This window comes from Alteromonas lipotrueiana (genome assembly GCF_019249245.1).
Classification (GTDB): domain Bacteria; phylum Pseudomonadota; class Gammaproteobacteria; order Enterobacterales; family Alteromonadaceae; genus Alteromonas; species Alteromonas lipotrueiana.
Genome location: NZ_JAESDK010000026.1, coordinates 1 through 48,501, shown reverse-complemented (window position 1 = coordinate 48,501; position 48,501 = coordinate 1). Strand labels below are relative to the sequence as shown.

Annotated in this window: 42 protein-coding genes and 1 tRNA gene; 29 read left to right on the top strand and 14 right to left on the bottom strand. The window is 44.2% G+C overall.

What is annotated here, in order from left to right:
* Positions 1-204: 204 nt before the first annotated feature.
* The 3 genes from JK130_RS15270 to JK130_RS15260 form a co-directional block, all read right to left on the bottom strand.
* Positions 205-420 (bottom strand): hypothetical protein, encoded by a 216-nt coding sequence (locus JK130_RS15270; protein WP_218355198.1) that lies wholly within the window; start codon positions 418-420, stop codon positions 205-207.
* A gap of 125 nt (positions 421-545) precedes the next feature.
* Complete coding sequence (locus tag JK130_RS15265) at positions 546-1,301, bottom strand: alpha/beta hydrolase (protein ID WP_246587829.1); 756 nt, start codon at positions 1,299-1,301, stop codon at positions 546-548.
* 142 nt (positions 1,302-1,443) lie between these two features.
* Positions 1,444-1,782 carry a hypothetical protein gene (locus tag JK130_RS15260; protein ID WP_218355197.1) on the bottom strand — a complete coding sequence of 113 codons (339 nt, stop codon included), beginning with the start codon at positions 1,780-1,782 and terminating at the stop codon, positions 1,444-1,446.
* A 239-nt stretch (positions 1,783-2,021) separates the two neighbouring features.
* Between JK130_RS15260 and JK130_RS15255 the strand changes: the two genes are divergently transcribed.
* On the top strand, positions 2,022-2,993 hold the full coding sequence (locus JK130_RS15255) for an integron integrase (RefSeq protein ID WP_218355196.1): 972 nt from the start codon (positions 2,022-2,024) through the stop codon (positions 2,991-2,993).
* Positions 2,994-3,278: 285 nt separating this feature from the next.
* Here JK130_RS15255 and JK130_RS15250 read toward each other — a convergent pair whose 3' ends face one another.
* The 7 genes from JK130_RS15250 to JK130_RS15220 form a co-directional block, all read right to left on the bottom strand.
* Positions 3,279-3,536 (bottom strand): DUF6314 family protein, encoded by a 258-nt coding sequence (locus JK130_RS15250; protein ID WP_218355195.1) that lies wholly within the window; start codon positions 3,534-3,536, stop codon positions 3,279-3,281.
* Positions 3,537-3,705: 169 nt separating this feature from the next.
* The gene (locus tag JK130_RS15245; protein WP_218355194.1) at positions 3,706-3,903 is read right to left on the bottom strand and encodes a hypothetical protein; all 198 of its coding nucleotides are present in this window, start codon (positions 3,901-3,903) and stop codon (positions 3,706-3,708) included.
* Positions 3,904-3,955: 52 nt separating this feature from the next.
* The gene (locus JK130_RS15240; protein ID WP_218355193.1) at positions 3,956-4,120 is read right to left on the bottom strand and encodes a hypothetical protein; all 165 of its coding nucleotides are present in this window, start codon (positions 4,118-4,120) and stop codon (positions 3,956-3,958) included.
* A 535-nt stretch (positions 4,121-4,655) separates the two neighbouring features.
* Positions 4,656-4,730: transfer RNA gene (locus JK130_RS15235), tRNA-Arg, on the bottom strand.
* A 39-nt stretch (positions 4,731-4,769) separates the two neighbouring features.
* Positions 4,770-4,910 (bottom strand): hypothetical protein, encoded by a 141-nt coding sequence (locus tag JK130_RS15230; protein WP_218355192.1) that lies wholly within the window; start codon positions 4,908-4,910, stop codon positions 4,770-4,772.
* Positions 4,911-5,175: 265 nt separating this feature from the next.
* Positions 5,176-6,132, bottom strand: a complete 957-nt coding sequence (locus tag JK130_RS15225) for a mechanosensitive ion channel family protein (RefSeq protein ID WP_218355191.1) — start codon at positions 6,130-6,132, stop codon at positions 5,176-5,178.
* Between the two features lie 241 nt (positions 6,133-6,373).
* Positions 6,374-7,633: a flagellar assembly protein T N-terminal domain-containing protein gene (locus tag JK130_RS15220; RefSeq protein WP_218355190.1), complete on the bottom strand. Its 1,260-nt coding sequence runs from the start codon at positions 7,631-7,633 to the stop codon at positions 6,374-6,376.
* 152 nt (positions 7,634-7,785) lie between these two features.
* Between JK130_RS15220 and JK130_RS15215 the strand changes: the two genes are divergently transcribed.
* On the top strand, positions 7,786-8,256 hold the full coding sequence (locus JK130_RS15215; protein ID WP_218355189.1) for an LPP20 family lipoprotein: 471 nt from the start codon (positions 7,786-7,788) through the stop codon (positions 8,254-8,256).
* A gap of 57 nt (positions 8,257-8,313) precedes the next feature.
* Here JK130_RS15215 and flgN read toward each other — a convergent pair whose 3' ends face one another.
* From flgN to flgA, 3 genes are all read right to left on the bottom strand, one after another.
* The gene (gene flgN, locus JK130_RS15210; RefSeq protein WP_218355188.1) at positions 8,314-8,742 is read right to left on the bottom strand and encodes a flagellar export chaperone FlgN; all 429 of its coding nucleotides are present in this window, start codon (positions 8,740-8,742) and stop codon (positions 8,314-8,316) included.
* A 9-nt stretch (positions 8,743-8,751) separates the two neighbouring features.
* Positions 8,752-9,093: a flagellar biosynthesis anti-sigma factor FlgM gene (gene flgM, locus JK130_RS15205; protein ID WP_218355187.1), complete on the bottom strand. Its 342-nt coding sequence runs from the start codon at positions 9,091-9,093 to the stop codon at positions 8,752-8,754.
* Between the two features lie 98 nt (positions 9,094-9,191).
* Positions 9,192-9,968 carry a flagellar basal body P-ring formation chaperone FlgA gene (flgA, locus tag JK130_RS15200; protein ID WP_218355186.1) on the bottom strand — a complete coding sequence of 259 codons (777 nt, stop codon included), beginning with the start codon at positions 9,966-9,968 and terminating at the stop codon, positions 9,192-9,194.
* 152 nt (positions 9,969-10,120) lie between these two features.
* Here flgA and JK130_RS15195 point away from each other — a divergent pair, with 152 nt between their 5' ends.
* The 27 genes from JK130_RS15195 to JK130_RS15065 all read left to right on the top strand — a co-directional run bounded on the left by JK130_RS15195 (position 10,121) and on the right by JK130_RS15065 (position 47,760).
* On the top strand, positions 10,121-11,050 hold the full coding sequence (locus tag JK130_RS15195) for a chemotaxis protein CheV (RefSeq protein WP_218355185.1): 930 nt from the start codon (positions 10,121-10,123) through the stop codon (positions 11,048-11,050).
* 12 nt (positions 11,051-11,062) lie between these two features.
* The gene (locus tag JK130_RS15190) at positions 11,063-11,896 is read left to right on the top strand and encodes a CheR family methyltransferase (protein ID WP_218355184.1); all 834 of its coding nucleotides are present in this window, start codon (positions 11,063-11,065) and stop codon (positions 11,894-11,896) included.
* Positions 11,897-11,977: 81 nt separating this feature from the next.
* Positions 11,978-12,385 carry a flagellar basal body rod protein FlgB gene (gene flgB, locus JK130_RS15185; protein ID WP_218355183.1) on the top strand — a complete coding sequence of 136 codons (408 nt, stop codon included), beginning with the start codon at positions 11,978-11,980 and terminating at the stop codon, positions 12,383-12,385.
* Positions 12,385-12,807, top strand: a complete 423-nt coding sequence (flgC, locus tag JK130_RS15180; protein WP_218355182.1) for a flagellar basal body rod protein FlgC — start codon at positions 12,385-12,387, stop codon at positions 12,805-12,807. The genes flgB and flgC overlap by 1 nt, the downstream gene beginning before the upstream one ends.
* 22 nt (positions 12,808-12,829) lie before the next feature.
* On the top strand, positions 12,830-13,516 hold the full coding sequence (locus tag JK130_RS15175) for a flagellar hook assembly protein FlgD (RefSeq protein ID WP_218355181.1): 687 nt from the start codon (positions 12,830-12,832) through the stop codon (positions 13,514-13,516).
* Positions 13,517-13,530: 14 nt separating this feature from the next.
* Positions 13,531-14,916, top strand: coding sequence for a flagellar hook protein FlgE (gene flgE, locus JK130_RS15170; RefSeq protein ID WP_218355180.1), 1,386 nt, complete (start codon positions 13,531-13,533; stop codon positions 14,914-14,916).
* 137 nt (positions 14,917-15,053) lie between these two features.
* On the top strand, positions 15,054-15,797 hold the full coding sequence (locus tag JK130_RS15165) for a flagellar basal body rod protein FlgF (RefSeq protein ID WP_218355179.1): 744 nt from the start codon (positions 15,054-15,056) through the stop codon (positions 15,795-15,797).
* A 44-nt stretch (positions 15,798-15,841) separates the two neighbouring features.
* Positions 15,842-16,630 (top strand): flagellar basal-body rod protein FlgG, encoded by a 789-nt coding sequence (flgG, locus tag JK130_RS15160; protein ID WP_218355178.1) that lies wholly within the window; start codon positions 15,842-15,844, stop codon positions 16,628-16,630.
* 12 nt (positions 16,631-16,642) lie between these two features.
* The gene (gene flgH / locus JK130_RS15155) at positions 16,643-17,323 is read left to right on the top strand and encodes a flagellar basal body L-ring protein FlgH (RefSeq protein WP_218355177.1); all 681 of its coding nucleotides are present in this window, start codon (positions 16,643-16,645) and stop codon (positions 17,321-17,323) included.
* 9 nt (positions 17,324-17,332) lie between these two features.
* On the top strand, positions 17,333-18,445 hold the full coding sequence (locus JK130_RS15150) for a flagellar basal body P-ring protein FlgI (RefSeq protein ID WP_218355176.1): 1,113 nt from the start codon (positions 17,333-17,335) through the stop codon (positions 18,443-18,445).
* Positions 18,445-19,536 carry a flagellar assembly peptidoglycan hydrolase FlgJ gene (flgJ, locus tag JK130_RS15145; protein ID WP_218355175.1) on the top strand — a complete coding sequence of 364 codons (1,092 nt, stop codon included), beginning with the start codon at positions 18,445-18,447 and terminating at the stop codon, positions 19,534-19,536. Before JK130_RS15150 ends, flgJ begins: the two co-directional genes overlap by 1 nt.
* 22 nt (positions 19,537-19,558) lie before the next feature.
* Positions 19,559-21,625, top strand: a complete 2,067-nt coding sequence (gene flgK, locus JK130_RS15140; protein ID WP_218355174.1) for a flagellar hook-associated protein FlgK — start codon at positions 19,559-19,561, stop codon at positions 21,623-21,625.
* A gap of 6 nt (positions 21,626-21,631) precedes the next feature.
* On the top strand, positions 21,632-22,855 hold the full coding sequence (gene flgL / locus JK130_RS15135) for a flagellar hook-associated protein FlgL (protein ID WP_218355173.1): 1,224 nt from the start codon (positions 21,632-21,634) through the stop codon (positions 22,853-22,855).
* A gap of 586 nt (positions 22,856-23,441) precedes the next feature.
* Entirely contained in the window at positions 23,442-24,278 is an 837-nt protein-coding gene (locus JK130_RS15130; protein ID WP_218355172.1) for a flagellin N-terminal helical domain-containing protein, read from the top strand.
* An 834-nt stretch (positions 24,279-25,112) separates the two neighbouring features.
* Positions 25,113-25,946 carry a flagellin N-terminal helical domain-containing protein gene (locus tag JK130_RS15125; RefSeq protein ID WP_218355171.1) on the top strand — a complete coding sequence of 278 codons (834 nt, stop codon included), beginning with the start codon at positions 25,113-25,115 and terminating at the stop codon, positions 25,944-25,946.
* A gap of 977 nt (positions 25,947-26,923) precedes the next feature.
* Positions 26,924-27,748: a flagellin N-terminal helical domain-containing protein gene (locus JK130_RS15120; protein WP_218355170.1), complete on the top strand. Its 825-nt coding sequence runs from the start codon at positions 26,924-26,926 to the stop codon at positions 27,746-27,748.
* Positions 27,749-27,830: 82 nt separating this feature from the next.
* A complete protein-coding gene (locus tag JK130_RS15115) occupies positions 27,831-28,283 on the top strand; it encodes a flagellar protein FlaG (protein ID WP_218355169.1) in 453 nt (150 codons plus the stop codon).
* A gap of 11 nt (positions 28,284-28,294) precedes the next feature.
* Positions 28,295-29,746 carry a flagellar filament capping protein FliD gene (fliD, locus tag JK130_RS15110; protein ID WP_218355168.1) on the top strand — a complete coding sequence of 484 codons (1,452 nt, stop codon included), beginning with the start codon at positions 28,295-28,297 and terminating at the stop codon, positions 29,744-29,746.
* A 17-nt stretch (positions 29,747-29,763) separates the two neighbouring features.
* On the top strand, positions 29,764-30,192 hold the full coding sequence (fliS, locus tag JK130_RS15105; RefSeq protein ID WP_218355167.1) for a flagellar export chaperone FliS: 429 nt from the start codon (positions 29,764-29,766) through the stop codon (positions 30,190-30,192).
* A gap of 6 nt (positions 30,193-30,198) precedes the next feature.
* Positions 30,199-30,510, top strand: a complete 312-nt coding sequence (locus tag JK130_RS15100; protein ID WP_218355166.1) for a hypothetical protein — start codon at positions 30,199-30,201, stop codon at positions 30,508-30,510.
* Between the two features lies 1 nt (position 30,511).
* Positions 30,512-34,000: a 6-hydroxymethylpterin diphosphokinase MptE-like protein gene (locus JK130_RS15095; RefSeq protein ID WP_218355165.1), complete on the top strand. Its 3,489-nt coding sequence runs from the start codon at positions 30,512-30,514 to the stop codon at positions 33,998-34,000.
* 3 nt (positions 34,001-34,003) lie between these two features.
* The gene (gene pseB / locus JK130_RS15090; RefSeq protein ID WP_218355164.1) at positions 34,004-35,008 is read left to right on the top strand and encodes a UDP-N-acetylglucosamine 4,6-dehydratase (inverting); all 1,005 of its coding nucleotides are present in this window, start codon (positions 34,004-34,006) and stop codon (positions 35,006-35,008) included.
* A complete protein-coding gene (pseC, locus tag JK130_RS15085) occupies positions 35,005-36,147 on the top strand; it encodes a UDP-4-amino-4,6-dideoxy-N-acetyl-beta-L-altrosamine transaminase (RefSeq protein WP_218355163.1) in 1,143 nt (380 codons plus the stop codon). Before pseB ends, pseC begins: the two co-directional genes overlap by 4 nt.
* Positions 36,148-36,190: 43 nt before the next feature.
* Positions 36,191-37,213 (top strand): glycosyltransferase, encoded by a 1,023-nt coding sequence (locus JK130_RS15080; protein ID WP_281420765.1) that lies wholly within the window; start codon positions 36,191-36,193, stop codon positions 37,211-37,213.
* A complete protein-coding gene (locus tag JK130_RS15075; RefSeq protein ID WP_218355161.1) occupies positions 37,213-38,262 on the top strand; it encodes a glycosyltransferase family 2 protein in 1,050 nt (349 codons plus the stop codon). The genes JK130_RS15080 and JK130_RS15075 overlap by 1 nt, the downstream gene beginning before the upstream one ends.
* 219 nt (positions 38,263-38,481) lie before the next feature.
* Positions 38,482-47,238: an Ig-like domain-containing protein gene (locus tag JK130_RS15070; protein WP_218355160.1), complete on the top strand. Its 8,757-nt coding sequence runs from the start codon at positions 38,482-38,484 to the stop codon at positions 47,236-47,238.
* 6 nt (positions 47,239-47,244) lie between these two features.
* Positions 47,245-47,760 carry a hypothetical protein gene (locus JK130_RS15065; RefSeq protein ID WP_218355159.1) on the top strand — a complete coding sequence of 172 codons (516 nt, stop codon included), beginning with the start codon at positions 47,245-47,247 and terminating at the stop codon, positions 47,758-47,760.
* A 51-nt stretch (positions 47,761-47,811) separates the two neighbouring features.
* On the opposite strand, the gene JK130_RS15060 is transcribed toward JK130_RS15065, so the two are convergent.
* A complete protein-coding gene (locus JK130_RS15060) occupies positions 47,812-48,390 on the bottom strand; it encodes a hypothetical protein (RefSeq protein WP_218355158.1) in 579 nt (192 codons plus the stop codon).
* Positions 48,391-48,501 lie beyond the last annotated feature (111 nt).

The following is a 48,501-nucleotide window of genomic DNA, read 5'->3' as shown; positions in this document are numbered from 1 at the left end:
AGCTAATTATGGGCTGAAAGAGTGTCAGGGAAGCACTCGTTCAAGCTTGACAAAGGGAGTCATACCAACTTTTAAATAAGGGGCGATAACAGGTAGGGCATAATAACGAAGTGGCCCTGCGTGTTAGCGTCCCAACGAGCGATAGCGAGTGACTTTATTTTCTTGTTATGTGTCATTTATAAATAAAACCCTAGCCTTTTGAAATTAGGTATAAAGCCACTTAAACAAGCGCGATGTAAAGAAACGGAACGCTAAAAAAATAAAAGCGTAAAGTAGACCATAAAAAAGTAATGAACCTGTTTCATCTGGTGAGCCAGCTAAGTTCAAATACTTCGTTGTTATATACGCCAAGGCAGCAGCAGATGCTGAAGCCATATAACTAGCAAAAGTACTTCCCCTTTTAACATCTTCCTTGGTCATTCCTTTTCCTTTGACATATAACACCCAACTTTGGGGCACAAATACATGGGCTAAAATAACGAGCGAAGGGAGGCAGCCCATGTGTTTGTGTCCCAGCGAACGCAGTGAGTGCCAACAGTTGTTTGTTATATGTCCTTACTGCGCTGATATTGATGTAAACCTGATAAAGCGTTGTACAAGCCTGCTGCCATTGTGAAGTCGTGAGAAACATCTTTAAACTCGTTTAGCTTTAACTTTAAGTCTATAGAACGGTTTTTCAATATTGTTTTTGCGAATGAGTCATACACTCTTTTCATTTCACCGCTTTCACTCCCAATATTCATGTAAAGGTAATTTTCACTGCCTCCGTTAGAGAGTACGTAATTTTTAGCCGATTTAACCGTCTCTCTTGCCCCCCACCATACAGCCGGACTGAAAGCTAGATGAGACTGAAAAAGTTTTGGGCGAGAATGAAAGCTATGAATAACAAGTAGCCCAGCGACAGAGTGACCAGCTATGGTATTGAATTTACTAGCACGATATTTTTTGTTGATACTAGGCATGAGCTCTTGTTCTAAAAAATCTAGAAATTTGTCTCCTCCACCTCCTTTACCAACGGGACCTCTTGGGTCCATGTTTACAGTTGGCGCGAAATCATTCAGTCGATCCTCTACGTCGATACTTACGATAATATGCTCATAAGATCCTTTTGATAAATGAAGTCTTTGAAGCATGCCACTTAGCATATTCTTATTTGGGGTGCCGTCTAGTAAATAAATTACAGGGTATTTTTTTGATGTCTCTGTCTCGTATGACTGCGGGACAGTAACGCTCACATTATGAGCTTGTGCATTTACAGTAAAGCAAAAGAAAACTGAAAGTAACAAGTAATAGGTTTTCAAATTTTAAAATTCCTTTTTCGAAGAACTAAAGTAGATGAGCATATAACTTCCAAATATGGGGCGCAAATACGTGTGCAATAATGGCGAAGCCGCGCACGTGTTTGCGTCCCAGCGAGCGGCAGCGAGTGACATAATTTGTTTGTTATAAGCCACTGTTAAAACTGCCTTGTTTAGATTTTTTATAGTTTAACCACACTGTAACGGAAAGAGCAAAGCCACCGAGCAGTATGAGAAGAGCGCTATTTGTTTGTGTTGACTGTAGTACTGGCAAAAACGTGTTGAGCCATAATGGAAAAAAGAAAGCAAAAGGAATGACCACACAAATAAAAGCAGCAAAAAAGAAATAGCAGAGTGCATTGTTGACTAGCCCTGATGGGGTTGGCCAGCCGAAGCGAAGGTTTAACGACTTGTGGCCTTTAACCAACAAGCTTAATGCAGCCAAATATAGGGCCACGCCTATTATAAAAAAGAGTATTTCCATGGCCTTAATCTGGCTTATAACAATTTAATAAGGCGCAATTTGCGCGTTTTTCTACCGAGCTACTGCTCATTTTTATCCATATTGCCATGATTATCAAGTTGGCGAAAGCCTACGCAGGCAATGGCTGCAAGAAAATAAAGCTATTTGATTTTAGGACGTAAACGCGCGATTGGGTCGTTTGCTTGAATATAGGGGAAAGACTGCTATAACTGTATATTTATACAGTTAAATAGAAAGTCATGAAAACAAAGTCTCCGCTTTTAAATCACATAACAGAGTACATGTTGCTTAGACAGTATTCTCCAAGGACGGTCTCTACTTATTTGAAGTGGATTTCAGCATTTATTCACTTTCACGGGAAACGTCACCCTTCATCAATGGGTGACAACGAAGTTGAACAATACCTTGAACATTTGGCGCTAAATGCAAATGTGTCACCTCGCACGCAAGCTATTGCATTAAACTCGATATCGTTTCTTTATAAGCACATTATCAAGAGTGAGCTGTCTCTTAACTTGAATTTTGCCAGAAGTAAACGTCAACCCAAACTGCCCATTGTTATGACGCAGGATGAAGTGAAGCTGCTTATGTCAAGATTGAATAAACGTTACTATCTTATTGCTGGCTTGATGTATGGCAGTGGCCTAAGAAGCATGGAAGCTGTGCAACTTCGCGTGCAAGATATCGATTTCGATTATAAGTGTTTAAGGGTCTGGAATGGTAAAGGCAAAAAACACCGGGTCGTTACTTTGGCAACGGAGCTAATTCCATTACTTAGAAATCAAATAGCCCAGGTTGATGAATACCTGAGACTCGATATGCACAATGAGCAATACGCCGGAGTTTGGATGCCTCATGCGCTCGCTAAAAAATACCCTTCAGCGAATAAGTCGCTCGCCTGGCAGTTCTTGTTTCCCTCTCATAAACTTAGCGCAGATCCAGAAACTGGTGAGATAAGAAGGCATCATTTTCATCCTACTTGCGTTCGCAAAGCGTTTAAACAAGCTGTATCGGTGTCGGGATTGACGAAACCAATTACGCCTCATACATTAAGGCACTCATTTGCTACCCATTTACTACAGTCTGGCGCAGATATCCGAACGGTTCAGGCCCAACTGGGGCATTCTGATGTAAAAACAACTCAAATATATACTCATGTTCTTCAGCAAGGCGCAAATGGCGTAGTAAGTCCTTTGAGTCGTTTATCGTAATGATGCATTTAAAAAACTCGATGAGCCAAAGGTCCGCAACCCGAACGGAGCTGCCGTTGAGATCTTCGCGCTTAACTGTATAGTCGAATTTAGTATATAGCTTCATTCGCTAAACGGTCATTAAATCATCGGGTGTCGGATCCGAGTATGAAGCATTATTGTTTCGGGCTTTAATGTTAAGCTGTGAGCAGCTGCCCATGGTTCCGCGTAAGGCTCCAAAACTGAGAAGCTATGAAAATAGCGGTTATCGTTAAAGTAAATAGCAAATTGACGGTTCTCACCCACTTACCAAATGTAGGTGCGCTCAGCCTGCAACTCTATACCGTTAGGTACAGTCGCCACTCCGGTTTCCTGATCCATTAATCGATTTTCAAGCCATGTGAAATCAGCCACTCCCTTAAAGACAAACTCATCTTCATTAGGTTGCAGAATTGTTCGGTCAAGGTGCCATGTTCCAACAAAATTGTGCAGTCCTGTTATCGGGTCGCGTACCGGGTTGCAGGCGGTGTTAATTCTCGGGCTTTGGTTGCTGGTTTGGCTCAACAATAATCACTACTTTACACATCAGTTTCACCAGCCTATAAAAGTATGACTTATGTAAAGCAATACCGAATACAGCCCAAATATCTATCTGTAAGAAATTATCAGCTAAACCCTTTTGCAACTATCAGGCTTTAAGGAGCAAACCTACTTTTATACACCTTCAAAAACACTATTTTTTATGGTGTTTACTCGTCGCGGTATCACTCGCCAATTGATACGTTTTTGCCAGAATAAGAAATAACAACCCGGTTTGTAAACTGTCTAAGTGGCTGTCAGAACCCGTATCGGTGAGCCATATCCATCCAGAGTTCAATAAGTTTAATGCCGCAGCGATGGTAAGCCCTAAAGCAGGTGTAATGTTGATCATACGGTTACCTTAAAGGTGAAGCCAGTGCGCCTGGCTTCATTAGGGTTAGTTTTTACCAATGGTTTCTATTGGTGTTTCCATACGTTCGATATATAGCATCATGGGCATTTGCAACATCTGCAAAGAAAGCACCAAGCTCATAAAATAACCCAGCCCCATAAGTTTCATTTACTTCACTGTCACTGAGTGGCTGCATCAAGCTATTTTGTTGATTCATACTTTTATTTCCTATTGTCCGAGTAACCCTGATAGAATTCGTAAAGAGCTTCAGAAACCGCGACAGCGGTTGCTATATGCGCCCAAGTTGCGCCGCTTACAGAGCGGACCTCTTGTTCAGTTAGTGTCTTCAGCATAAAAATTCCTTTTTCGTTGATTAGTGAATCTGATTGATTCGTGTTACAGCTTAGTTCTTTTTCTAAACACTACAACTGACCAAGTAGCCAGATATCAGCCATTTACTTTCCAGAATAGCGGCTCTTTAATTCGAGAACGTTAAAGCGGGCACGCTTAACCTATTCGGATGTCATTTATAAAAAATTCGCGCTACACACGCCGTCATGGTTGCTGATGATGATTACAGAGAAGACCGCCACTATCATGTATAGTGCACTTATTATCTGAATTCGGGGCCCAATAGAATATACAAGGTTGGTGCAATTTGAGGTAAGTATGGCGTTACGTGAATTTGAAATTAAGAAAATTAAAAAAGCAGGGGTATTTCTCAGTGGTCTGAATTGACCTGATTACGCTATTGGCGTCCCCAGCTGGAATCGAACCAACATCTAAGCCTTAGGAGGGCCTTGTTTTATCCATTAAACTATGGGGACACACAGCTATTATAACGACTAAAGACAGAAGAAAAAGCGCTATTTTTTAACAACATAGTTATTTGGCTGAATATTTATCAATAAGTCATGATTCAGAAGTTTTAGCGGTGCAAAGCTGGCGCACGCCGCGGTGACATCAATCTGCTGATTCTTCGCATCGCGTGCTTCAAAGCGATTCATCTTTCCTGCACAAATCTTGTGTCGCTTTCTGCTTGCAGCGAATTAATCTCATACAACGCCCACCCGATTTTATTTGTTCCATGCCTATTGTAGCCAGTAAGCTTTGGATTGTGAGTAGTGTTCGCAACTTCGGCCAAAACCTTCCGCTGTACGCTATCGAAATGCTGCTGGCTTACTACTTTTTTAGGCGGCTCTTTTCATACTTTCTTATTTTTGCGTTTAGGCTTATGAAATTGTTAATGCGTCATAGATCCTGGAGGAAACCTCAGTCAGATTTGTCAGTGGATCGCACAGGTAACGGCTCGTTAAACGTAAGCGTGCGATAAGGAAATGGAATCTCAATATTCGCATCATCTAAAGCTTGCTTGATTGCGCCCACAACTTCACTGCGAGATTTACGCTCACCTAATGGGGTAGGGTCTGCCCACCAGGTGACCTCGATATCGATAGAACTGCTGCCAAAACCGTTTAGAAAGACGTCGACGCCCTGGTCTTTAGCAATGAGCTCACAACTTTCAACCGCCTCTTTAATAATAGGAAGGGCAGCTCGTGCATCTTCTGCGTAGGCTACACCGGTCATAATTTGAATGCGTCGGGTTTTCTCATGGGTGAGGACCAGTACCGGGTTTTTGAAAAGAAAGGAGTTAGGCACAATAACTAGCTCACCGTCGGGCTTACGAAGCTGGGTCATACGCACAGATATTTTTTCAACCCGCCCCATAATGCTTTCGCACTCAATAAAATCTCCTGTTTCGAAGGGGTACTTCCATAGCAACAAAATACCGGCGAAAAAGTTTTCGAAAATTTCTTTGAAAGCAAACCCTATAGCCACCGAAGCAAGACCAAGCCCGCCTAACGCTTTTGCCGGCGTCAGGCCTGGAAAAATAACCATGGCGGCGAGTAGAATTCCGAATAACCAGACAATAATACGTGCGATACGTTGCGACAGCTCCTTCAAAGATGCTCGCATTTTGCTGCGTTTAGCAATATTGCCAATAACTTTGCTTGTTATCAGCGAAACTATCCCCGTAAGCATAAGTACTACCATTGCCACGGCTATGTAAGGTATGTGCGCAACAAAGTCGTACCAGATATTTAACACGGTCTCCTGAAGGGTCTTGCTAGCAGCATCTACCGTAAATACAGGAGGTGTAGAGTCGGCTTCAGACTGGGCCAGAGCTGACGAAGAAAGTAAGAACAAATACGCAAATAAATATTTCATAACTGGCCTTGGCTACAAAGGGGTCGCTGGTAAGGTGCTACACCTTATGGTGGTTAAGTCGCTCCACCTGTTGACGTTAATGATGGAATTCACAGCAGGCTATTCCAATATAATTTAAAAGGAATTTTAAGAGCTATGTCAAGCGCTATGCTGCCAACCCTTCAATACATATTACATGATCAGTACTATTAAACTATGGGTAAACATCGTTATTTTTGACGTCTGAATACCAAAGTAAAGCCTATCTTTTAGCAACATAATCATTTGGTTGAATATTTATTAATAAGCCATTGTCTACGGGTTTTACTGTTGCAGAGTCGGCAAATGCTGCGGTTACTTCAACCTGCGTGGGGTACAAATTGTATTGGGTAAAGGTTTGGCCAAACGGGCCAGTAACACGCGCAGTTTGGTAAACAAACAAAATATCGCCCACCTTTAGTCCGTGAGTACGTCCGATAGAAACCTGCAAGCTATTACCCGCTACTTGAACAACCCGGCCAGTCGCAGGCTGACATGCCAGAATACTTTCGACATCAGTAACAAGTGTCGCCAGCTCTTTTTCAACAGCCTGGCCATACGCCGAACGCCAAAATGTTGCCGAGGCCACATCAACCTGGGCAGTACGCTCAAACTGCCATGGAGCACTTATTTGATAGGTTTTATGCATAAGCGAGCCGCCATGCATGCCATCCAGAACATTAACCGTCAACGTAAAATGACGCTGCGCGGTGGGGTCTTTCCAAAAGGCGTAAGATGAGTGAGCGGGGCGCTCTACGCTTACATCTGACACCGTGGCGCCCAGAATATATTGCGCCTGATGCTGACGTGCTAAGGTAGGCGCTTGTTCTATAATGTCCTGGCGATACCAATTTACACTGAAAGGGGCAATGGCCTGGACCGACACAGCGGGAGCCAGTCGCGAAAACTGCTGCTGTAATTCCCGGGGTAAAACTTGAGATAAACGGCTTATTTGTCCATCCAGTGCCTGCCGAGGGTATTGAATAGGGAAATGGGTTGTTACTAAGGTTTTTTGAAAACCGGCCGCAGCGCATTGCTCAGGTTTAGGAAAAATGTCAGCCCGAATACGTACACTGACATACTCCTTGTGCCAAACCTCATCGATAAGCTCAAGCTGGTTAACTTCGCCATTAGCTTGTACTTCGAAGGTTTCCTCTGTCAGCAGGCCATTTGCCAGCGTTTGTACGCTGTGCACCGAAGCGCCCGCAAACAGCATGGCCTGGCGTAGTGCTTCGGCAGTTGCTTGCTGGCGTGCTTCTTCTTTTGATTGTCCGGCAATTAACGCCTGACCCTGCGCTTCAAACCAGGCGGCATTTGCTTGCCCAACGTGTGAAATGATAAGCAATAGGGCGGCAACCCCTTTCCAGACATTTGCAAAAACACCGGGGAAAGTAAACGGCCTAAGCCTCTGTATACGGATAATCATATTCATCACACTGCCTGAATTTTGTCGCACGGGGTGCTGGTGAGCACGGTCTTGCACAATTCGTTCCCAAAAACAAAATGTCAAAGCTCTTTTTAGGGCAACATGAATTTTCAGGCACGTTCTTTGCCTTTGACTAAACAACCGACAATATTTTGTTGTTGTAGCAAAATTTTTCCGTCGGCATTTTATAACTTGCTGGCAGGTAGCCCATGAAAAAAATCGTTAAGCTTGTATGTGTCACTGTGGTGACGACGGCGCTGAGTAGTGGCTGTACTTCTGTATTTAACAAACACGTTGAATGGGAAACGATAGAGCCAGAGCAATATCCTGTATTAAAAGCTATTGGGTATGCACCGATTCATCCTCAACAAGGAGAGACCCCGTCACAGCGCGAAATAATGGCGTTAAAGGCATCAAAGTTAGATGCATACCGAGAATTGACAGAGCAGGTGTACGGACAACGTATTAACGGCGAGCAGACTGTGGCCAACATGGTTATGACCGATAGCCAGTTACAAAGTACCGTAGAAGGAGTTATTCGCGGTGCGCGGGTGGTTAAGGCGTATCCGGCAGGTGAAGACACCTATGTGACCGAACTAGAGTTAGATATGCAGCGGGTGTTTGATCTTTACTTGTCTACAGCAAAACCCAAGCGGGTGCGCAAAGTCACCTATTATTGATTTCGCCACTAACGGCTAGCCAATGAAAAGCGACTAGCTAGCCGCGTATTAAATAAACTAAGCCTGAATACCCGAGCCAGAGCGACCTGAGTTCGGTTTGCCGCTTTTATCGTAGGTTAACGACTCTTTCGCGCGTACTTCTAGCATTAAATTACGCAAGTGCGTCAAACGGAGCTGGCCTTGTTCAACCGCCCGTTGATTTATCTGGGTTTGATACTGGCACTGTTCTAGTGTTTTACGCACCTGGGTAGTTAACTTTTCTACCTCTTCAGGCGGCTGCGTATCGGCTAACTGAACCTGATAATGCTTATTGAGAAAGGCATCGGATTCCTGGATGGCGTCCAGGGTTTGTTCTTTTTTTTGCAACAGGTTCATTAAATCTTCAGCATTACGCGTGCTGATAAGGTGTAGCTCCTGGTCTAACAGAGCAGCCAACAATTCTAACTGAGAATTCTGTTGTTCAAGGGCTGACTGAAGAGACTGCATAAGTTATTCCTATGATTTTATGCCAAACACCTGTGATTCTAACTGCGCAATCTTGCGCGCCAGAGATTCAGGGTCTACGCGATACGAACCACTTTCGACAGCTTTTTTCAGCTTATCTACTTTTTCCTGGTCGACCGGCGCTTCAGCACTTTTCTTCTGTACCTGAGAAAGTTGCTGGGCTGACTGTGTCAATGAAACCGAGTCCTGGCGCGGTGCCGCAACCGTTTGCGATTTATTTGTCGCTTGCTGCTGCACGGCAGCCTGGTTTTGGTTTTGCTGAGACCCGACTTTGTTATTGTCTAACGGCGTTTTATTAACCCCGTTATTATTCACATTATTATTAATTGCCATAATTTGATTCCACTACCTTTGTTTCACCTCAATAGAGTTATCGGCAGTGTATAAATGTTCTTTAGTGCTAATTTACGTATAAACAGAAGTATAACCTATTAAAGTCTAACTACCACCACATCTGTACTGGCAACCTCGGCAACCACCATTTTTTTGGAGCTGGCGTTGATTACTTTGATGTTCTCACCAATCACACCATCTTGCTGCGCAATGCCCGAGGTGCGCACTTTCATACCACCAACTTCGGCGCTAATAGTAATACGATCGCCTTTGCAGATAAAGCATAGCATATTGGCCTGAATTGGCTGGCCCTGGCGAACCCGCCGTTTCATCCGCGCCCCGATAAGCTCATCGGTAGAGTGATAAGCCGTATGGCGCAACCGGTTAGTTTCAACCTGAGCCACCCGTAAATTCTCAATATCTAACACCGTGCCGGGGCTTATCATCGACGAGGTAACCACCACCGGCTGGGTACGTAAAATACGGGCATTAGCAAACAAATACCATTGATTGTTATTGCAACTGACCCTCACTGAAATATAGACCTGGGTTAACGATTCTTCGGCTGCATGATAATTAAAACCACCCGGGCAGTTAACGATTTGAATCCGCTGGTCGATATCAGTTACATCAATCGTGAGTTGATTAACACTTTGCGTATTCTTTAACCGGGTTTGTAAATAGTTTTTGACCCCACGCTGGACAACATCATGATTGCTGCTATCTTTTTGACCTGTTGGGCTCGTTGCAGTGGCTATTTTGCCAGTCCCATTATTGGTGGCAGCAACAACCGGCGTGCCTGAAATAAGCAGGCACAGAGTAATCCAGAATATCCGGCGTAAAGATGAGCGCCATATAATAATTAATGAGTTCATATATTCGTGTTCGTTTGAGCTTCTTTTGTCTATGCTAGTAATAGTGGGTAATGCTCCGCTGTGTCACTTTTTTGGCGATTTCAAGTCAAAAGGCATTGTGGCTGTACAAACGCAATGATCATGCCCAGTTTTTATTTTTTTTGAGGTGATGTATGTCAGGTATTCTTGATTCGGTGAATCAGCGCACCCAGTTGGTGGGCCAAAACCGGTTAGAGTTGTTACTATTTCGTTTGAACGGGCGTCAGCGCTTCGGAATTAATGTATTTAAGGTTCGTGAGGTACTTCAGTGTCCGCCTTTAACCTCTATACCAAAGCAAAATTCGCTGGTTCGGGGTGTGGCTCATATTCGGGGCCAAACCATCTCGGTTATTGATCTGAGTATGGCAACCGGGGGGCGCAAAATTGAAGATCTGCAAAGCGCTTTTATTGTTATTGCAGAATATAACCGCTCGGTTCAGGGATTTCTGGTAGGCGCGGTTGAACGCATCATCAATACCAACTGGGATGCCATTATGCCCCCGCCAAAAGGGACCGGCCGTGCCAGCTACTTAACCGCGGTTACCGAAATGGACAACGAGCTGATAGAGATTCTGGATGTTGAGAAAATTCTTAACGAAATATCACCGCTTAATGCTGAAGTGAGCCCTGAAGTTGCATCTACTCTTACTCAGCAGGTTAATAATAAAGAGAAAATTATTTTTATTGCTGATGATTCATCGGTTGCCCGTAGTCAGGTAAGAAAAGCCCTGACGGCTTTGGGTCTGGAAATTGAACTGGCAAAAAACGGGCTGGAAGCATTAAAGCGTCTGAAAGAAATTGCCGCCGAAACGGGCGATGTCACCGACAAAGTTGGCGTGCTGGTTTCTGACATAGAAATGCCTGAAATGGATGGGTATACCTTAACCGCCGAAATTAAAAACACCCCGGAGTTACAAAATTTGCATGTGGTATTGCATACCTCACTAAGCGGCGTTTTTAATCAGGCTATGGTTAAAAAGGTAGGAGCCGATGATTTTATTGCTAAATTCCACCCTGATGAATTAGCCACTGCGGTTCAAAAGTGGTTGGTTGAAGCTCAGTAAGGGTAAAAACGCTTGAAAGAAAAAGAGGTATCTGCCCCGATATACCACCAGTTCAGCCAGTTTTTAGAACAGCAGTGCGGTATTGTATTGGGAAACAATAAACAATACCTGGTTCGCAGTCGTTTATCGCCACTGATGCATCAGTACGACTTTGACCGTATGGACGATTTAATTCAGGCGGTCATATCAATGTCACAGCGTAAGTTGCTGCAAAGTACCATAGACGCTATGACCACCAACGAAACGTTGTGGTTTCGTGACGGTTACCCGTTTGACATGCTAAAGCAAACGGTATTGCCAGCGCTGGCTGCCAAAAATAAAAAAATTCGTATCTGGAGCGCGGCATGCTCGTCTGGCCAGGAGCCCTATTCTATTGCCATGGCGATACTGGAATACCAACGGCAAAAACCCGGCGCCTTTGCCCAGGGCATAGAAATAGTTGCCACCGATCTATCATCAAACATGTTGAGTAAATGCGAGGCAGGCACTTATGATGAGTTGTCGCTTGCCCGCGGTTTATCGTTGCAGCGGCGTAATCAGTTTTTTAAACCTCACGATAACGGCCAGCTTCAGCTCAAGCCCGAAGTGCGCAAAATGGTGACCTTTCGTTCTTTAAACCTGCTTCACAGCTATGAGGGGCTGGGCCGGTTCGATTTAGTCTTTTGTCGTAATGTACTGATTTATTTTGCCCCGGATATTAAACACCGTATCCTGCAACAAATTGCCGCTCAGCTGCAGCCTGGCGGCATTCTTTTCCTCGGAGCGTCAGAGTCTATTGGCCCGGCCAGTGCGCTTTTCTCTATGGAAAAATGCTCTCCAGGCTTGTTCTACCAACTTAAATCCTGAAAATTCAAAGACCTCACCAACGTCAAAAAAACTTTGGCACCTCATTTGCACAAGTCAGTGTGCAAATGAGGAGTGTCAATTATGGCCATCAATCTGGACAAACTGGTTAGTTTTCATCAAAACGCGGTGAACATACGAGAAGATCGTATGGAAGTGATTGCGGGTAATCTGGCGAATGCTAACACCCCGGGCTACAAAGCCAGAGATATTGATTTTAAACAGGCAATGTCTGCCGCGCAAACCGGCCAGCAATCGTCATCTATGGTACGAACCCACGACAAACATATGGGCGGTACCGCCAGCACCAGTCCCTTTGATGTGCAGTTCAGAATTCCTAATCAGCCAGATACCGGCGATGGTAACACTGTAGAAGTTCAGACCGAGCGTAATGCATTTTTAGAAAACGGCATGCGTTATCAGGCGTCTATACAGTTTCTGGATTCCAAAATTAAAGGTATGAAGAAAGCGTTAAGTGGAGGACAAGCCTAATGAGCTTATTTAACGTCATGAATATTTCAGGCACAGGCATGGAAGCGGAAAATCTTCGCCTGAATACCACCGCCAGTAATATTGCTAATGCTAATACGGTAAGTAGCAGCGAAAACGATACGTATCGTGCCCGTTATCCGGTTTTTTCAGCCGCGCTGCAACATGCGACGCAAGAACAATCTAAAGGCGTGGGCGTAGAAGTGAAAGGGGTAGTGGAAAGCAACACGCCACTTAATGTTGAGTACGCACCGAATAATCCGATGGCCGATGCTGATGGATATATCTACAAACCGAATGTGAACGTGGTGGAAGAAATGGCAAACATGTTGTCAGCTTCAAAATCCTATGAAACCAATGTTCAGGTTGCAGATACTACCAAGAAGTTATTCCGGCGGGTACTGCAGCTTGGTCAGGGTCAGTAGACCTTAAATAAAGGAACATCACGTGAACTCAGTGAACAACAACGGACTAATGTCCGATCTCTACTGGCAGGAAGAACAAACCAAAGTGGTTGATGGCAGTGAGCAAAAGCTGTCTCAGGAAGACTTCTTTTCATTGCTGACCGAGCAATTGGCCAACCAGGACCCAAGCAAACCGGTAGATAACGATCAAATGGTCGCGCAGATGACGTCTTTCTCAATGGCAGAGGGTATCACTGACTTAAACCAGAAATTCAGTAGTTTTGCCGCCTCAATGACCTCAAACCAGGCCTTACAGGCGTCTAGTCTGATTGGACAGAATGTGCTGGTTGAAGGCAACGTTGGTTATATGCAAAGCGAAGGTGCTGGGTTTGGCGGTGTTGTGGTAAATGACCAAAGTGTTCAGGACATGAAAATTACGGTGTCTAATCAGTACGGGGAAATTGTGAAATCTATTGACGCCGGTACCCAGGCACCGGGCAATATTCAGTTTGAGTGGGACGGAACCGACACCGCAGGTAATCCTATGCCGGCCGGTGAATATGTCGTCAGCGCTTCAGGTCTTGCCAATGGTGAAGGCGTTGCCATTGCCACTGCGGTAAACCGTCATGTGGGCAGTGTTAGCCTGGCAGGCAGTGGTCAAGGCGTAATTTTAAATTTGGATGGTGATGTGAGTATCAGTCTTGATGACGTCATCCAAATTGGCAGTTAGCAGGAGAATGAAAAATGTCATTTAGTATTGCTCTAAGCGGTGTTTCGGCCGCACAAAAAGATTTGGATGTAACCGCAAATAATATTGCCAACGTCAACACGGCAGGGTTTAAAGAGTCACGCGCCGAATTCGGCGATGTCTATGCATCATCCTTGCTGGCCGGCGGCAAAACAAAAGTGGGTAACGGTGTTTTGACGCAGGAAGTGGCTCAGCAATTTTCACAGGGCAGCTTAAAGTTTACCAACACCGCCCTGGATTTGGCCGTAACAGGTAATGGTTTTTTTGCTACGGTGTCTGAGATCACCTCGCGTGATTATTCATTTACCCGCGCGGGTCAGTTTAAGTTAGATGAAGACAATTTCGTCGTTAATAGTAGTGGTGACAACTTACTGGGTTTTCCGGTAAACAGCGACGGTACCAGTGCTTCGGTGGCACTAAGCACGTCTCAGCCTGTGCGAATTCCCGACTCTTCTGGCTCGCCCCAGCAAACCACTGAAGTAGATTTGCGCATGAATTTACCCGCTAGTGATGTAGCGCTAGACCCGGCGCAGTTTGACCCTGAAGATCCGCTTACCTACAACGCCGCAACCTCGGTAACCGTTTATGACTCGTTGGGCGACAGTCATGTAATGACTTACTATTACATTAAAGACAACGCGCCAACAGCCGAAAACGAATGGTATGTGGCTACCACCGTTGATGATGAGCTGGTTAATATGGTTAATTCAGATGGCACAAATTCTGATCCTACGTTAGCCGCCAATTCTATGGGTACAGCTACTGGTAACGCAGTATCGGCTGCTAAATTACAGTTTAGCGCTGGCGGCGATTTTATCGGTATTGAAGCTCCAGATGGTGTTGCTCGGGCAGACAACAAAATAGTAACGCAGGCTTTGGGTCAGAATATATTGTCGAACGGATCAGACGAAACTCAGCAAATCGCTATCGACTATAACTTAGATCCTAATAACGCCACACCTAATGAGCCTACTCAGTTTGCCTCATCGTTTGAAGTAACCTCGCTTGAACAGGATGGTTTGCCAGTGGGACGTCTGACCGGTATTGATATTGGCCCGGACGGCCTGGTAAGAGCGACTTTTTCAAACGGTACCTCAGAGCCGATTGTACGTGTAGCACTGGTTCGGTTTGCTAACGAGCAGGGGTTAACTCAGGAAAGCAGTACGCAGTGGAAAGAAAGCATTGAGTCGGGTGAAGCGTTAGCGGGTGAGGCTACCACCGGTACCTTTGGTGATATCAACTCTTCGGCTCTTGAACAATCCAACGTCAATCTGACCACCGAGCTGATTGACCTGATTATCGCTCAGCGAAACTTCCAGGCCAATTCACGTGCATTGGAAGTAAACAACCAGCTTAACCAAACAATTTTGAATATTCGATAGTTCTTTAAGCTATTAATTTCAAATACCTTTCGGGCCGCTTTTGCGGCCCTTCGTTTTTATATCTACCGCTTTCGTAGCCTTGGCACTGCCCTTGCAATCCTAAGCTTATCTACACCTAAAAACGTCAAAAGTCAGTCATGGATAAACTTCTTTATATCGCCGCAAGCGGAGCCAAGCAAGACCTGCTGGCCACTGGTGTGCGCGCCAATAATCTGGCTAATGCACAAACTACCGGTTTCAAAGCCCAGCTGGAACAGGCCAGAAGTATGCCGGCTTACGGCGAAGGTTTGCCGACCCGGGTTTTTGCGATGACCGAAAGTCCGTCAAACAACTACGAAGGCGGCGCAATGGTGCAAACCGGCCGCGATCTTGATGTGGCGGTTCAGGGTAAAGGCTGGTTTGCCATGCAAGATGCCAACGGGCAGCAAGCCATGTCCCGCGATGGTAGTTTTCAGATGGGAGCTGACGGAGTTTTGACAGACATGCACGGAAACGTCGTGTTAGGTGATAACGGTCCTATTTATCTGCCGGTGCCGCTGGATAATCTCAACATCGCCTCTGATGGCACTATTTCTGTTCGTCCGGTAGGTGCACCCGAAAACGTTTCACAGGAAGTGGGCCGCCTGAAGTTAGTCAACCCACAGCTTGATAGCATTGAACGCGGCCAGGATGGGCTGTTTAGAACCAAAGACGGCAGTGTGCCGTTTGCCGATGCAACGGTACAGGTGCGATCGGGCATGGTAGAAGGCTCAAATGTTAACGCGGTAGACGAGATGGTCAGCATGATCAGTTTGCAGCGTCATTACGAAATGCAGGTCAAACTGATGAAGCAAGCTGATGAGCTGGCTGGCCGCGGCAATATGCTGCTAAGAATTCTTTAAATTTTTTGTAACCAGCCTCTTAAAACCCGGCTGAGGAGTATGTTATGCATCCAGCGTTATGGATTAGTAAAACCGGTTTAGACGCAGCCCAGACCGATGTGGCCGTGGTTTCTAACAACCTGGCAAACGCCTCGACCGTAGGCTTTAAGAAAGATCGCGCCGTATTTGAAGACTTGTTGTATCAAAACATCAATCAACCAGGAGGACGATCCTCGGCCGATACCGAACGCCCTTCGGGATTGATGCTAGGTGCCGGTTCAAAGGTGGTGGCCACCCAAAAAGCGCATACCCAGGGCAACTTGTTAACCACTGAAAATTCCTTAGATATGTCGATTCAGGGCAAAGGTTATTTTGAAATTCTTCAGCCAGATGGCTCGATTGCCTATACCCGAAATGGTCAGTTTGCGTTAAACGATCAGGGGCAAATTGTGACCTCTGGCGCAGGCTATTTACTGCAGCCTGAGATAACTGTGCCCGAAGATGCGCAGCAAATATCCATTTCTCAAGATGGTGAAGTGTCGGTGACGACGCGTGGACAGGCTGAAAACCAGGTATTAGGCCAAATTAACATTTCTGACTTTATTAACCCCACGGGGTTACAGCCTACGGGCCAGAATCTGTTTGTAGAAACCGCTTCCAGTGGGGCACCAATTCAAGGAATTCCTGGGTTACAGGGGTTAGGTAGTTTGTCGCAAGGCACGTTAGAAACCTCTAACGTTAATGTTACCGAAGAGTTGGTTAATTTAATTGAAAGCCAGCGCCTGTATGAAATGAACTCCAAAGTAATTTCATCGGTTGACCAAATGCTTGGTCAGGTTATTCAGCAGCTATAACGGAACATGATCATGCGTAGTCTTGCAATTATTTCTATGGCGGTGTGGTTGGCTGGGTGTAACAGCACACCCGAGCCACCGGTTCAGGCGAACGATCCGTCGTTTGCGCCGGTGGTTCCCGATATTCCTCGCGAACATATTGCTGAAGATGGCGCACTGTTTCGCCCGCATATGGCAAATAGTCTGTACTCAGATGTCACAGCCCGTCGGGTGGGCGATATTATTACGGTATCGCTGGAAGAAAATACCGCGGCGACTAAGTCGGCCGGAACTACCACTTCTAAAGATGCCGGTGTAAATGTTCAGCCCATAACCGGGCTGGGCGGGCAGGCAATTAATATCGGCGGTGAGTCTATTCAGTTGGGTGTGGGCGCAAGCAGCGATTTTTCAGGTGATGCCCAGGCCAATCAGCGAAACAGCCTCAGTGGCGCTATTTCGGTTACTGTGGTTGACGTACTGCCCAATCAAAACCTGGTTATCCGTGGCGAAAAATGGCTCACGCTTAACCAGGGCGATGAATACATTCGGCTGACCGGCATTATTCGGCCGGCCGATATTAGCCCGGAAAATGAAATTACCTCGACAAAAGTAGCGAATGCGCGCATTCAATACAGCGGCACGGGGAGTTTTGCTCGCGCCCAGGAAAAAGGCTGGCTAACCCAGTTTTTTACCTCCTCTTTATGGCCGTTTTAAGGAATCATCATGAAGATTTTTTGCCAATGGGTAGTGCTGTGTACAGTAGTATTTAGTAGTCACCTGCAGGCCCAACGCATAAAAGATGTTGCCGATATTCAAGGCGTTCGGTCAAATCAGCTCATAGGCTATGGTCTGGTCGTGGGTTTACCAGGTACCGGTGAGCAAAGTCCGTTTACCGAGCAAAGTTTTCGCACCATGCTGACCAATTTTGGTATTAGCCTGGATCCAAATACCAAACCTAAAATTAAAAATGTGGCGGCAGTGGCGGTTCATGCAGAATTACCCCCTTTTACCAAGCCCGGCCAGACCATTGACATCACGGTGTCTTCGGTAGGCGAGGCCAGCAGCTTACAGGGCGGCACCTTATTGCAAACCTTTTTAAAAGGGGTCGACGGTAAAGTGTATGCGGTAGCGCAGGGGAGTTTGGTAGTCAGCGGTTTTGGCGCGCAAGGCCAGGACGGCTCAAGAATTGTTATCAATACGCCTACCGTAGGCCGTATTCCAAATGGTGCATTGGTCGAACAGTCAGTGCCTTCTGGTTTTGCTAATGGGGATACCTTAACGCTTAATTTGCATTACCCCGATTTTTCTACTGCCAAGCGACTGGCAGACACCATCAACGAACGGCTTGGCGCACAGCCTGAAAAGGGCTATAGCATAGCCACCCCGCTAGATGCAGCATCGGTACGGGTTACAGCGCCGCGCGATATTGGCCAGCGGGTGGGCTTTTTAGCCGCTGTTGAAAATTTTGAATTTGAACCCGGTCAGGCCCCGGCACGGGTGGTAATAAATAGCCGAACCGGCACTATCGTTATTGGCCAGGATGTTCGACTGCTGCCTGCTGCTATCACCCATGGCGGGCTTACGGTGACTATTTCTGAAAACCAGCAGGTAACGCAGCCCAATGCGTTAGGGCAGGGTGAAACCGTGGTCACTACGCAGTCTATCGTTGATGTTGATTTGGCCGACAGTCGTATGTTCAAGTTTGAACCTGGCGTTACCTTAGACCAACTGGTCAGAGCGGTAAACGAGGTGGGCGCAGCCCCGGGCGATTTAATGGCCATTCTTGAGGCACTTCGTCAGGCTGGCGCCTTACGTGGTGAGCTGGTGGTGATCTAATGGACAGTTTACCTACCCGTAGTCAGCTGGATATGGCGCGCAACGCAAATGATTTAAGCAGTTTAAATTCTTTGCGCGAAGCTATTGCCAACGGCCAGGACAAAGAGGCACTTCAGGAAACTGCGCAGCAATTCGAGTCAATCTTTGTGCAAATGATGCTCAAATCAATGCGTAAGGCCCAGGATGCACTTTCTGATGAAAACAGCCCGTTTAATTCGCAGCAGGTTAAGTTTTATCGTGATATGCATGATCAACAACTGGCGGTAGATTTGACCTCTAATGGCGGCATGGGCTTAGCCGATATTATTGTTAAGCAGCTTGGCCAGAACAACCCTGACTACACCCCAGCCAGTGCAATACGAAGCGACGGTAATTTGTCATCGTTAAGTTTACAGATGAATCAGCAACAGCCTGCGCGCCCTGAACAGGCTGTGGCATTTGAAGGCACTGCTTTTAATGAAATAGTTGGTGAAAGTACAGCGACTAAAGGTCCGGCTTTTAAATCTGCGGCTTCTGAAGCCTTGTCTTCTGGAATTCCAGCCTATGGCACTATGGCTTCTGAAATCAAAGCCTCTGACATTGTAACGGCAAAGCCTGCCGCCTTTAAAGCGCCCATTGTGTCAGACAAAGAAGCCTTTGTAGCCGCGCTGTATCCGCATGCAAAGCAAGCGGCTGAAAAAATTGGTGCTGACCCCAAAGCAATTATTGCTCAGGCAGCGGTAGAGACAGGCTGGGGCCAGCAGGTAATTCACGGTACCGATGGGGCTCCGTCATACAATTTGTTTGGTATTAAAGCCAACAATCAGTGGCAGGGTAAGCAAGCAGTGGTTGATACCCTGGAGTTTTCTGAAGGGGTGGCTGCACGCCAAAAAGCCAGCTTCAGGGCTTATGACTCTATTGCTGAGTCGATGAATGACTATGTCGACTTTATTAAATCAGGGGCGCGCTATGAGCAGGCAGTACAAAATAGCCATGATGCCAAAATTTATTACCAGTCTTTACAACAAGCTGGTTATGCCACCGATCCCGCGTACGCAGACAAATTAATGAGTGTCTATCAAGGCAATACGCTGGCCAGTTTTAACCCATAATGTGTGAAGGAATAAGTTAATTATGCGACCTGTAGATTTATTCTCAATTGCCAGTAGCGGGGTTAATGCAAGCAACCAGCTTTTGCAGACCACCAGTAACAATATTGCCAATGTAAATACCGACGGTTATGTGCGTGAGCGTACCGAGTTCAGCAATACGTTGCTGGCCGGGGTAGGTCAAAGCACGACCGAACGGGTCGTTGATGTCTTTGCACAAAACCAGCTGCGCCGCGATATTACTGCGGTGGGTGAAATGCAGGCATACAGTCAAAAATCGGGCATTATTGATAACCTGCTGGCCAGTGAAGCCAATTCTATCGCGAATGGTCTTAGTCAGTTTTTTGGCTCAGTACAAACAGCCGCTGATGATCCTACTAATCTGGCCTCACGGGCAGCAGTACTGGGCGAAGCCGAAGGGTTAGTGCGACGTATGAGTACGGTTTCACAATATATGGAGTCTATTGAAGAAGACCTGAATCTCGAATTTACCTCGCAAATTAAAGAAGCCAACAGTCTGATACAAAATATCGGCGAACTTAACCGCACCATATTGCTAAATCGCGGTAATCCGCAGGGCGCACCTAATGGTTTATTGAACGAGCGCGACAAAGCCATTAACCAATTAGCCGAGCTGGTGTCAGTAGAAGTGCGTACTAACGACAATGGCAGTAAGGCTGTGAACTTAAGTACCGGCGAATCATTGGTACTTGAAAATGGCGGTTTTAATTTATTTGAATTATCAGGCGGTCCTGACACTGACACCAAACAACTGCAACTGGCATTTAATGTTGCTAACGACAAACCTCAGGCTTCGGTACGTATTACTGAAGAGCAGTTAGGCGGGGCCCTGGGCGGATTGTTTCGTTTCAGAGATGAAGTATTGGGCTCTGCTCAGCGCGACATCGGTCAAATGGCGGTGGCTATGGCTGACGCTATGAACACTCAAAATAAGTTGGGCATGGATTTAGACATGCAACTGGGCGGCAATATATTTTCGTTGCCAGAATTTACCGCATTGCCTTATCCGTCTGACGCAGCCACACCGCCAGCAGTAGATGCCCGCTTCACTGCTGGCAAAGGTACAGAGGTTACCGATGCTGACTACAAAATAGAAATAGAAACGGTCGACGCAGCGGGTAATCCAACATCAATTGCCGTAACCGCACTTAATGGCGATGGTTCTCCCAAAAATACAGATATTAACGGTAATCCGGTAAAACAAACCGGTATTAGCGTGACCGCAGGCGGCTTCACCCAATTGCCAGGCGGGGTTGAGGTCCAATTTGATAGCGGTGGCGGCTACGATTCTGCCAATGAGTTTTTACTGCAACCCACTAAAACGGTTGCCTCCGATTTGAGTCTGGCCACAAGCCGCCCGGAAGATTTGGCTTTTGCCGCACCGGTGCGCGTGAAGCCGGGTAATAATAACCTGGGTGAGGCCAGCGCTGCTCGAGTCACAGTGACCAATACACGGGTCGCAGAGTCTGCGTTTGACGGTAGCCAGGGGCTGGCGACACCGGCAGGCGCACCTGGCGCTGCGCCGGTAAAAGTGCAGTTTACGGCGCAAAATACGTTTGATGTATTAGACAGTGCCGGCAATACATTAACCAGCGTTACTGTTACCGACGGGGATTATGCGGGACTGCTAAGTCAGGCAGGGTATGCTTCTGACTACCCGGGTTACGACTTCAGTCTTTCTGGGCGGCCGGCCCCAGGCGATAGTTTTGAGTTGGTCTACAATACAAATGGTATTGATGATAATACCAACGCGATAAAAATGGCTGAGCTACAGCAAGCCGATTTGGTACAATTAAGTAATCAGTCTACCAACCCGAAACGCTCGCTACATGACTCGTTTTCAACGCTGGTGGGCCGTGTCGGTGAAAACTCAGCCAGCGCTGATGTTTCTTTGCAAGCGGCCGAAGCAATGAAAGAGCAATCTGAAAACTGGTTCGACTCGGTCTCAGGTGTGAGTCTGGACGAAGAAGCCGCCAATTTGGTGCGTTTTCAGCAATCTTACGCTGCTGCGGCGCGTATTCTCAGTACTGCCCAAGAGTTGTTTAACACTATTTTATCAGCCGCCAGGTAATTGTTTATGCGTATTTCGACCAGTCAGCTTTATGATCAAAACATTCGCGCGATAATGGAAAATCAGCGTGAAATGACCCAAACCCAGGAAGCGTTGTCTACGGGCAAGCGTATTAACCGTCCGTCGGATGATCCGGTGGGGGCGGCAAAAGTGGTGCGACTGACCGAAGAACTGGATAATCTAAACCAGTACCAGCGTAACAATGATTTGTTAAAAAATAATCTGGAACAACAAGAAGCTGTGCTTACCGGCATCAACGATTCAGTGACTCGTGCGCGCACGTTAATTATTCAGGCCGGGTCAGGGGCAATGTCGGCCACCGATCAGCGGGCTATAGGTACTGAAATTGCGCAAATTCGTGATGAAGTTATTGCGCTGATGAATGCTCAGAATGCGAACGGCGACTACATTTTTGCCGGCTATCAGTCGCAAACTCCGGCATTTAGTTTAAATGAAGCCAGTAGCGGCCAAAATGTCATTTTTAATGGAGACAGTGGCGAAAATCAGGTCAAGTTGTCTGATGGGGTCAGCGTAAGAAGCACGGTGAGTGGTCAGGATTTGTTTGCTGATGTTCAAGGACGCCGTACCTTTGCCATTACGGGCAATAGCCCGGGTACTACAGTTAATTCTGCCACCATCGAACAACAATCAGCGTTTGATGCTTTCAGTAAATCAAACTACGATGCAGTAACTCCGGCAAACAATAATTACGAGCTGGAAATTCTGGCTTCGGGTCAGGCACAGCTGACCAATACCGGTACCAATACGGTCGTAGAGACGGTAGATTTTGCTTCTGGTACCCCTTTTACCATAAAAGGCATGAGCTTTAATTTAAACGCAGTTACTGGTGACACCGTGTCGTTTTCTCTTGATCAGCCCACCAAAACCAGCTTACCCGAGACCTTGCACGATCTATCTCAAATTCTGACACAAAGTATAGACGGGCAGAATATCGATGAGGCAATAAGCGATGCGCTTAACGGCCTCGACAACGGCCTTGAAAAAGTCGCATTAGAGCGTTCCTCTATTGGTGGCCGACTAAATATTGCTGAGTCGGTATATGAAACCAATCTTGATTTAGAACTTGCTGCCAAGGGGGCACGTTCAGCAATTCAAGATACCGACTACGCCGAAGCCTCTGCCGAATTTGCCAAACAAGAGACCGCATTAAATGCAGCTTTGGCGACGTTCCCTAAAGTAACTAATTTATCTTTGTTCAATTATATCTAGGGGTTATACCCGAAAGCATCGTCTGGCAGTACTAATTCAATTACAAAACGCTGATTTCTGGCGTGCTGCAATGATGTTATTCTGTACTGTCCATAAACATATTTAATCAAACAATATGTATAATTTTTAATACCCTTTCACTGGCTTTTTCTAGTTCCGTATCTATCCCCTGAATTTATATAACCTGTTGATTAAAAGGTTTTATTTCTACTTTCTGATATTTTTAGTGAAATAGAACTTATTTATCCTACCCGGCCATCCACTTTTTTCTTCTACTCTTTTTATTGCCAACACATCGATATAAAAGACATTTTTAAGTAATTCACAAAACAATTTTCAAATTTTCCTTTGCAAAAAAATGTATTAGAAATAATACCTTGCCTGTAGTGAGGCGGCAAAGTTGTGCCGGTTCGGCGGCAATTGTTTGTTTTTTTCCTAAAGGGAACGGTAAGCGGGTCGATAAGATTACTGAGAGAGCCAGTTAGTCAAATACCCCTCAGGTACTTGATGACTACTAATTTTAAATTATCCGGAATATAAACCCGGCCTGCCAGCTTTTGCTGGACTGAGAGTGTAGGAGAGACTTATGTCTATGTTCGTCAATACCAATGTATCCTCATTGAATGCCCAGCGTCAGCTGTCCAATGTAAGCAATTCATTAAATACTTCTTTTGAACGTCTATCTTCAGGTTTTCGAATCAACAGCGCCAAAGACGATGCTGCGGGTCTGCAAATATCTGACCGTATGACCTCGCAAATTGAAGGTCTGAATCAGGCAGTGCGTAACGCCAATGACGCGATTTCATTATCGCAAACGGCAGAAGGCGCGCTTGATGAAACCACTAATTCTTTACAACGTATTCGTCAGCTGGCAGTACAGTCGCAAAACGGTATTAATTCATCTGCAGACCGCGCCGCACTTCAAAAAGAAGTATCGGCCCTTAAAACAGAAATTACCCGTATTTCTACCGATACCCAGTTTGGTGGTACAGAATTATTAAACGGTAACTTTTCAGCTAAGTTTTTGATTGGTGCAAACGCAGGTCAAACTATCTCAGTTAACCTGGAAGCTAAGAACATTGATGGTCTTAATGGCTTCAGTGCAGGTGGCCTGGGTATTGATGGCGGTGTAGATACAGCAGCTAAAGCCTCTGCCATGCTAGGTAAAGTGGATAAAGCGATATCTGCCATTGGCGGCGCGCGTGCCGACCTGGGTGCGCTACAAAACCGCTTTCAGTCGACTATTCGTAACCTGAGCAACATCTCTGAAAACGTTTCTTCAGCTCGTTCACGTATTCGTGATACTGACTTTGCTACTGAAACAGCTAACCTAACCCGCAATCAGATTATTCAGCAGGCAAGTACCACCATATTGTCTCAGTCTAATCAGCGTCCACAGGCGGCATTGTCACTACTGGGTTAATCATGACCCCACAGCGTGGGAATGAGGCCAGGGGGTAGTGAACTTCGGTATCATCTTACGTTAACTCATATTTTTGTTTTAAGGCCGGAAAAATCCGGCCTTTTTCGTGTCTAAAAATCTCCCTAACCTTCTGAAATTAAATTGTTTTTCAAATTACTCAAAAAAACACTAAAGAAATTTCTATCCTATGACGATACATAAAACATAAGGCACTGGGAACAATAAAAAAAAGCCCGGGCCAAATAAGCTGAACAGGTAGCAATAATAATAAAAAAGCACCGCAGCACGCAGACTTAACAATAATAATAATGTCTGTAATTTTAAAATCGTTAGGAAAGATTGCACCATCGTCTGGCTAAACAAGAACGTGTGTATAACCGGGTAATGAGTGGCAAACCACCCAGCTGAGACACTATGGATATACGGTGTGTTAAGCCTCTGACAGAAGGTTTTTCAAATCTTCTGGCTGCTAACAACGCAGCGGGTTTACTGCAAAAGTAAATCTCACAACGCCTTTGGGCATTAACAGTACGAAGCTCAACATGCTGAATTTTATCGGCAGGGGATAGTCTGGCCTGAATAACGGGGTTGCTGACTGGCAGGAATGAAGCCAGGAGGTAGTGAGAGGTGAGGTCTGGAAACATCAGACCTGCAGTCAGCTTTCACCGGGTAGTGTGCCACGGTGTAAAACTCAGACCGGCAAGCCGGTAAGAGTGTCAGAAATTTAACTCTGACAAAGAGTACGAAGCACACAGTGTGCCAATAAGTTTGATAAATCGTAAGCGTAAATAAAAATAATAAAAGACGCTTTTTTTAATGAGTTAGGAGAGTCCCATGAGTTTATTTGTAAATACTAATGTTTCATCACTAAATGCCCAGCGTCAGTTATTTAACTCAGGCAATGACCTGTCTACGGCGTTCGAGCGTTTGTCATCAGGTTTTCGAATCAACAGCGCTAAAGACGATGCTGCTGGTCTGCAAATTTCTGACCGTATGACCTCGCAAATCATGGGTCTTGATCAGGCCGTAAGAAATGCCAACGATGGTATTTCATTAGCGCAAACCGCAGAAGGCGCACTGTCAGAGTCAACTACTGCATTGCAACGTATTCGTGTGCTAGCGGTTCAATCGCAAAACGGTATTAACTCATCATCCGATCGACTGGCGCTACAAAAAGAAGTGTCAGCGTTAAAAGCTGAGATTGGTCGAATTGCGAATACAACCCAGTTTGGTGGTGTTGATATATTAGCCGGTGGCTATTCTGCGAAATTTTTGATTGGCGCAAATGCCGGTCAAACTATCAGTGTGAATATGTCTCGTGCAAACGGTTTTAGCTTTCAGGGCTTAAATAATGGGGATAACACCCTTGATATAACCTCTGAAGCCGGCGCGTCGGCAGCGATGAAAGCCGTTGATGCAGCTATCTCGGTTATTGATGCAAAACGGGCAGACCTGGGTGCTATTCAAAACCGCTTCCAATCAACCATTCGTAACCTGAGCAACATTTCAGAAAATGTTTCTGCCGCTCGCTCTCGAATTCGCGATACTGATTTTGCAACAGAAACCGCAAGCTTAACGCGTAATCAGATTTTACAGCAGGCAAGCACCACCGTGCTGTCGCAGGCTAACCAGCGTCCGCAGGCTGCACTGTCACTATTAGGTGGTTAATAAGTTATTTAAGAATTGGGAAGGAGTTGAGAGGCCAGCCCGGTAAAGGTTGGCGGCCACCAGGGCCGCACCTTTAAATAAAACGCCGACTAACAGTACTGAGAGTGTAGAAGATGTGGTTGAGAGGCCAGTTATTTTCTACTAATTTTCCTGCCAGCCGACTTGAAACGCTTTTTGCTCTATCTCCTAACGTGAGCAGAAATTGGCCGGGGTGTCTTGCCCCGGCTTTTTTTATTCTTATCTTTATTTCTTTCACGCTTACCAAATGATTAGCAATCCTGATGCCAATTTTAGTGGCAGCGAATGCCGCATTGCCATTCAAACTTCCAGATGGGACAAAATTACCCCACCCTCCACATTATACAGCGCATTGCTGGCTCGGATAAATTTTATCAAAAGTAACAGAGACCCCAGTTGTTCGTTCTGGTGGATGTCAAATATCTGACAGCAATCTTGCCATAATTGCCGCTCAAGGCTTGTTGATGGTGAAATTCAGACAGCAAACCGGCGATAATTTGCCGCTCTCATTATTAATACAACGACATATACCTGCCCGCTTACACGTGATAACTCATATCCTATTAAACGAAGTCGTTTTATTCATAGGTAAGACTACGTCTAAAAGCGGCAGTGTTTTTACTTCTGCATTGCATGTTTCAGCTAAGTAATCGGACTTGATTCGATACCAGTAACCCGTATTGAACTACCTAAATAGTGCTACCTACAAAATTTTTAAACCTATTATGTTGTTTAAATACAAAGGTTTGTGTTTTCTTTCGAAAAAAATCCACAAATAAATTAAAGCTTCTAAAGCTTTGGCCGATAGCTTTAGTTGAGGGGTAATTTAACTGGTAGTTAGTGAAGTCATTCGCTGTGCCATTATGAGGTCGGTTTTTGGGAGTAGTGACCCGAAAATCAGATATTTAAAAGGATTGAATCCAGGCATATGAATGGCCGGGGTTCCCAGGAGGTAAATAATGTCTTTATATGTAAATACCAATGTGTCAGCGTTGAATGCACAGCGTCAATTGTCTGATGTAGGCTCTAAACTAAGTACGTCTTTTGAAAGATTGTCATCAGGCTTTCGAATTAACAGCGCTTCTGATGATGCAGCGGGTATGCAAATCTCAGATCGTCTGACTTCTCAGGTACAGGGCTTAAACCAGGCTGTGCGTAATGCCAACGATGCTATTTCTTTGGCGCAAACCTCTGAGGGAGCCTTGTCAGAGGTGACCACCGGCTTGCAACGTATTCGACAGCTTGCCATACAATCTCAAAATGGGGTTAACAGCAGTTCAGACCGTGCGGCCCTACAAAAAGAAGTGTCTGCGTTAAAAACAGAGATTACCCGAATTGCATCTGACACTCAGTTTGGTGGTGTAGATTTGCTGACGGGCAGTTTCTCTGCCAAATTTTTGGTGGGCTCTGAAGCTGGACAGACCATTGACGTTGCCATTAAAAACAGTGGTGGCTTTAGTGCTGGCGGGCTGGGTGTTAATACGGTAAATATCAGTACTGAATCAGGTGCCAGTACAGCTTTGACCAACATTGATGCGGCTATTTCTACGATTGGCGGTGCCCGTGCTGATTTAGGTGCATTGCAAAACCGCTTCCAGTCGACGATTCGTAACTTAAGCAATATTTCTGAGAATTTGTCGTCTGCGCGTTCACGTATTCGCGATACAGACTTTGCTTCCGAAACCGCCGAACTAACTCGTAATCAGATTGTTCAGCAGGCTTCAGTGTCGATATTGAGCCAGGCAAATCAGCGTCCGCAAACTGCGTTGTCTTTATTGGGCTAAGCAATACCCAATAGCAATAACAACCATAGCAGGCGTCTGATTTTTGTCAGAGCCTGCTTTTTTGTTTTTGAGTGGGAAAAAAATGAATAGTATTTCAGTACAAACTGGCCAGTCTTTTGCTTTTAATGGACTAAGTAGCGAGACAAACAATGAAGCTAAACCAGCAAAACCAGAGGCTGCTTTGGCCGCTGATAACAGCAATACCCAGACCCAAAATACTACAGACCAGAAAGCGGCACAAAATGTTCAAGTAAGTGCAGAGTTGGCCGATAAAGAGTTAAGCGAAAAGCAGGATGCAAATATCGACGTAGCGCTGCAGGAGGTTGAAGATTTTTTGCAGGTTCAAAATCGTAATTTAGCATTTTCGGTCGACGATGAAACAAAACGTGCTGTGGTTACGGTAACCGACAGTCAGTCTGGCGATGTCATCCGGCAAATTCCTTCCGAAGAAGTTTTGCAGCTTGCCGAGCGAATTAAAGACTTGCAGCAAGATATTGGCAATCGGGTTGGGGTGTTGATTAACAACCAAGTATGATGAGGTAAATCATGTCTATTCAATCACTGGGTGTAGGTTCTGGCTTAGCGCTGGATGATTTGGTAACACAGTTACTAGATGCCGAGCGCACACCTAAAACCGCCCGGCTCGATGCTCGCGAAGAAAAAATTGAAGCTGAAATTTCGGGCCTGGGCCAGATAAAGTCTAAGTTGTCAGAATTTCGCGATACTGTCGAGGAGCTTAAAACCGACCGTGATTTGGGTGGACGCGAGCCGACCATTACCAATCCTGAAGAAGAAACCGAATTATTTACCGCTGAGGCGTCAAACTCGGCGCTCACCGGTAGCTACAAAGTGGCTATTGAACAACTTGCTTCTGGTAGCCGCATAGAAACCGCCGACGCAGCCGCCGGGGGCTTTGCTTCATCTGATGAAAGTGTATTGGGCACGGGTAGCGGGTCGCTGACATTTAAAGTAGGCAGTACAGGCGATAGTTTTTCAGTCAACGTGACCGCTGGTATGACATTAGCTCAGCTACGCGAAGCTATTAATGACAATGCTAACAATTTTGGGGTAAATGCCAATATTATTGATACCGGCACTGCCGCTGGTGGTGCTAAGCTGGTGTTCACTTCTGAAATTACCGGTACCGGTAACGATTTATCCATTGTTAACGACAACAATTTAGCCGAACTAAACAAGCTGGCCACCACAGATTCAACAGAGACAGCCAGTTATTTAGCGCCGGTAAAGTCTGCACAAAATGCGCGGGCTACCATTGATGGCATTGCGGTAGAAAGCGACACCAATAAGTTTGAAAACACCATACAGAACGTCTCTTTCGAAGCAAAAGAAGTCTCGCCTCTAGACACCACAGGTAAAGCCATTGCTTCAACATTGAATATTGGTTTTGACGAGGAAGGCCTGGAAGAAAAGATTCGTAAATTCGTTGATGATTATAACGGTATTATTGATGAAATTAAAAAGCTGACAAAGTATGGTGAATCCGAGCTTGAAGATGACGGCGCTTTAGCGGGAGACTCACTGCTAAGAGGTATCCAGGGCGGTTTGGCCGGTATTGTCAGCGATAGTGTCGGTGCCTCAGCCTTAGGCGGATTGTTCCAGCTGGGTATCGAGATTGATTCTGACGGCAAAATGGAAGTGGGTTCTTCTGATTTCGGTCTGGGCTCGGGTGAAGACCGGCTCAAAAAAGCACTGGAAGACTCTTATGACGATATTTCGGCGTTGTTTACCGACGAGAAAGAAGGCATAGCGGTTCGCTTGTTTGAGTTTGTTGACCAATATTCTTCATCAAGTGGTCTTATAAGCTTACGCGAAAGATCGGCTAAAGATAGCCGCGAAGAAATCTATGACGACCGTGAAACCCTTGAGTTACGCATGGTCAGTTACGAACAAACATTACGAGATAAATATTTAAATCTTGACCAGACCGTGGCCCAGCTTAATCAAACGGGTTCGGCGTTACTGGCCTCATTAAGATAAGGTAAGTAGGAGTTTTTATGGCACTTAAAGGTATTAATGCTTATCGCAAGGGTAGTCTTAAAGAAGACATCGCGAATGCAGATCCGCATAAGCTTACATTGATGCTTATGCAGGGCGCATTAGATCGGGTGGCCTTTGCCAAAGGCGCGATGGAGCGTAAAGACTATGTCGCCAAATCGGAGTTTTTATCGCGGGTTACTGCAATTCTAATTAATTTGCGCGATACGCTGGATTTAGATATTGGTGGCGAAGTAGCTCAAAACATGTTTGCGCTGTATGACTATATGATTGAAAAAATAAGCGAAGGACACGTACGTAACGACCTTAGTATGCTGGATGAAGTCATCAGCTTATTGACTCCTATCCGCGATGCGTGGGTTCAAATTCCTGAATCAGCAAAACAAGAAGCGTACGCGGCTCAGCGCGAAAAAAGACAAGCTGTGTAATAGATTTTGCAACTCGACCATTCGCTCACTCCGCCAGCGCTAAAACAGCTAAATATACAGCTTGAAGCGCTACTGGCAGACTCAAATTCCGAAAACGAAGCCCGATTTCAGAAATTGCTTCAGATTATTCGACAACGTGACACCCTGATTAATCAACATTTGCCTTCTCTTGACGCCACCTCGCGTCGTCAATTTGCTCAGGCTGAACTGAGCGTCAATAATCAGTTAAACGACCTGGCCCAAGGATTGCTAAATTCTGCTAAGAACGACATAAGTCACTTTGTAAGAAGTCAAAGTGCTATAAAAAAGTACAAATAAAATGCTTAAAAACATACATTTGCATGTTGCAGGCGAGGAAAGTCGTCAACATGAGGTAGAGCAGCAGGCTGCTGATTTTATGGCCAGTCGACGGCGCCAGAATATTAACGCGCTAAAACGCTATATGCCAAATCTGCTGCAATACCTGCAAGCACCATCGCAAACCAGTGTTTCTTTGTTATGCAACAAGCACGGCGAAATCAACCTGATTGACTATCAATCGGGGCGGGTATTTTACAGTGAGTTCCCCCAAGCCGAAGCAGCCCGCCAGGTAGAACAGTTTGCTCAAACACCGTTGTACGTGCCTTTGGTTGAGACTATTGATACTCAGACTACCATTACCCCAGATTTTTTAGAAGGTTTGGACAGCAGCGCTGCTCAGCGATATCGGGCCGCTCAGCCACTAGATGACAATATAGACGTGCTGGTTGTTTTAGGGCTGGGTCTGGGGTACCACATAGAAAAGCTGATTGAACAGTTTGATATACGCCATTTAATTATTTACGAACCAGAGCCAGACCGGCTGAAGTACTCTTTAGGCATAGCAAACTGGAGTGCAATTTTACAGCAGGCTCAGAGCAAAAATACCAGCATATATATACAGGCTGACCAAAACGGCGCGCAGTTAAGCGCCAATATAAGTGAATTGTCAGACCATATCAGTTTTGAAGGGTTTTACGTATTTCAGCATTATTCTGACCCTGTTTTTAATCAATTAACCGAAATGCTGGCCACGCATAGCTGGCGAGATTTTTCTCAGTTAATGCCCGGATCTGTGGAACATGCTGCCAACGAAAACTACGTAAGCATATGGCAGGGCTGCAATTATAAAACTGGCTGGTCGTCACAGCATTTAAATAGCGCACGTTTTTCCCGAAACATAGCGGCATTTCAGCATTATTTTCCGGCCATCGCTAATGAGTTTGAAGATTATACGCCGTTACACTGGCAGCCCTTAGCCAATGCCGAAGGCGAAGTAAACGTTTTTCATAAACTTACATTGGCAGCGCTTTACAGTGACCATCCCCGGGAAGATTGCGCGACCAGTTTAAAAAACTTTAGTCAGCGGCCAAACAAAGACAGTCTGGTATTGGGCTATAGCGGCAATAAACTAAAAAACTATCTTCATTATCAGCTGGTAGAAAAAGTACAGCATGTACTGGATGGTCTTGAAGAAAGCAAAGGCGAATTACCCGACACTATTAAGTCGATGATTATTTTTGGTATGGGAGTTGGGTATCAGCTACCGCCACTTTACGCTGACTACCAGGTTGAAAAGCTATTTATTTGTGAGCCTAATCGCGACTATTTTTATGCGTCGTTGTACGCCATTGACTGGGCCGGTATTTTAAAACAAATTGATGACAACGACGGACGTATTTATTTAAACATCGGTGATGATGGCAGTCATTTAGTCCAGGATTTACTGCTGCAATTTCACACGATCGGCCCTTATGTGTTAGCAAGTACTTACTTTTACCAAGGGTATCATAATGACGCTCTTGCCAGCGCGATAGTTCAGCTTCGTGAGCAGCTTAAAGTCATAATCTCTATGGGCGATTATTTTGACCACTCACGCTATGGCATCGCTCACACTAAATGGGCAATAAATCAAAAGACACCTATCTTAAAGGCGTGTTCAAAGTCGCTATTGTCACAAGAAATGCGCGATACTCCGGTCTTTATTGTAGGAAACGGGCCGTCTTTAGATACCTTGTTACCTTTGGTAAAAGAACATCAACATCAGGCTATTATTATCTCCTGTGGTACCGCGCTACAAAGCTTACACAGAAACGGCATTACCCCGCATTTTCACGCCGAGATAGAAACCAATCGGGCAACTTTTGACTGGGCATGCCGGGTTGGCGACTTTGAGTACTTAAAACAAATTAGTTTAATCAGCTGTAATGGTGTGCATCCGGACACCTGCGGGCTGTACAAAGATCTGTTTTTGGCTTTCAAAGAAGGCGAGTCGGCCACGGTCTGTGTTACCGAATTATATCCTAAACATACCTGGGCAATTTTGGGTAAGGCTTATCCCACAGTCACCAACTTTGCGATTGATTTTATTACTCAGGCCGGGTTTGAGCAGTTATATCTGTTTGGCACCGATATGGGTTTTGTAGACCGAAACCACCATCATTCAAAAGCATCAGGCTATTATAAAAACGGCGAGCAGGTGTACGATTACGCAAAAGAAAACAATACGTCGCTGGTGGTACCCGGAAATTTTCGGCCGTGGGTAAATACAAAGTACGAATTTAAAGTATCAAAATCGGTAATAGAGCAGGCTTTAACCGAACGTACTGTCGAAGTTTATAATCTAAACGATGGTGCTAAAATCGCAGGTGCGCATGGGCTTCCCCCTGAAGATATGCTCATACTGACCAGCAAAAACGCTGTTAACGAGGCGTTAGAGCATTTTAAACGCGAAGCTTTTGAAATTATTGAGCCTGACAACTTTGAAGAACGCTTTAATAAGCGCTACTGCAGCGATACTCTGGCAACGGAGATTGCTGAATTTAAAGCCTTAGTCAGGGCTGTTCCTATTCAACGCGACAAGACCCATCAATGGGTAGAAAAGCAGCGTCAATTCACCATCGACTCGTTTAAAAGGCATCAAACACTGCTGTACTTTTATTTTACCGGAACGGTGAATTACATTAATAGCGCGTTGATGAAGACCCTTAATGTTGCTGACGATACATTATGTATGCAGGCGTTTCATACACTTGCTGAACAATGGAACAGTACGCTGGATGATATCGAACATGCGTTAACGCGGGCGCAGTTTCACTTTGACGGGATATCGAGTTATCCCCGAGATCGCAGAGTTGAGCTGTTCTTGTACAAGTTCAAAACGCCAGCGCAGTTCACCATTGTGCCAGACAGGCTGAGTAACCTTACCCAGTTTATCTATCTTGCCCATAGCGAGCTTAATACAACATCAGCAGCAAGCAATGACCAAAAATCTATTTTGTTTATTGATGATTTAGAGCAAAGTGACGTCAGCGACGCGATGGTTGAGCAGGCAGACAGTATTGTTGTAAAAGAATTTTCGACCCTTAAAAAGTTATTACAGTATGGGCTAAAACACCGAATTGTCTTTTTACCCGGCGACTTTACATTACCCGGGCATCCGGTAAGCAGTAATGATATAGCCAGAGTTATTGCTGCTTCGTATATCGCGATAGAAAACCAGACACCCAAGGTGGTTTTTCCATTATTCGGAAGATGTATTGAATCGTTGCCAGAAGAAAGTTTGCTGAATATCGAATTTTTTGAGAATTTTCATGCATATCGTGCTACTGATCAGTTGTGGTTTACGGCTGAAGAGCTACCTTCTCAGTGTCACACAACGGTATTGGGAGAGCGGCTATCTTATATAAACAAGCTCAATGCTTCAGATTTCAGTACGCCTCTTTTGACCCCCGAAAAATTCAAAATGCGATGGCAACAGAACAAGTCTCTATTAGAAGAGGTAAAATAATATATGTCTTTATTTGATAATAAAACTATTTTGGTTACAGGCGGAACGGGGTCGTTTGGGCATCGTTTTGTTAGCCGGGTACTGCAAGACTATCGACCTCGAAAACTTATTATTTATTCGCGCGACGAGCTTAAACAGTACGATATGCAACAAGTTCATAATGCCGCCTGTATGCGCTATTTTATCGGCGATGTTCGCGATAAAGAGCGTTTGACCACAGCGATGAAAGACGTTGATTTTGTTATTCACGCTGCGGCGCTGAAACAGGTTCCGGCAGCCGAATATAACCCGCAGGAATGTATTAAGACCAATATTGATGGGGCGCAGAATGTAATTGATGCGGCCATTGCCAATAATGTTGAAAGAGTTATTGCTTTGTCGACCGACAAGGCCGCTAATCCGGTTAATTTATATGGTGCAACCAAGCTTGCCTCAGACAAACTTTTTGTGGCCGCCAATAATATTTCAGGTGCCGACGGTCCCCGATTTTCGGTAGTGCGTTATGGCAATGTTGTAGGTTCGCGCGGCTCTGTAGTTCCGTTTTTCAGAAAAAAAGTGGCCGAAGGTGATACCGTCTTACCGGTTACCGATCCAAATATGACACGTTTTTGGATCACGCTGAACCAGGGCGTTGAATTTGTACTGCAAAGCTTTAAACGAATGCAGGGTGGGGAAATTTTTGTTCCGAAAATTCCGTCTATTCAAATTATCGACCTGGTCGAGGCTTTTACCGGCAACCGCGACTACGAAGAAATTGGCATACGCCCAGGTGAAAAAATTCATGAAATGATGGTGCCTGAAGAGGTTGCGCATCACAGTGTCGAATTTGACGACCATTTTGTTATCAGGCCGCCTATTAACTTTTTTGACAGAAATATTGATTATTTCTTTAATAAGTTAGGCGAGCGGGGCAAGGCTGCTGAGAAAGGCTATGAATATCATTCGGGCACTAATCCGCACTTTTTGACAGTAGCTGAGCTTAAACAGCTCAACGAGAGCGCTGAATGATTCCTTACGGCCGGCATACAGTGGGTAGCGACGAAATCGCTGCGGTAGTTGAAGTATTGCAAAATCAGTTTTTGACTCAGGGCGAACAGGTTCCTAAGTTTGAACAGGCGTTGCAACGCTATTGTCAGGTTCAGCATGCGTTGGCGGTGAACAGTGGTACCTCAGCGTTGCATATTGCATGTTTAGCATTAGGCGTTGGCCACAAAGACAGCGTGTGGACATCCCCCATCTCGTTTGTGGCGTCAGCCAATTGCGCGTTGTATTGCGGTGCCGATATCGATTTTGTTGATATCGATCCTCTCACTCGCAATATGTGCACCGAGCAACTTGAGCAAAAACTGCGCTATGCAGCCGAACATAACTGTTTACCCAAAGCAATAGTGGTGGTGCATTACGCTGGCCAAAGTTGTGATATGGCAACAATTCGCCAGCTTACCAAACCTTATGATATTGCATTAATTGAAGATGCCAGTCATGCATTAGGCGGTCAGTATAACGGTGCGCCTGTAGGCAGTTGTCAGTATAGCGACATTACCATAACCAGTTTTCATCCGGTTAAATCAATAACCACGGCTGAAGGCGGAATGTTGTTGACCAATAATACTGCCCTTTATAAAAAGGCGGGTTTGTTTGCAAAACATGGTGTAACCCGCGACCCTGACCAAATGCAGGGTAATAGCGAAGGACCCTGGTATTACCAACAAGTTGAGCTTGGTTATAACTACCGTATGAGCGATTTACACGCTGCGCTAGGATGTGCGCAAATGCTGCAGTTAGACCGCTTTATAAGCGCCAGGCGTGATATCGCCGAGTATTATCAGCACGAACTTGCCCATCTGCCACTTCGTTTACCTTTGCCCGGGGATACCAGCGCATGGCATTTATTTAGTATCGAGCTTACCCATCACGCCCGCGAAAATGTATTTAAGCAATTACAGCTGGCAGGGATTGGCGTAAATGTTCATTATATTCCTATTCACTTGCAGCCTTTTTATCAAAATTTAGGCTTTAAACAAGGCGACTTTCCTCAGGCAGAAGCGTTTTATAATAACGCGATAACCTTGCCAGTGTATCCTGCCTTACAAAAAGATGAGCAACGTCGGGTAATAGACACATTAAGCCGTATTTTAGATAACTAAACGTGTTTAAACTCAAATAGGTTAAGAGGTTTTACAACAAAATATGCCTGCCGAGCTAACCGCCCTTATGACAACTTACAATAGCGCCAGTTTTATTGCTGATGCTATTGACAGTATTCTTGTTCAGTCATTTACCAACTTTGAGCTTTTAATATTAGACGATGGATCATCTGACAACACGGTACAGATAATCAAGCAATATGACGACCCACGCATCAGGCTGATAGAAAGCCAAAAAAATGAAGGCGTAGGGTTCAGGTTAAATCAGGCACTGGGTTTTATCACCTCGCCCTATATTGTAAAAACCGATGCGGATGATATTAGTTTCGTAAGGCGATTTGAGCTTCAGCTTCGGTATTTGAAAACATCCGGCGCCGATATAATCAAGTGTTACGTCGACTATTTTACTGATTCTTCTGAAGTAGCGGTATCTGAACGATTTATTGCGTTTAAAGAAACCAAGCAGGATTTAATAAACAGCATCGATACACGGAACAAAATTCACAAGGAGTTACCCCGGTGGCCCTGCTTTATGCATGCTTCTTATATGGCCAAAACGAATGTCGTCAAACAGGTTGGCTATCCCTGTATACGCATTTTTGAAGACTATGGGATGTTTAATCGTTTACTTGCAAACGACTTCATTTTTGATTGTGTACCAGAATATTTGCTTAGGTTCAGAGTAAGTGATACGTCTTTAACTGCCACTATTGATAACAAACAACTTGATGAAGGCATGAGTGTGCTTGTAGAAATTAAATGGCCTTCAATACAAAAGTTAGTACAAAGCGGCACTTTGTTTATTTACGGCAGTGGGGGTGGTGCGCGTTCGTTAAAGCGTGTGTTACTGGAAAAAAATATAAACGTTCACGGCTTTATCGAAAGCAACAAGTCGTCTGACCTTGATGCTATTGAAGGTGTGACACTATTTACCCTTAATGAGGTGCTGAGTCAGTACAACAAACCAAAATTTATTGTAGCCGCGCAACCGGTAAGAGCGCACGTGTGTGACATACTCAATCAAAACGCAATGCACGAATGGCAGGATTACATGGTGATAAACTAATGAAACTATCAATTATTACTGCAACGTATAATAGCGAGAGTACCCTTGAGCGGTGTCTTGATAGTGTTGCCTGTCAAAGTCGGTTGTCTGACATTGAGCATATTATTATAGATGGTAAGTCTACTGACGGTACTTTACAGCTAGCCGCCCAATATCCGCATATCGACAAAATTTGCAGTGCCAAAGACCGGGGAATTTATGATGCATTTAACAAAGGTGTGGCGCAGGCAACTGGCGAACTGATTTATTTTCTGAATTCTGACGATGTATTAATAAACGAAAATATTGTTGATTTTATTTTCAGTCAGTTCAACGAGTCGGTGATGTATCTTTCAGGCGCGGTGCATTGCATCGACGAAGACCAATCTTTTGTCGCACGCGAATATAATCCCGAGGAACCCAAATCAAAACCCCGCCACCAAGGTTTTGTATGTCGTCGTGAAATATTTGATGAAATAGGGCATTTCAATGAATGCCTGTCTATTGCTGCTGATACCTACTTCATGAAAAAAGTAGTCAGAAAGTACCCAGGCATTTGTTGTGACAAAGTAATTGCTCACTTTCACCTGGGAGGGATAAGCAGTCAGCCTGAGAATTTTCAGGCCGTAATTGCACAAGACAATATTGTGGAGTATTTACTTGGTGATTCAAAAGCTTTAGCAACAAATACCTCAGAAGCATCATTTCATAGTCAAAATAATCTGTATTTAAAAGCGTTACTCGACGCAGTTGTGAGCAAAAAGTTAGATGTTTCGGGTTTAAAAAACAAAACCATCGCTATATTTGGGGTAAGAGAGCTTTCTGTAATCTTGTACAAAATATTGTCGCATCACGATTTATCGGTTCATTGCTTCTTAGTTTCAAACGACGCTGAACAGGCTGATAATTTTAATTTGCCTTGTTACTCGTTGGAATCAAATTTAGCTACCGTACCTGATTACGTTATCAACTGCGTTGAAGGCCCGCATAGATCTAAATTGAGCGAGACAATTTCAAAAAAATTACCAAATTCAAAAGTTGTTGACTGGTTTAGAGTTACACAGATTTGAAGGCCAACTAGTTTTTTATTAAAAAATTGCGAGAAGCAATTGTGCGGTTTGGTTGTCGAATTGCTCTGAGTTAAGTTTCCAGCGAAAGAAGCGGAGAGGATTTCTTCAACTTAATAAATAGTATCGTTATCTTTTTCAAAATATACTTGTTATTGCATAAGAAGTAGAGTAAATAGTGTTAATATAAAAATAACTTTATATTAATGGAATGTAAATGCCATGGATGGTCATCGCATAGGTACTATGCTTACTCTAATTTTGCTCGCCTTTTTTTCTAGTTCCTCAAATGCGGTAAATCGTACGGTTGATGAAGATAAAGCGTCAACTCATCATATCTGGGCTTATTCATCGGATACCAACTGGGTATTCCACAAACTCAGTTCGCCATCTCATGGTATTACATACAGACAGTCCGCTGAAGATATAGTGTACAAGCCATCTCCTAACTACTGTGGCACCGACCGATATACTTATACATTGAAGAAGTATTATGGAAGTGGCGGTGGTGTTCAACCTTACTCCTATGAAGCACCGTTGTCTTCTGACAAAAGTAAAGATGTTGTACATGAGCAAACGACACAAAACGTTTTGGTCGATATCAGCTCCGCCGAAGATAATAATATTGAACAGCCTACCGGTTATTACCGTTACGAAACCATCACAGTAAATATGAATGTTCGTTGTATAAATGACCGTCCAACTATTACAAACATTACAAATCAAGTTATTAACGAAGATTCAAGTAAAACTCTTAGTTTCAAAGTTAAAGATATTGAAACTTCAGATGGAGCATTAAAGCTAAGCCGCACTTCAAGCAACTCTACGCTATTGCCCGTTAGTGCTATTACGTTCGCAGGAAGCGGTTCGAATCGCACGGTTCGTATGAAGCCGGCAGCTAATAGATATGGCACTACTACCGTAAGAATTACGGTTTCCGATGGTAAGGCCACTCGCACTGATTCGTTTGTTTTAACGGTAAGATCAATTAATGATAAGCCAACTATTACAAATATCCCCAATCAAAGTAGCAATGAAGATATAACCAAAACTGTCAGCTTTACTGTCAATGATATAGAGTCCTCTAATAGCTCATTGAGTTTGACACGAACATCAAGCAACTCAGCTTTACTGCCTGTTGGTAACATTTCTTTTGGTGGATCTGGGTCTAATCGAACAGTAATAATGAAACCTGTATCAAATAAATCAGGTACCTCTACAGTAACAATAACTGTTTCTGACGGTAAGTCTACGCGCTCTGATTCTTTTGTACTTAGTGTCAAAGCTATTAACGATACACCGACCATCACAAACATTCCCAATCATACTGTGAATGAAGATACATCTAGAGTAATTTATTTCTTTGTTAATGATATAGAAACCTCCAATTCGTCTTTGGTAGTTACCCGAACATCTAGCAATGAGCTATTAATACCTGCGAATAATATCGCACTAGGCGGTAGTGGCTCTAATCGGTCGTTGAGCCTGAGACCGAAAGCTAATCGGTTTGGTACCTCAACAATCAAAGTTACTGTTTCTGATGGGAAGGCATCAAAGGCCGATACGTTCGTATTGACAGTTAGACCGGTCAACGACAAACCTACTATCTCAAATATAGCCAATACAACCACAAACGAAGACACATCAAAAAAAATCAATTTTACTGTTAATGATGTGGAAACGGGCAATAACGCACTAACCCTGTCGAGAACATCTAGCAATACTACATTGCTACCCGTAAACAATATCGTTTTTGGGGGGAGTAATTCAAACCGGTCAGTCACATTAAAACCGGCTGCTAATAAGAGTGGAACTGCAACTATAAATGTATCAGTTTCAGATGGTAGCAGCGTTCAAAGTCGAGCCTTTACTTTAACTGTAAAAGCGGTGAATGATGCTCCAACCATGAGCAATATCAGTGATAAAACTATAGACGAAGACACACAAACAGGTGACATAAGTATTTCAATCGGGGATGTGGAAACCCCTGCCAACTCATTAGAGTTTTCAGCCTCATCAGATAATTCTAATTTGATTCCGAAGGACAATATAATTTTGCGAGGAAGCGGTGAAAACCGTACTATAAAGGTGATTCCTGCCGCTAATCAGCATGGAAGTGCGACTATTTCTGTCGTTGTTTCAGATAACGAAAAATCAACTACGAAGTCTTTTCGTCTTGCAGTAGATAGCGTTAATGACAAACCATCCATCCTAAATCATATTCCAAAATCTATAAATCAAAATACCACCACTACAATCACAGGATCAGACCTTATGATATCTGATCCTGATCACAGCAGTTTCGCGGTGACTGTTCTAGCAGGCGATAACTATAGCGTAGATAACAACCGAGTCACTCCAAAGTCAGGTTTTGCAGGTATTTTAAATATCAATGTAAAAGTGACCGATGGTATTACAGATAGTGAGATTTATGTTTTCCCGCTCACAGTTAACAGTGAACTGCCATCGGTCAAACGCTGGAACGAGAAAGGTGGGCAGGTACAAAGTTCACAATATAATTCGTCAGTACCAGGTGAATCTAATTTCTATGGTACCTCTATCTCTAATAGCGGTGTGAACGGAGGGGCATCAAGCTATAATATCCCGATAAAAGTCGTACCAGGACGGTCAAACATGCAACCTGCTATATCATTAAGTTATAGCAGTCGTAATGGAGACGGGGTCGTGGGCGTTGGTTGGGGCCTAAATGCTTTCTCGCAGATTAGCAGGTGTAATTCTACATTAGCGCAAGATGGCTATACAGACGGAATTCATGGCGATATAGATGACAAGCTTTGTTTAAATGGACAAAGGCTAATGGTGGTATCTGGAGAATACGGTCGTATAGGAGCAGAATATCGCTATGAAATCGACAACTGGACCACTGTAAGGCAGTTAGATGGTGATATAGGTGAAAGTGCATATTTTGAAGTAATCTACCCTAACGGAACTAAAGAAGTTTATGGAGAGTCGATTCAGTCAAAGTTAATTCCTGGAGGCTCTCAAACAACATTGAGTTGGCTTTTAGAAAGTCAAGAAGATTTCAGCGGCAATAATACAATAAATTATAGTTTTTCTGAGCACGGGGAAGGAGAGTTACTGCTTGATAGTATTGCCTATACAGGAGATAGCACTGGAAACGGAAACCGGTCGGTTTACTTCATTTATGAAAACAACTCTAAGGGTTCTACATCATATATAGCCGGAGGAAAAATACAAAGAACTAAGCGACTTCACTCTATTCAAACCAAATATGAAACCGAAGTTGTCAGAGAGTATTTGCTGACTTACAGGGTAAGTCAGGCAAGCGGAAGAACTTTGTTAACTGAAGTTACAGAGTGTGCAGTTGAATTATGTCGAGAGCCTATAACTTTCGCTTGGAGTCAGAGTCGAAATCACTATCAAGTAGAGGTGCTGGCTACTAATCAAGGAAACGAACTACTACCAGTAAGTACTTATCTACCAGACATAGCAAAGCTTGCACCTCAAGGTGATATGGATGGAAATGGTTCTCGCGACTGGCCTACATATTTCGTTAATGCCGAAGGAGATAGTGAAGGCGTTAACCCCTATACTTTACAAACATGCAAAAGAAATAGGATTACCCGTAGTATTAGTTGCCTTAGTGGAGACTTTAATTTGGATGGGCGCACTGACAGTTGGCGTGTCAGAAATGAGAAGTTAGAAATTTCTTACTCAAATCCAAACGGTACTTCAAACTGGATAACAACAGCGGCAGAGCTCCAAACTCAAAACAGTAAGCGATATGAGCTAGTCGATATCAATGATTACAATGGCGATGGCTGGCCAGATATAGTGATATACGAGGCGATCTTCAGAAGCTCAACCCAAAGCTACGCCGGTGGGCTGATGCTTTATCTCCACACAAAGAACTCAAATAACCCATATTCGGAAAAAAACAAGCTGGCTAATATATTGTCGAATCAATCTGTTCAATATGTTGGTGATATGAATGCTGATGGTTTGCCAGATTTAATGATTAGCCAAACAAGACTATATCGGTTTAGTCCTGCAACAAAATTACTCTTGCTTACAAACGTACAAAATAATGGAAGTGTGGGCTTCACTGAACACAACATGAATTTTCAACACGGGCTAGACACCACGGTCGACCCGTTTTCTATTATTGCTGATATTAATGGCGATGGTCTTCCAGATTGGTTAGGTTTTTTGGGAGGGTCAGCCCGTTCTTTACAGCTAAAATTAAATCTTGGAGATGGTAGCTTTTCTGACCCCGTAAATACAGGTGTCAGGCTACCCGTTCGAACTGTACCAGTGCCTACAGGCAATCCATATGAAATTGATTATATAGACACTCCATACTTCGGTGATGCCATTAAACAAATGGATATTGACTCTGATGGCCGAATAGAATTGATTATGCCTAGTAGCAGCGAAAACGATATTTTAGTTTCAGCATGCCAAACGTTCCGAGAATATCATGGCGGTTCAAGGTATGTTCCTGTTACCCGATGCGGGTCAGATATACGCCAAACTCATACTACAAACGTAAATAATACTGTAACAGATACCGCAACCCCTACTAATTGGGACAACAATATCTATAAGTATGTTGCAATTAAATTCAATGAAAACCTTTCAGGCGAAATAACTGGAACAATAATACCTACTGATCTCGTTGCCTCAGCCGGTAACTCTATGGTCGTTGATGCCTTAGGTAAGGGATTGCCTGACTTAGTTTTTGGATATGGCTGTACGTTGAATGGTTGTAGCGTAAGAAGTGATACCGCAGAAGGTATCATGCAAGGTTTGTCAGTAGACAAGGTTTATTTCAACCGCAACTATGGCGATGCCCCATCGGAAAGTCCGGCAAAAAGCGATTATCATCCTATTGATATGCTAATTTCTGCTGAAACTAACTATGGCTCCTCCTATTCGTGGCAATATCTTCCACTTTCTAGCGACCAAATTAACAATCTATATGAAGTAGATTATGAAGACGTAGTCGATCAGGAGCATTTTCATTTTACTTCAAGTATGTATGTAGTTGCTAGTATGAATAAAAGTGATGGAATCGGTGGGGAGAACAGAACAGAATACCAGTACAAAGGTGCAATGTATAATACACAAGGAAGAGGTTTCCGCGGGTTCCGAAGCATTACCACCATGGATGTTGAACGAGATACAAGAGCCGAAGTTACCTTCTTGCAGAAGTTCCCATTTAGCAGTTTAGTTGAAACAGAAAAGAGTTTTGACGGTACAAGCGAGGTGCCTTTTTCAATCGTTGCTAACGACTACGATTATAACCAAAGTCACTTCGATGAATTTGAATATTTTGGCCTGTTTATGTTGTTTAATAAACAAAGTGTCATAATCAATTGTGATTTAGCGGCCACAGAATGTTCCGATAGCCCAGGTGAATATACAAGTAGAAAAGAAATAACGGTAAAAAATTCCGATATCGATAGGTACGGTAATGCCATCGAGCGGAATACCGTATTGAAGGATAGTTTCGGTCAATACAGAACTACTGAACTACAACATTTCGAAGCGTCAGATGCCTGGCCGAACAAAAGAACAAAAGCTACAGTGACAAAATACGTAACTTATGAAAATTCGAGTGTTCCTTCTCACGATGACCAAACAAATACCACGCAAAGTATTACTACTTATGTAGACCGTTGGAATTTAGATTTCAGGAAACCTGATAGAGTAACAATATCTGATGGTGTTGATGAATCACTCTTTAGTGAATGCAACGATGTTTCTCTTAATACATGCCGTAGTATAAAAACAGATTATAATCGATACGGAAACCCCATAGCTGTGGAACAAGGCGGCGGTATAGCCTCAGGCAAGGCTGATAATATTTCGCTACAAACTCGTATAACGAGTTACACATATACCAAAGACGGTGAAAACGAGGCTGAAGACGGTTACTTTGTATATGAAACGAATAGTCATGGACTAGAAACTGTTACGCAGACCAACCCACACAACGGTATGCCTGTACGTATTACTGCCCCCACGGGGGTAGGTACAAGCACTAACTATGATGCTTTCGGACGGCCTTCGGATATCACTGTTACTGGATATCCAACAAAATATTTTCGCTATCTCACAACTGATAATGATAGTGAAGCACTAGAAAATCATAGCGTATCAAAAATTGTTACCTCTCAAGTCGGAAACCCTCAATCAGTTATTTATCAGGATATTTTTGGAAGAACAACCAAAACCCGCACACAGCATTTTGATAGCGGCTATGTAAGTACGGAAGTACATTTTGATTCACTTGGTCGGGTATACAAAAAGTCAGTTCCTTACGTTGACACATCAGCTTTCATAGAGTTTGAAGATTACGATGTACTCGATAGGCCTGGAAAGAAGACATCACTAGCAACACATAAAGAAAATAACCTAACTACAAGGTATACATATAGTAACAATACAACTTCAATAACAACTGAAGCATCAAGCGGTAACAATCTAAGTTTATCCAGAAGCTACAATGCGAAGGGTTTACTTATGTCGACCATTGACAACGACTCAGGTAGAACATCGTATGCCTATGACGGAGCGGGTAATCCAATAGTTATTAAAGATGCTAACAACAACAGTATCTATGCAAATTACAATGGATTAGGTAACAAGCTTTGGGTGAAAGACCCCAATCAAGGCTTAACTACATTTGAGTATAATGACTTCGGAGAGGTCGAAAAAGAAGTTGATGCTAATCAAATGGCTATTCGGTATGACATGGACAGTTTAGGTCGTGTTTATAGACGCATAAGCTCCGAAGGTATAGCCAATTTTACTTTTAATTCGGCTACGGGATTACTATCAAATGAAAGTTTCGGAGCGACAAGCAAGAGTTATTTATACGACAGTTCAGCCCGCCCGACTGTAGTTACGACGACTTTAGATGATGAAGACTATACGTTTACTACGAGTTATGATTCAAATTATGGTCGCCCAAAATCTCTCGAGTATCCTAATGACTTAACGATAGAGTATAGCTATAACGAGCGTGGCTATCTTACACATGAAAAAAATGCTGAGAGTGGGTATATATATCGTGAAATAACAAGTCAAGATGCCTGGGGAAATATCAACTCGGAACTAAATACAGATAGTGTCCTGACAGGTCAGCATAACTTTTCGAGCCGAACCGGCCAGATGCTTATGAGTCAGGTAAATAATGGTGATATACAATATTTAGACTATTTAGGCTATGACAGTTACGGTAACCTCACGGAATTCAACAATATTAAAACAGGATTTGAAGAATCTTTCGAATATGACGGTCTTCATCGTCTAACGCAGTCTTCAACCAGTGGTATGAGTTTTGCGCATAGTATTAATTATAGCTACGATGCGGTAGGTAACTTTACCAGAAAAACGGACTACTCTTTAGACTCTGCTGATGCATATCAATACGTTAGTAATACCAATCGAGTCAGCAGCGTTGAACTTGCAAGTAGGGGTACCGTCGAGTTTGGCTATGATAATAAAGGCAATCAAACCCATCGAAATAATATTCAGGAAATAACGTACAATACGTTTAATAAACCTACCGCAATAAATCGCCTGGGCAGCAGTGTTGCTTTGTTTTACGGTAGCGATCTAATGCGATACAAGCAAGTGCGCAATGTTAACGGTAAAACCACCACAACCTATTACATAAACAAACTGTTTGAAGTAGAGCATGCTGATAACAAAGTAACTGAGCGAAGCTATATAAGCGATATCGCGATACTAGAAGAAAGTGAAAGTAATTACAGTATTACTTTTACCCACAGAGATCGTTTGGGTAGTGCCGTCACCTTTACCGATCACAACGGTAAAATTGTAGCATTCAGAAGTTTTGACCCATTTGGTAAGCCGAAGATGGGTGATGGCAGTCTGATCAGCAGTATGGGAATGAGAGCGCGGTTATCAAATAATATGACCGATATTGCCCAGGCTACCCGCAAAGGCTTCACCGACCATGAACATCTGGATGAAGTAGAACTGATTCATATGAACGGGCGGGTGTACGATTATAACCTTGGGCGGTTTATGAGTGTTGATCCGTTTATACAAGCACCAACCAATACCCAAAGTGTGAATCCGTATTCGTATATTATGAATAATCCGTTGGCGGGGACAGATCCTACAGGTTACTGCGCGGCTGAAACGGGTACGCGAATTAAATCTTGTGTTGATGTTGAGGTGACGAACACCGATACAGGAGAAGTTTCCACAAAATCAATGAACAGTAAACACAGTAACTTTGCTGGGCATGTGGCAGATTTTGCTGCCAGTAAGTTGGGTAATGGTGCTCAGATCACGGGCATGTCTGCCACCATGAAAAATGGCAATACTGTTGACCTGATGTCACAAGCAAGCACAAGTAAAGCTTCTGTTGGTACTCCTGCTGGTGATGGGAAGGCTCGTGATGGCGATTTCCAAATTAATGAGAAGCCTCTTCGTGAAATGCTGTTTGATGCAGATACTTACGGAGGAGCAATTGCCAACTTGTCCGGCTCTCTTCATGACAATGAACTGCGCGATATCCTCGGTGATCGATACAACGACTATGTGAATGAGCTATCTGACGCGTTTAGCATAGGTTGGGACAAGGTCATTCTCGCTAAGTCAATAATGGCTCCCGGCTTCATGGCGACCGGGACATTTGGCTTAGTCAAAAGTGCGGAAAGTTACATGCGTAACAGTGCCGTAATGAGGCAAGCATCACAGCTTACTAGAGACGCTGCTAATTTTACATTCAAACCATTTCGTAAATTTGCAGAGCTACCTAAAGCCCAGAAAGATGCTTGTGTGGGAATAGCGTTAAATTTATGTGGTTCAGGAAGTGCATTGGATGACTTGTTAAAGCCTAAGTCACCTTACACTTTACCAAAGCCCGGCCCAAGTAAATACGCACCTGCTGGTGAGCATATTATTCATCCACGGCGCTTTTTGGACAGAATGAATGCTTCAGGAGTAGATTGATAAAATATGTTTATTTTTGGTGAGGAATATAAATGGAAAAACATTGCAATCATAGCAATGTTTTTCTTGCTGGGCTTGGTGCTAATTGAGCCACTTTGGTCAGGGTTATTTGTTTTTAGTGCAGTGATTCTTTCAAGGATTATTGCTAAAGAAGAACCGTCTGGAAAGACTTTTTTTGACGCAGAAAACTTGGTGGAGTTTAACAGCAATTATTACTTTGCCTTCTATCGAATGCTACTTTCTGGAGCGTATATATTCGTAGCTTTCGGGCAGTCATATCAGATCACTCTGGATGTTGGTTTCTTCTTGCTATGGTTTGTCGGATACACAATTTATTGGTATACGACTTTTTTCATTCCATCCAATGGTGAACTGAGTCCTTTTCTTAAGGGGATTGCGACTATTGGCGCACTCATTAGTGGTATAAGCCTAATTTCAATGTTTGCTTGGATTATCACGCATTTTAAAGAGTTTGCTTGGTTTAGTAATATCATCACGGAGCCGTTGGCAATTTTGTTTTAATTTGACATATAAAGGGTAAGCCCACACACGTGGGCTTTGTTGTTTCTGGGGCTAGGCAGCCAGCTCGTTATCGTTAGACAGCTCAGCCTGTTTACTTGCTTCCTGTTGAGTCTCTTGCTCGGCCTTCTGTTCCGCAATGTACTCACTGGCCATGGCCTTGTGTTTATTGATGCTCATGCAGCGAGCTAAGGTTTTCAGGCGTGTGGCCATATCGGGCGTTTGGCCTTTATCGGCTTGACCACTTTGGGCATCCAGCTCTTGGCCGTTCACAAACCAATGGCATTGGTCTTTATGACGGCTTCCGGCCACGTATGACGCGGCTCTATCCATGGCGGTGGTGTACAGCACAAAGGTATCGCCGTCGACGGTCGCCCCTTGGCTTGAGTACACCGTACAGGCATAGGCCTGTACCAGTTGCAATCTGCCTTGTTCATCGGAGTAATCCGACTGGTAAAAGCTGACGGTACGACCTGAATCGAGCTTGACGGTAAAGCGGATATCATCATCTTGTTGTAACACTTGAGTAATGGTGCCTTGCTCACCGTTGGTGAAATCACGCTTGTAATCGTTCTTGGTAAAGCGAACACGCTCCCCCTTGGAGAACGCAAAATACAGACTCTGATTGGACACCACACACTCGGTTAAGATGTTCTCTGAGCGGCCCCTGGACACCCACCTTATTCCGAGAAGGTTTTAAAGAGCTGTACCTAAAAGCACGAGTATGAATTCATGGGTACCTTA

Bases quoted from the DNA above. Each gene is read 5' to 3' on its own strand.
- JK130_RS15270 (WP_218355198.1), bottom strand. From the start codon at position 420: ATGACCAAGGAAGATGTTAAAAGGGGAAGTACTTTTGCTAGTTATATG.
- JK130_RS15260 (WP_218355197.1), bottom strand. From the start codon at position 1,782: ATGGAAATACTCTTTTTTATAATAGGCGTGGCCCTATATTTGGCTGCA.
- JK130_RS15255 (WP_218355196.1), top strand. From the start codon at position 2,022: ATGAAAACAAAGTCTCCGCTTTTAAATCACATAACAGAGTACATGTTG.
- JK130_RS15245 (WP_218355194.1), bottom strand. From the start codon at position 3,903: ATGATCAACATTACACCTGCTTTAGGGCTTACCATCGCTGCGGCATTA.
- JK130_RS15240 (WP_218355193.1), bottom strand. From the start codon at position 4,120: ATGAATCAACAAAATAGCTTGATGCAGCCACTCAGTGACAGTGAAGTA.
- JK130_RS15230 (WP_218355192.1), bottom strand. From the start codon at position 4,910: ATGAATCGCTTTGAAGCACGCGATGCGAAGAATCAGCAGATTGATGTC.
- JK130_RS15225 (WP_218355191.1), bottom strand. From the start codon at position 6,132: ATGAAATATTTATTTGCGTATTTGTTCTTACTTTCTTCGTCAGCTCTG.
- JK130_RS15215 (WP_218355189.1), top strand. From the start codon at position 7,786: ATGAAAAAAATCGTTAAGCTTGTATGTGTCACTGTGGTGACGACGGCG.
- flgN (WP_218355188.1), bottom strand. From the start codon at position 8,742: ATGCAGTCTCTTCAGTCAGCCCTTGAACAACAGAATTCTCAGTTAGAA.
- flgM (WP_218355187.1), bottom strand. From the start codon at position 9,093: ATGGCAATTAATAATAATGTGAATAATAACGGGGTTAATAAAACGCCG.
- flgA (WP_218355186.1), bottom strand. From the start codon at position 9,968: ATGAACTCATTAATTATTATATGGCGCTCATCTTTACGCCGGATATTC.
- JK130_RS15195 (WP_218355185.1), top strand. From the start codon at position 10,121: ATGTCAGGTATTCTTGATTCGGTGAATCAGCGCACCCAGTTGGTGGGC.
- flgB (WP_218355183.1), top strand. From the start codon at position 11,978: ATGGCCATCAATCTGGACAAACTGGTTAGTTTTCATCAAAACGCGGTG.
- flgC (WP_218355182.1), top strand. From the start codon at position 12,385: ATGAGCTTATTTAACGTCATGAATATTTCAGGCACAGGCATGGAAGCG.
- flgE (WP_218355180.1), top strand. From the start codon at position 13,531: ATGTCATTTAGTATTGCTCTAAGCGGTGTTTCGGCCGCACAAAAAGAT.
- JK130_RS15165 (WP_218355179.1), top strand. From the start codon at position 15,054: ATGGATAAACTTCTTTATATCGCCGCAAGCGGAGCCAAGCAAGACCTG.
- flgG (WP_218355178.1), top strand. From the start codon at position 15,842: ATGCATCCAGCGTTATGGATTAGTAAAACCGGTTTAGACGCAGCCCAG.
- flgH (WP_218355177.1), top strand. From the start codon at position 16,643: ATGCGTAGTCTTGCAATTATTTCTATGGCGGTGTGGTTGGCTGGGTGT.
- JK130_RS15150 (WP_218355176.1), top strand. From the start codon at position 17,333: ATGAAGATTTTTTGCCAATGGGTAGTGCTGTGTACAGTAGTATTTAGT.
- flgJ (WP_218355175.1), top strand. From the start codon at position 18,445: ATGGACAGTTTACCTACCCGTAGTCAGCTGGATATGGCGCGCAACGCA.
- flgK (WP_218355174.1), top strand. From the start codon at position 19,559: ATGCGACCTGTAGATTTATTCTCAATTGCCAGTAGCGGGGTTAATGCA.
- flgL (WP_218355173.1), top strand. From the start codon at position 21,632: ATGCGTATTTCGACCAGTCAGCTTTATGATCAAAACATTCGCGCGATA.
- JK130_RS15130 (WP_218355172.1), top strand. From the start codon at position 23,442: ATGTCTATGTTCGTCAATACCAATGTATCCTCATTGAATGCCCAGCGT.
- JK130_RS15125 (WP_218355171.1), top strand. From the start codon at position 25,113: ATGAGTTTATTTGTAAATACTAATGTTTCATCACTAAATGCCCAGCGT.
- JK130_RS15120 (WP_218355170.1), top strand. From the start codon at position 26,924: ATGTCTTTATATGTAAATACCAATGTGTCAGCGTTGAATGCACAGCGT.
- JK130_RS15115 (WP_218355169.1), top strand. From the start codon at position 27,831: ATGAATAGTATTTCAGTACAAACTGGCCAGTCTTTTGCTTTTAATGGA.
- fliD (WP_218355168.1), top strand. From the start codon at position 28,295: ATGTCTATTCAATCACTGGGTGTAGGTTCTGGCTTAGCGCTGGATGAT.
- fliS (WP_218355167.1), top strand. From the start codon at position 29,764: ATGGCACTTAAAGGTATTAATGCTTATCGCAAGGGTAGTCTTAAAGAA.
- JK130_RS15095 (WP_218355165.1), top strand. From the start codon at position 30,512: ATGCTTAAAAACATACATTTGCATGTTGCAGGCGAGGAAAGTCGTCAA.
- pseB (WP_218355164.1), top strand. From the start codon at position 34,004: ATGTCTTTATTTGATAATAAAACTATTTTGGTTACAGGCGGAACGGGG.
- pseC (WP_218355163.1), top strand. From the start codon at position 35,005: ATGATTCCTTACGGCCGGCATACAGTGGGTAGCGACGAAATCGCTGCG.
- JK130_RS15080 (WP_281420765.1), top strand. From the start codon at position 36,191: ATGCCTGCCGAGCTAACCGCCCTTATGACAACTTACAATAGCGCCAGT.
- JK130_RS15075 (WP_218355161.1), top strand. From the start codon at position 37,213: ATGAAACTATCAATTATTACTGCAACGTATAATAGCGAGAGTACCCTT.
- JK130_RS15070 (WP_218355160.1), top strand. From the start codon at position 38,482: ATGGATGGTCATCGCATAGGTACTATGCTTACTCTAATTTTGCTCGCC.
- JK130_RS15065 (WP_218355159.1), top strand. From the start codon at position 47,245: ATGTTTATTTTTGGTGAGGAATATAAATGGAAAAACATTGCAATCATA.